Source organism: Bordetella sp. 02P26C-1 (assembly GCF_009763255.1).
GTDB lineage: Bacteria > Pseudomonadota > Gammaproteobacteria > Burkholderiales > Burkholderiaceae_B > Bordetella_A.
Window position 1 is genome coordinate 57,672 of record NZ_WSJB01000004.1, and the last position, 56,788, is coordinate 114,459.

The 56,788-nt window shown below is 60.0% G+C and carries 52 protein-coding genes (1 of these 52 running past the window's edge); 17 read left to right on the top strand and 35 right to left on the bottom strand.

The genetic code is table 11. The features are described 5' to 3' along the window. From sdhD to GOQ28_RS02640, 3 genes are all read right to left on the bottom strand, one after another. Positions 1–373, bottom strand: the 5' portion of a protein-coding gene (sdhD, locus tag GOQ28_RS02630; RefSeq protein WP_160350299.1) for a succinate dehydrogenase, hydrophobic membrane anchor protein. It extends 11 nt beyond the left edge of the window; 373 of the gene's 384 nt are visible here — the first part of the coding sequence; its start codon is at positions 371–373; the stop codon falls past the left edge of the window. Then, a complete protein-coding gene (gene sdhC / locus GOQ28_RS02635) occupies positions 373–786 on the bottom strand; it encodes a succinate dehydrogenase, cytochrome b556 subunit (protein ID WP_160350300.1) in 414 nt (137 codons plus the stop codon). Before sdhC ends, sdhD begins: the two co-directional genes overlap by 1 nt. Positions 787–906: 120 nt before the next feature. Continuing rightward, positions 907–1,686: a GntR family transcriptional regulator gene (locus GOQ28_RS02640; RefSeq protein WP_160350301.1), complete on the bottom strand. Its 780-nt coding sequence runs from the start codon at positions 1,684–1,686 to the stop codon at positions 907–909. Between the two features lie 270 nt (positions 1,687–1,956). Here GOQ28_RS02640 and GOQ28_RS02645 point away from each other — a divergent pair, with 270 nt between their 5' ends. From GOQ28_RS02645 to prpC, 3 genes are all read left to right on the top strand, one after another. Beyond that, entirely contained in the window at positions 1,957–2,946 is a 990-nt protein-coding gene (locus tag GOQ28_RS02645; protein ID WP_160350302.1) for a malate dehydrogenase, read from the top strand. A gap of 252 nt (positions 2,947–3,198) precedes the next feature. Continuing rightward, the gene (gene prpB / locus GOQ28_RS02650) at positions 3,199–4,092 is read left to right on the top strand and encodes a methylisocitrate lyase (protein WP_160350303.1); all 894 of its coding nucleotides are present in this window, start codon (positions 3,199–3,201) and stop codon (positions 4,090–4,092) included. Between the two features lie 96 nt (positions 4,093–4,188). Next, positions 4,189–5,394 carry a bifunctional 2-methylcitrate synthase/citrate synthase gene (gene prpC, locus GOQ28_RS02655; RefSeq protein ID WP_160350304.1) on the top strand — a complete coding sequence of 402 codons (1,206 nt, stop codon included), beginning with the start codon at positions 4,189–4,191 and terminating at the stop codon, positions 5,392–5,394. A 412-nt stretch (positions 5,395–5,806) separates the two neighbouring features. Here the strand turns inward: prpC and GOQ28_RS02660 are convergent, their stop codons facing one another. The 8 genes from GOQ28_RS02660 to GOQ28_RS02695 all read right to left on the bottom strand — a co-directional run bounded on the left by GOQ28_RS02660 (position 5,807) and on the right by GOQ28_RS02695 (position 13,400). Further along, positions 5,807–6,415 (bottom strand): cysteine dioxygenase, encoded by a 609-nt coding sequence (locus GOQ28_RS02660; RefSeq protein ID WP_160355333.1) that lies wholly within the window; start codon positions 6,413–6,415, stop codon positions 5,807–5,809. Continuing rightward, complete coding sequence (gene acuI, locus GOQ28_RS02665; RefSeq protein WP_160355334.1) at positions 6,415–7,404, bottom strand: acrylyl-CoA reductase (NADPH); 990 nt, start codon at positions 7,402–7,404, stop codon at positions 6,415–6,417. The genes GOQ28_RS02660 and acuI overlap by 1 nt, the downstream gene beginning before the upstream one ends. A gap of 87 nt (positions 7,405–7,491) precedes the next feature. Then, a complete protein-coding gene (locus tag GOQ28_RS02670; protein ID WP_160355335.1) occupies positions 7,492–8,238 on the bottom strand; it encodes an enoyl-CoA hydratase/isomerase family protein in 747 nt (248 codons plus the stop codon). Next, a complete protein-coding gene (locus GOQ28_RS02675; protein WP_160355336.1) occupies positions 8,235–9,746 on the bottom strand; it encodes a class I adenylate-forming enzyme family protein in 1,512 nt (503 codons plus the stop codon). The genes GOQ28_RS02670 and GOQ28_RS02675 overlap by 4 nt, the downstream gene beginning before the upstream one ends. After that, positions 9,743–10,711 (bottom strand): Bug family tripartite tricarboxylate transporter substrate binding protein, encoded by a 969-nt coding sequence (locus GOQ28_RS02680; protein WP_160355337.1) that lies wholly within the window; start codon positions 10,709–10,711, stop codon positions 9,743–9,745. The genes GOQ28_RS02675 and GOQ28_RS02680 overlap by 4 nt, the downstream gene beginning before the upstream one ends. Positions 10,712–10,777: 66 nt before the next feature. Continuing rightward, positions 10,778–11,119 carry a carboxymuconolactone decarboxylase family protein gene (locus GOQ28_RS02685; RefSeq protein ID WP_160355338.1) on the bottom strand — a complete coding sequence of 114 codons (342 nt, stop codon included), beginning with the start codon at positions 11,117–11,119 and terminating at the stop codon, positions 10,778–10,780. 53 nt (positions 11,120–11,172) lie between these two features. Next, positions 11,173–12,375 carry a mandelate racemase/muconate lactonizing enzyme family protein gene (locus tag GOQ28_RS02690; protein WP_160355339.1) on the bottom strand — a complete coding sequence of 401 codons (1,203 nt, stop codon included), beginning with the start codon at positions 12,373–12,375 and terminating at the stop codon, positions 11,173–11,175. 251 nt (positions 12,376–12,626) lie between these two features. After that, a complete protein-coding gene (locus GOQ28_RS02695) occupies positions 12,627–13,400 on the bottom strand; it encodes an IclR family transcriptional regulator (protein WP_160355340.1) in 774 nt (257 codons plus the stop codon). Between the two features lie 164 nt (positions 13,401–13,564). Here GOQ28_RS02695 and GOQ28_RS02700 point away from each other — a divergent pair, with 164 nt between their 5' ends. The 3 genes from GOQ28_RS02700 to GOQ28_RS02710 all read left to right on the top strand — a co-directional run bounded on the left by GOQ28_RS02700 (position 13,565) and on the right by GOQ28_RS02710 (position 16,509). Then, positions 13,565–14,725, top strand: coding sequence for a CaiB/BaiF CoA transferase family protein (locus GOQ28_RS02700; RefSeq protein ID WP_160355341.1), 1,161 nt, complete (start codon positions 13,565–13,567; stop codon positions 14,723–14,725). Between the two features lie 7 nt (positions 14,726–14,732). Then, positions 14,733–15,452 (top strand): enoyl-CoA hydratase/isomerase family protein, encoded by a 720-nt coding sequence (locus GOQ28_RS02705; protein WP_160355342.1) that lies wholly within the window; start codon positions 14,733–14,735, stop codon positions 15,450–15,452. A 145-nt stretch (positions 15,453–15,597) separates the two neighbouring features. Beyond that, positions 15,598–16,509: a LysR family transcriptional regulator gene (locus GOQ28_RS02710; RefSeq protein WP_160355343.1), complete on the top strand. Its 912-nt coding sequence runs from the start codon at positions 15,598–15,600 to the stop codon at positions 16,507–16,509. A gap of 56 nt (positions 16,510–16,565) precedes the next feature. Here the strand turns inward: GOQ28_RS02710 and GOQ28_RS02715 are convergent, their stop codons facing one another. The 6 genes from GOQ28_RS02715 to GOQ28_RS02740 all read right to left on the bottom strand — a co-directional run bounded on the left by GOQ28_RS02715 (position 16,566) and on the right by GOQ28_RS02740 (position 24,303). Continuing rightward, entirely contained in the window at positions 16,566–17,546 is a 981-nt protein-coding gene (locus GOQ28_RS02715; RefSeq protein ID WP_160355344.1) for a Bug family tripartite tricarboxylate transporter substrate binding protein, read from the bottom strand. Between the two features lie 177 nt (positions 17,547–17,723). After that, a complete protein-coding gene (locus tag GOQ28_RS02720; RefSeq protein ID WP_160355345.1) occupies positions 17,724–18,248 on the bottom strand; it encodes a flavin reductase family protein in 525 nt (174 codons plus the stop codon). 16 nt (positions 18,249–18,264) lie between these two features. Then, the gene (locus GOQ28_RS02725) at positions 18,265–19,359 is read right to left on the bottom strand and encodes an LLM class flavin-dependent oxidoreductase (RefSeq protein WP_160355346.1); all 1,095 of its coding nucleotides are present in this window, start codon (positions 19,357–19,359) and stop codon (positions 18,265–18,267) included. A 380-nt stretch (positions 19,360–19,739) separates the two neighbouring features. Beyond that, positions 19,740–20,939, bottom strand: coding sequence for a 2-methylaconitate cis-trans isomerase PrpF (gene prpF, locus GOQ28_RS02730; RefSeq protein ID WP_160355347.1), 1,200 nt, complete (start codon positions 20,937–20,939; stop codon positions 19,740–19,742). A gap of 35 nt (positions 20,940–20,974) precedes the next feature. Then, positions 20,975–23,590: a Fe/S-dependent 2-methylisocitrate dehydratase AcnD gene (gene acnD / locus GOQ28_RS02735; protein WP_160355348.1), complete on the bottom strand. Its 2,616-nt coding sequence runs from the start codon at positions 23,588–23,590 to the stop codon at positions 20,975–20,977. After that, a complete protein-coding gene (locus GOQ28_RS02740; RefSeq protein ID WP_160350311.1) occupies positions 23,587–24,303 on the bottom strand; it encodes a GntR family transcriptional regulator in 717 nt (238 codons plus the stop codon). The genes acnD and GOQ28_RS02740 overlap by 4 nt, the downstream gene beginning before the upstream one ends. 113 nt (positions 24,304–24,416) lie before the next feature. Between GOQ28_RS02740 and GOQ28_RS02745 the strand changes: the two genes are divergently transcribed. The 8 genes from GOQ28_RS02745 to GOQ28_RS02780 all read left to right on the top strand — a co-directional run bounded on the left by GOQ28_RS02745 (position 24,417) and on the right by GOQ28_RS02780 (position 32,974). After that, complete coding sequence (locus GOQ28_RS02745) at positions 24,417–25,868, top strand: bifunctional 2-methylcitrate dehydratase/aconitate hydratase (RefSeq protein ID WP_160355349.1); 1,452 nt, start codon at positions 24,417–24,419, stop codon at positions 25,866–25,868. A gap of 66 nt (positions 25,869–25,934) precedes the next feature. Further along, positions 25,935–26,363, top strand: coding sequence for a CopD family protein (locus GOQ28_RS02750; protein WP_160350313.1), 429 nt, complete (start codon positions 25,935–25,937; stop codon positions 26,361–26,363). Positions 26,364–26,393: 30 nt separating this feature from the next. After that, a complete protein-coding gene (locus tag GOQ28_RS02755) occupies positions 26,394–27,953 on the top strand; it encodes a THUMP domain-containing class I SAM-dependent RNA methyltransferase (protein WP_160355350.1) in 1,560 nt (519 codons plus the stop codon). 393 nt (positions 27,954–28,346) lie between these two features. Next, positions 28,347–28,874, top strand: coding sequence for an RDD family protein (locus GOQ28_RS02760; protein ID WP_160350315.1), 528 nt, complete (start codon positions 28,347–28,349; stop codon positions 28,872–28,874). Between the two features lie 142 nt (positions 28,875–29,016). Continuing rightward, entirely contained in the window at positions 29,017–30,690 is a 1,674-nt protein-coding gene (locus tag GOQ28_RS02765) for an acyl-CoA synthetase (protein ID WP_160355351.1), read from the top strand. A 12-nt stretch (positions 30,691–30,702) separates the two neighbouring features. Continuing rightward, positions 30,703–31,224, top strand: coding sequence for a gamma carbonic anhydrase family protein (locus GOQ28_RS02770; protein WP_160355352.1), 522 nt, complete (start codon positions 30,703–30,705; stop codon positions 31,222–31,224). Between the two features lie 49 nt (positions 31,225–31,273). After that, positions 31,274–32,191, top strand: coding sequence for an Hsp33 family molecular chaperone HslO (gene hslO / locus GOQ28_RS02775; protein ID WP_160355353.1), 918 nt, complete (start codon positions 31,274–31,276; stop codon positions 32,189–32,191). A gap of 168 nt (positions 32,192–32,359) precedes the next feature. After that, the gene (locus GOQ28_RS02780; RefSeq protein ID WP_160355354.1) at positions 32,360–32,974 is read left to right on the top strand and encodes a TadE/TadG family type IV pilus assembly protein; all 615 of its coding nucleotides are present in this window, start codon (positions 32,360–32,362) and stop codon (positions 32,972–32,974) included. A gap of 7 nt (positions 32,975–32,981) precedes the next feature. Here the strand turns inward: GOQ28_RS02780 and ftsB are convergent, their stop codons facing one another. The 13 genes from ftsB to GOQ28_RS02845 form a co-directional block, all read right to left on the bottom strand. Further along, on the bottom strand, positions 32,982–33,353 hold the full coding sequence (ftsB, locus tag GOQ28_RS02785; protein ID WP_160350320.1) for a cell division protein FtsB: 372 nt from the start codon (positions 33,351–33,353) through the stop codon (positions 32,982–32,984). 80 nt (positions 33,354–33,433) lie between these two features. Continuing rightward, on the bottom strand, positions 33,434–34,720 hold the full coding sequence (gene eno / locus GOQ28_RS02790; protein WP_160350321.1) for a phosphopyruvate hydratase: 1,287 nt from the start codon (positions 34,718–34,720) through the stop codon (positions 33,434–33,436). Between the two features lie 55 nt (positions 34,721–34,775). Continuing rightward, complete coding sequence (kdsA, locus tag GOQ28_RS02795) at positions 34,776–35,630, bottom strand: 3-deoxy-8-phosphooctulonate synthase (RefSeq protein WP_160350322.1); 855 nt, start codon at positions 35,628–35,630, stop codon at positions 34,776–34,778. Then, positions 35,630–37,279 (bottom strand): CTP synthase, encoded by a 1,650-nt coding sequence (locus tag GOQ28_RS02800; protein WP_160350323.1) that lies wholly within the window; start codon positions 37,277–37,279, stop codon positions 35,630–35,632. The genes kdsA and GOQ28_RS02800 overlap by 1 nt, the downstream gene beginning before the upstream one ends. A gap of 138 nt (positions 37,280–37,417) precedes the next feature. Continuing rightward, positions 37,418–39,229 (bottom strand): aminopeptidase P family protein, encoded by a 1,812-nt coding sequence (locus tag GOQ28_RS02805; protein ID WP_160355355.1) that lies wholly within the window; start codon positions 39,227–39,229, stop codon positions 37,418–37,420. Between the two features lie 8 nt (positions 39,230–39,237). Next, the gene (locus GOQ28_RS02810) at positions 39,238–40,068 is read right to left on the bottom strand and encodes a M55 family metallopeptidase (protein WP_160350325.1); all 831 of its coding nucleotides are present in this window, start codon (positions 40,066–40,068) and stop codon (positions 39,238–39,240) included. A 120-nt stretch (positions 40,069–40,188) separates the two neighbouring features. Continuing rightward, positions 40,189–41,244: a DmpA family aminopeptidase gene (locus tag GOQ28_RS02815; RefSeq protein WP_160350326.1), complete on the bottom strand. Its 1,056-nt coding sequence runs from the start codon at positions 41,242–41,244 to the stop codon at positions 40,189–40,191. Between the two features lie 130 nt (positions 41,245–41,374). After that, on the bottom strand, positions 41,375–42,274 hold the full coding sequence (gene gsiD / locus GOQ28_RS02820; RefSeq protein ID WP_160350327.1) for a glutathione ABC transporter permease GsiD: 900 nt from the start codon (positions 42,272–42,274) through the stop codon (positions 41,375–41,377). Positions 42,275–42,281: 7 nt separating this feature from the next. Beyond that, the gene (gene gsiC / locus GOQ28_RS02825) at positions 42,282–43,202 is read right to left on the bottom strand and encodes a glutathione ABC transporter permease GsiC (RefSeq protein ID WP_160350328.1); all 921 of its coding nucleotides are present in this window, start codon (positions 43,200–43,202) and stop codon (positions 42,282–42,284) included. A gap of 57 nt (positions 43,203–43,259) precedes the next feature. Continuing rightward, positions 43,260–44,810 (bottom strand): glutathione ABC transporter substrate-binding protein GsiB, encoded by a 1,551-nt coding sequence (gene gsiB / locus GOQ28_RS02830; RefSeq protein ID WP_160355356.1) that lies wholly within the window; start codon positions 44,808–44,810, stop codon positions 43,260–43,262. 76 nt (positions 44,811–44,886) lie between these two features. After that, positions 44,887–46,773 (bottom strand): dipeptide ABC transporter ATP-binding protein, encoded by a 1,887-nt coding sequence (locus GOQ28_RS02835; RefSeq protein WP_160355357.1) that lies wholly within the window; start codon positions 46,771–46,773, stop codon positions 44,887–44,889. 60 nt (positions 46,774–46,833) lie between these two features. Continuing rightward, positions 46,834–47,814 (bottom strand): isoaspartyl peptidase/L-asparaginase family protein, encoded by a 981-nt coding sequence (locus tag GOQ28_RS02840; protein WP_160350331.1) that lies wholly within the window; start codon positions 47,812–47,814, stop codon positions 46,834–46,836. Further along, positions 47,811–48,692: a MurR/RpiR family transcriptional regulator gene (locus tag GOQ28_RS02845; protein WP_160350332.1), complete on the bottom strand. Its 882-nt coding sequence runs from the start codon at positions 48,690–48,692 to the stop codon at positions 47,811–47,813. Before GOQ28_RS02845 ends, GOQ28_RS02840 begins: the two co-directional genes overlap by 4 nt. Positions 48,693–49,066: 374 nt before the next feature. Here GOQ28_RS02845 and GOQ28_RS02850 point away from each other — a divergent pair, with 374 nt between their 5' ends. Beyond that, positions 49,067–49,822: a Hint domain-containing protein gene (locus GOQ28_RS02850; protein ID WP_160355358.1), complete on the top strand. Its 756-nt coding sequence runs from the start codon at positions 49,067–49,069 to the stop codon at positions 49,820–49,822. A 244-nt stretch (positions 49,823–50,066) separates the two neighbouring features. Here the strand turns inward: GOQ28_RS02850 and GOQ28_RS02855 are convergent, their stop codons facing one another. The 3 genes from GOQ28_RS02855 to GOQ28_RS02865 all read right to left on the bottom strand — a co-directional run bounded on the left by GOQ28_RS02855 (position 50,067) and on the right by GOQ28_RS02865 (position 52,010). Next, entirely contained in the window at positions 50,067–50,720 is a 654-nt protein-coding gene (locus tag GOQ28_RS02855) for a CoA transferase subunit B (protein WP_160355359.1), read from the bottom strand. Positions 50,721–50,732: 12 nt separating this feature from the next. After that, on the bottom strand, positions 50,733–51,431 hold the full coding sequence (locus tag GOQ28_RS02860; RefSeq protein ID WP_160350335.1) for a CoA transferase subunit A: 699 nt from the start codon (positions 51,429–51,431) through the stop codon (positions 50,733–50,735). A 123-nt stretch (positions 51,432–51,554) separates the two neighbouring features. Next, on the bottom strand, positions 51,555–52,010 hold the full coding sequence (locus GOQ28_RS02865; protein WP_336603722.1) for an acyl-CoA thioesterase: 456 nt from the start codon (positions 52,008–52,010) through the stop codon (positions 51,555–51,557). A 251-nt stretch (positions 52,011–52,261) separates the two neighbouring features. Between GOQ28_RS02865 and GOQ28_RS02870 the strand changes: the two genes are divergently transcribed. Both GOQ28_RS02870 and GOQ28_RS02875 read left to right on the top strand, forming a co-directional pair. After that, complete coding sequence (locus GOQ28_RS02870; protein ID WP_160350337.1) at positions 52,262–53,908, top strand: electron transfer flavoprotein-ubiquinone oxidoreductase; 1,647 nt, start codon at positions 52,262–52,264, stop codon at positions 53,906–53,908. Positions 53,909–53,911: 3 nt separating this feature from the next. Then, on the top strand, positions 53,912–54,751 hold the full coding sequence (locus tag GOQ28_RS02875) for an SDR family oxidoreductase (RefSeq protein ID WP_160355361.1): 840 nt from the start codon (positions 53,912–53,914) through the stop codon (positions 54,749–54,751). Positions 54,752–54,757: 6 nt separating this feature from the next. Here GOQ28_RS02875 and ltaE read toward each other — a convergent pair whose 3' ends face one another. Continuing rightward, a complete protein-coding gene (gene ltaE, locus GOQ28_RS02880; protein ID WP_160355362.1) occupies positions 54,758–55,774 on the bottom strand; it encodes a low-specificity L-threonine aldolase in 1,017 nt (338 codons plus the stop codon). A gap of 49 nt (positions 55,775–55,823) precedes the next feature. After that, entirely contained in the window at positions 55,824–56,705 is an 882-nt protein-coding gene (locus tag GOQ28_RS02885) for a DMT family transporter (RefSeq protein ID WP_442862071.1), read from the bottom strand. Between the last annotated feature and the right edge of the window lie 83 nt (positions 56,706–56,788).

A 56,788-nucleotide genomic window follows, 5' to 3' on the forward strand; every position in this document is an offset into this window, starting at 1 on the left:
AGAGGATTTGCGCGAAATAGACAACCGAGGCGACCAGCCAGAGGATCGTCAGCACTTGCAACAACAGGCGAACGCCCGTGGGCTTGACGTAGTCCATCCAGATGTCGCGCACGCCAATCCAGGCGTGCCAGGCCAACGCAAAGAAGAACAGGGTGGCCAGCATCTGGCCAAGAGGAATCGGGCCCGCATGGAAGGTGAAGAGCGCCTTCCAGCTTTCATAGGAGAACGAGGGCATCATCATGATGCCGACGATCAGCACCAGCGTGTAGATGGCCATGATCACGGCCGTGATGCGCTGCGCGATAAAGTCGATGACGCCGTAGTGCGCCCCTACCACCAAACGCTTGGGGCCATAGTTTTTGGATTGAGCCATTACAGAACTCCAAACAATTTGAGGGCAAAGACGACGGTCAGTGCCAGGCTCACGCCAAAAGCGACGCCTGCGCTTTTCTGGGCCGAGACCTTATCCAGACCGATATGCAGGTCCAGGATCAGGTAACGAATGCCGGCACAGAAGTGATGGAGGTAACCCCACACCAGGACCAGGAACACCAGTTTCACGATGGGATTGCCGGCATATTCGGCGATCTGCGCGTAGCTTTCAGGCGAGGCCACGCTGGCCGCGAACAGCGGCAGAATGACCAAGGGCAAACAGAGAAACAGCAGCGCGCCGCTTATGCGGTGCAGGATGGAGAGCTTGCCCGCCAGGGGCAGGCGATAGGTCGCAATTTGTGCAATACCAATATTGCGAAACTGCGGACGTGGCTTGGCAGCGGTGTCGGACATGACGGCCTCGGTGTTACGGTGCTAGGGATTCGTGACAACGAAATAAGCGTTGCCGGTGCAGGCAAACACGCTATTTTCGCCCAGAGTACGGTTCGTATCAAATCGTTGTGAAAAAGCTCATCAATTCAAACTATTGCGGTAGTGGTAATGATCGGTAAGGTATAAACCGCGGCGAATTTCCATGGGTCTGTCTCCATAGGTATAGGACACGCGATCGACTTGCAAAAGCGGCGCGCCTGGCGCCACGCCCAGCAACCCCGCCACTTCAGCGGGCGCGCCCACCGCGCGGAGTTTTTCGTCGGCGCGCACCATACTGACCCCGAACTCGGTTTCGAACAGGCCATACAACGGCGCCTTGTTTGCCGTCAGCAGCTCCAGCGTCAGACCCTTGAACACAGACCCGGGCAGCCAGATGTCGTCGATGACGGTCGGACGTTGATTCATGGAAAGCTGGCGACGAATCATCACCACGGTTTCACCGGCGCGCAGCTCCAGTGCGCGAGCGACCTCGGCAGGCGCGCGCAGCCGGCGGCATTCCAGGATGAAACTCTCGGCGCGGCCATTCTCGCCTTCTTCGTCGGCGGCCAGCCGCAGGAAACGATATCGCACCCGCGCCTCGTGATGAGTCGCGACAAACGTGCCCTTGCCCTGGCGGCGGATCAGTAAATGTTCGGCGGCCAGTTCATCGACGGCCTTGCGCACGGTACCCTGACTGACTTGAAAGCGCGCGGCCAGATCAATCTCGCTGGGAATCAATTCGCCGGGCTTCCATTCGCCGCGATCAAGACTTTGCACCAGCAAATCCTTGATCTGACGATACAGCGGACTGAACGCGGCCCCCTCGCCGGCCGGTCGGGCGGCGCGATGTCGTAGCGGAGGTTCGGGCCTGGGGTCTGCCATGGTCGATTTATCAGCGGGTTTTCTCGGTCTCGTAGACCCTGGAAAAAAGCAGGATCATCCTGCCGGGCAAACGCGGCATTGTGGCACAAGCGGCCCGGCACTGTCCAACGTCTTATGTCTTATATAAGATATAAGACAATTGACGCATACGTAAATTCCATCTAGGATTTACAAGTTTCCTCGACACCCCGTGCGACGCATGAGCGGCGTCCAGCGATTAAACTGACAAAGAGAATTTCATCTCACACGAACTCATCACGGAGAACGTTCATGTCTAAGCCTGCCTTGCGTGTCGCCGTTACCGGCGCCGCCGGCCAAATCGGTTACGCCCTGCTGTTCCGCATCGCCTCGGGCGAAATGCTGGGTAAAGATCAGCCGGTCATTCTGCAACTGCTGGAAATCCCCGACGAGAAAGCGCAAAAAGCCCTCAAGGGCGTCATCATGGAACTGGATGACTGCGCCTTCCCGCTGCTGCAAGAAGTCACCGCCCACAGCGATCCGCGCACCGCGTTCAAGGATGCCGACGTGGCCCTGCTGGTCGGCGCCCGTCCCCGTGGCCCCGGCATGGAGCGCAAGGATCTGCTGAGCGTCAACGCCCAGATCTTCACGGCTCAAGGCCGCGCGCTGAACGAAGTCGCCAGCCGCGACGTCAAGGTGCTGGTCGTGGGCAACCCCGCCAACACCAACGCCTACATCGCGATGAAGTCGGCCCCGGACCTGCCGGCCAAGAACTTCACCGCCATGCTGCGCCTGGACCACAACCGCGCCCTGTCGCAACTGGCTGCCAAGTCGGGCAAGGCTGTTGCCGATATCGAAAACCTGATCGTCTGGGGCAACCACTCGCCCACGATGTATCCGGACATCCGCTTCGCCACCGTCGGCGGCGAAAGTCTGGCCAAGATCATCAACGATGATCAATGGAACCGCGAAGTCTTCATCCCCACCGTGGGCAAGCGCGGCGCCGCCATCATCGAGGCCCGTGGCCTGTCGTCGGCTGCTTCGGCCGCCAACGCCGCTATCGACCACGTGCGTGACTGGGTCCTGGGCAGCAACGGCAAGTGGGTCACCATGGGTGTGCCCTCGGATGGTTCCTACGGCATCCCCGAAGGCATCATCTACGGCGTGCCGGTGATCACCGAGAACGGTGAATACAAGCGTGTCGAAGGCCTGGAAATCGACGCCTTCTCGCGCGAGCGCCTGGACTTCACGCTGAAAGAGCTGCTCGAAGAGCGCGACGGCGTGAAAGACTTGCTGAAGTAATGTTCGCAAGCAGCCAGGCGTAAGCCTGGCGGGCGGCGCGGCCTGGCAATATGCCCCGGCCGCGCCGTAATAAATCTGTCGCTTTGCCATCTGCGGGCCAGGACACAGATTTATTGCGCAGCCCACCCGCACTTCCTCCGTGCAGCGGCTTATTTTCGACCTTGTCGAATGACCGCGGACTGCTTTTCCTGCACCATCACCATCAGGCCCGGGCGCCAGAGTGAGCGTCCGGCACACCACGGAGATCCGCTCATGACCCGCCCCACCTCCCCCGGCGCGCTGTTTCGCCAGGCGCTGACCGAAGAAAGCCCCCTGCAAATCGTTGGCGCCATCAATGCGAACCATGCTTTGCTGGCCAAGCGCGCGGGCTATCGCGCCATTTATCTCTCGGGCGGCGGCGTGGCCGCTGGCTCACTCGGCCTGCCCGATCTGGGCATCAATACGTTGGACGACGTGCTGACCGATGTGCGCCGCATCACCGATGTCTGCGATCTGCCGCTGCTGGTCGATATCGACACGGGGTTTGGGCCTTCGGCCTTCAACATCGCCCGTACCGTTAAAAGCCTGATCAAATTCGGCGCGGCCGCCTGCCACATCGAAGACCAAGTGGGCGCCAAGCGTTGCGGCCACCGTCCGGGCAAGGAAATCGTCAGCACCCAGGAAATGGCTGACCGCGTGAAAGCAGCCGCCGATGCGCGCACGGATTCCGATTTCTACCTGATCGCCCGTACCGACGCGATTGCCTCGCATGGCGTGGACGCCGCGATCGAACGCGCGCTGGCCTGCGTGGAAGCCGGCGCCGACGCGATTTTCGCCGAGGCCGCTTATGACTTGCCGACCTACGATCGCTTTGTGAAAGCCGTCAACGTGCCGGTGCTGGCCAACATCACCGAGTTCGGCAAGACGCCGCTATTCACCGTGGACGAGCTGCGCAGCGTGAACGTAGCGATGGTGCTCTATCCGCTGTCGGCATTCCGCGCGATGAACAAGGCCGCGGAAAACGTCTATCAAGCCATTCGCCGCGATGGCCATCAAAAAAATGTCCTCGACACGATGCAAACCCGCGATGAGTTGTACGATCGCATCGGCTACCATGCATTTGAGTCGCAACTGGACGCGCTGTTCCAGCAAGGCAAAGGCAAGTAATTTCCGTCGGCGGCCGGTGTAAGTGATGTCACTGGCCGCGACGGCGCAGTTTACGTTCGCCCCATTTGACGCCAACCAAGGAAAGGAGTCAGAGACATGAGCACTTCCAAGAAGCAAAGCGCAGCCGTGACAGAGGCCCAGACGAGCGCCCCCACGGAAGACAAACCCGGGTTCAAGCCCAAGAAATCCGTCGCGCTGTCCGGCGTGGTGGCCGGCAACACGGCGCTGTGTACTGTGGGCCGTACGGGCAATGACCTGCACTATCGTGGCTACGACATTCTCGACTTCGCGGGTGAAGCCGAATTCGAAGAAATCGCGCACCTGCTTGTGCATGGCAAGCTGCCGAACAAGGCGGAACTGAAGGCGTATAAGGACAAGCTGCGCTCGATGCGCGGTCTGCCGGCGCAACTGCAAACGGCTTTGGAAGCCCTGCCCGCCTCCAGCCACCCGATGGATGTGATGCGCACGGCGGTGTCGGTGCTGGGCTGCGTGCTGCCCGAGAAGGATGACCACAACATCCCGGGCGCGCGCGATATTGCTGACCGCTTGATGGCAAATCTGGGTTCGGCGCTGCTGTACTGGTATCACTACAGCCACAACGGCCACGTGATCGATGTGCAAACGGATGATGACAGCATTGGCGGTCATTTCCTGCATCTGCTGCACGGTGTGAAGCCTTCGGATGAGTGGGTGCGTGCGATGCACACCTCGCTGATCCTGTACGCGGAGCATGAGTTCAATGCGTCCACGTTCACCTGCCGCGTGATCGCGGGTACGGGGTCGGACATGTACTCGGCTATCGCCGGGGGGATCGGCGCGCTGCGTGGGCCGAAGCATGGTGGCGCCAACGAAGTGGCGTTCGAGGTGCAAAAGCGTTACGACAGCCCGGACGAAGCAGAGGCCGATATCCGTCGCCGCGTGGAAGCCAAGGAAGTCATCATCGGCTTTGGTCATCCGGTCTACACGGTTTCGGATCCGCGCAACAAGGTCATCAAGGAAGTGGCTCGCAAGCTTTCGAAAAAAGCCGGTACGACCAAGATGTACGACATCGCCGAGCGGTTGGAGACGGTGATGTGGGAAGTCAAAAAGATGTTCCCGAACTTGGACTGGTTCTCGGCGGTGAGCTATCACATGATGGGCGTGCCGACGGCAATGTTCACGCCGCTGTTTGTGCTGGCACGTACGGCGGGATGGTCGGCGCACATCATTGAGCAACGAGTGGATAACAAGATCATTCGTCCTACGGCTAATTATGTGGGGCCGGAGGATCAGGAATACGTGCCGCTTTCTAAGCGGAAGTAAGGCTACGTGCGTTCTTGAATGCTGCGTTTTGAAGGGAACTCACTGCCGGCGGCAGTGAGTTCTTTTTCGCGGGTACGCTCAGACAGGACCCGGCCAACACGCTGTGGGCAGGCATGGCTCGCAGAAACACTTAACTGGGCGAAGTCGGCCCACCCCTATCCAAACTCGACGAGCCCGGATTTTCGATCTCTAGGCGAGCGAACCTGCCGCCTATATCCGTCCGCCAAGCAGCATCAAGAGGCCATCCTCCGGTTTCCTTGGAGATATTAGCTCGGAGTGCGTTCTGCAGATGAGGTTGGCTGACTTGGCATAGTGCGGCCTCTGGGTCGGGGTTCGGGAGTTGAGATATTTGTTGCGCGGGCCGAGTCCAACGGGGCGCTTCCTACCGTGATGAAGGGAGTGTGTATTCCATTTATTTCAACGTCAGGCGCACTTCGGCAGAGCGGTCCCAAAGGTTCGGGACATGGGCGGAAGAATATCCGGAGACAAATGGTTTAGTCTGTCCGGTGTCGGGATCGAACACATGGCGTGCGATCGCGCCTATGTTGCCTCCATACAGGTGAATGCTGATCGACACCGCGTCTTCGCAGGCATTCCAGACGCGATGAATATCTCCCCCGAGGGGGGAGAGGACATCAATCTGGCCCGGCTGCAACGCGGTGGGCGCACCATCTGGAACGCAAGCGGAAGCAGTTTTGAGGTAACGCTGGCTGAACTCGCTGCCGCGCAACATAGCGACGTAGCCCCAGACTGCGTGGTCGTGTACAGGCGTGGACTGGCCCGGTCCCCATACGAAACTCACTAAGCTAAAGCGTTCTAGCGGATCGCAGTGTAGTAAATGTTGCTGGTAGTACTCAGGGTGTGGTGCTGCGCAGGATTCTGGCAGCCAATCGTCGTGTGCCACGAGGTCTGCCAAAGCCGCCTGCAATGTCGGCCCGGCCATGCCGCTAGAACCGTGACGATCAGCGAGAAGCGTCGCCTCGGCAACGAAGGCACGCAGGCGGCCTAGGTTGGCAAACATTATTGATCCTCTACCTTGATTAACACTCGGCCATGCAACAATTTACCGGCTAGCAGCGGCTCGGCATACCTTACCGCCTGGTCTAGCGGTACTTCCTCAGCCATGGTGTCGATAATTTCACCGGGAAGGCTGGCACCTAGGTCTGCCCAAGCCACATGACGCTGAGCCATGGGCGCGTAGACACTGTCGACGCCTGCCAGCGTCACGCCGCGCAAAATGAACGGTGCGACGCTGGCAGGCAGGTCCATGCCTTGCGCCAAGCCGCAAGCGGCGACCACACCACCATAACGCATGGCCGCGCATGCATTGGCCAACGTATGGCTTCCCACACTATCTACGACTCCTGCCCAGAGCTCCTTTTGCAGGGGCTTTCCAGGCTCGGATAATTGGGCGCGGTCGACAATGCGCGTCGCCCCTAGTGCCTGGAGCCGAGCATGAGAGTCGACGCGGCCCGTGCTGGCCACCACCTCATAGCCTCGGCGCGCGAGCAATGCGATAGCAGTACTTCCCACGCCACCGTTCGCGCCTGTGACCAGCACTGGACCAGTGTCGGGCTTGAGCCCCAGAGCCTCAAGTCGGTGCACGCACAACATAGCCGTATAACCAGCAGTTCCCAACATCATGCTGCGCCGGGTGGTCAGTCCCTCAGGGACGTGCTGCAACCATTTGGCAGGCACGCGTGCATATTGCGCCAGGCCACCCCATCGAGACTCGCCCAGCCCCCAGCCATTTAGCAGAACGGCATCACCAGGAGCGAACTCGGGGTCGTCAGAGTGTGCGACCACACCAGCAAAGTCGATACCGGGCACCATCGGAAACTGCCGCACGACCGGTGCTTTGCCGGTGATGGCTAACGCATCCTTGTAATTTAGTGTAGAGAACTGCACCCTAACCGTGACCGAGCCTTCCGGCAATTGATCATGATTGACCTGGGTCAGTTCGGCATGGGTCACTTCATCTCGTTGCAGAAGTAAAGCTGAAAAAGTCATAGTTCCCTCCTGGTTACTGCGAGGATCTCTACGCGGTACGAGCGCGATGCCGGTGACGGCGCGTCTCGGCCCTCGATCCATTGCGTTCTAGCGTCCTTCGAATCGAGGTTCGCGCTTACTGCGAAAACTGTCCAGCCCTTCCTGATAATCGGCGCTGGAGAAAACCCGTTCGGTTTCTCGCCATGCCAAGCCGGCTGTTTCGACGGGGCTTTGCGCGATAGTCGCCGCCGCGAAGCGTTTAAGCATAGCCATCACCAAGGGGGCGTTACCAGCCAAGCGGCGAGCAAGCTTCATCGCTTCTTCCAAATGCTCACCGGGCTCTGCCAGACGATTGACCAGCCCGACCTCGTAAGCGCGCTGGGCGTCGACTACGTCGCCTAGCAACATCAATTCCATGGCAACCTTATGCGGAATGCGGGCCGCCAGCGATGCAATCATTCCTCCGGCGAAACCCAGCTTGGGCTCGGGATAAGTGAAACGCGCGTCGCGCGTGGCCACGCACAGATCGCACATCGCGACCAGTACCAGGGCACCGCCGACGCACCAACCGCTCACCGCGGCGATCAAAGGCTTGTCCAGAACCACCCCGACGTTCGGTGTAAAGCTACGATAGTCAGGCGGGCTCTGAGCATCGCGGTCGCGGCCTGAAGAGAACGCCTTGGTGCCCGCCGCCGTCAGAATACCTACGCGATCCTCGGGGCTGTTATTCAACCGAACCCAGGCTTGTTGCAGCCCAGCTTCCACCTCTGGGCCGATTGCATTCAGGCGGTCGGGACGATTGATCGAAATGATAGCAACGCCGTCGCGCGATTCATAAGTCACTGCTTCGCTCATAATAAGTCTCCAAGTTGTTTTAACAATTGTGGTTTGAGGACCTTGCCATTCGGCGCGACCGGTAGTGCCGTGACAAACAGGATAAGGGTCGGCCGTTTGTAAGGCGACAAGCGTTCAGCTAAGTGTCCTCGTAATATGGCTTCCTGCAATTGGGCATCAGACACGGGTTCGACGACGGCGATGATTTCTTCGTTGCCCGCTCGCGTATGACCGAATACGGCGGATAACTGAACATCGGGATGGCTGTTGAGCGCTGTTTCCACCTCTAACGGCGACACATTAAAGCCGGAGCGAATAATCAAATCCTTGCTTCGACCCGTAATCTCGATGCGACCGTCGGGCAGACGGCGCGCCAAGTCCTGCGTATTGAACCAGCCATCCGGTCCAAGCACGGTCGCCGTGATGTCGGGCGCACGGAAGTAGCCCAACATTACGTTGGGCCCTCGTAACCATAACTCGCCCACGAGTCCATCTGCCAAATCGTGCCCTGCGGCGTCACGTATACGTAGCTCCACACCGGGTGTCGCGGGACCGACGGAGGTGCCAGGGTCGAGGTCTTCCAGGCGAGTCCAGCAAGTGGCGGAAGCTTCGGTCAAGCCGTAGCCATTGTGCAGCGGCAGCTTGAACACCGCCTGTGCTTGCGCTTGTAGCGTCGGATCCAGTGGCGCCCCCCCCGCGGCGATAAATCGTAATTGAGGCGCATGAATACCATTAGGTGCAGCCTGCATCAGGCGTGCGAACATCGCGGGAGCGCCTTGCAAAATGCTTATGTGCTCATGAGCCAAGGCCGCCAGGCAGTCTTGCGAATGAAACCGCGCTACCAGCCGAATGTGTGCCCCCGACGACAAGGTGCCAATCAGGCCTGACGAAAGCCCCATGACGTGCGTGATGGGCAGGACACCGTACACACGGTCGCTGGGCGTGACCTGGCGCAAGGTTCGCATCAGATTGCCGATGTGCAGCAGATTGGCGTGGGTGAGCATGACTCCTTTCGGGGTCCCCGTGCTGCCAGTGGTATATATCAGCGCGGCGACTTGCCGGTGAGACTCAGGGTACACGGGCTCCGCCATGCTGGAATGGTCCTCCTTGCCTACCGCTACGGTACCGAATGACCTGGTCTCTTGAACGGCGCCATGTCGCTGCGCATGAACGGCCGCATCGGCCGAAGCATCCAGCACGTACAGCACGCGCCGGGGCTGCGCCAGACTTATCACCGCGTCAACCTCGAGCACCGCACGACGGGCATTTTCCATCACGGCCCATAAATCGAGTTTGCCCGCCGCCAAAACCAGGGTGGCCAGTGCCGCGCTGTTTTCCCCAACGAGCATGACGCGCTGGCCGGGTTTCAGGCCCAGCTCGCACAGAAACGCCTTCGCGTCCTCAACGCGCTCGGCCAGCGCGGCATAGGTCCAGGCTACCTTTGCATCCGACAGGGCTAGCTGCGTGGGTCTAACCCGCGCCCAATGCACCAGGCAATCGGCTAGTCGGTTTAATGCGGGCGCGCTCATTGCGGCACCACCTTCATCTCGTCCATCAGCCTTTTCCACCGCTGCAGCTCGGACTGGACATATTGGCCAAACGCCTCAGGAGTAGAACCCGCCGCCTCGGCGCCAAGCGTCGTCAGAGTTTTGCGCACGCCCTCGGTCTTGAGCAACTCGTTGATTTCGGCACTGACGCGATCCACGATAGGTTTAGGGGTGCCGGCTGGCGCCCATACTCCGTACCAGGCCGTCACGTCATAGCCGGGAAGGGTTTCGCCAATGGTCGGCACGTCAGGCAGATAACTGGATCGTTTCGATGTCGTCACACCAAGCACGCGCACTTGATCGGCGGTGATGTATGGCAGCGCCTCGTTCGAAAAGAACATCGTCGTTTGGTCGCCCAGCACGGCTTGGATTGCTTCGGTGCCACCCTTAAATGGCACATTGACGATCTTTGCGCCGGACATCACTTTCAAAAGCTCGCACGAGAGATACGGCGATGACCCAATACCAGAAGTCGAACAGCTCAGCGCTTCGGGGTCACGCTTGGCCAGCACTATTAACTCGGCGACGTCTTTAACGGGTACTTTCTTACCAACAGCCAGATAATTGGGTATCGTAATGACCTGAGCGACGGGCGCTAGATCTGTACTCAGGTTGTATAGGGGCTCTTTATAAAAGAACGTGTTGAGCACGTTAGAGATACTGCCCAGCAAGAAGGTATAGCCATCGGGATCCGCACGCGACACGAATTGGGAGCCCAGCATGCTGCCCGCACCCGGTTTATTCTCAACGACGACGGTCTGTTTCAGGCTCGTGCCCAGACGCGCGGCAATCATGCGTCCTAATGTGTCCGAAGCGCCTCCCGCCGAGTAAGGCACGATCATCCGAATGGGCTTGTCATTTGGCCAAGCGGCCTGCGCCTGAAACGGGGCTAGGGCCATCAGCATGAGAGACGCAAACAGGCCGCTAGGGCGTATGTGAAAGCTCATGTTTTATCTCCTCCACCCCGGTCATGCGGGGTGAGTAATTTTCTTAGTGATGGATGGCCCGCGCGATCAGCGCTGGAATTCCCCGAATGCCTCGAGTGCGCGTGCCGAATACACATAGGCCGCGCCCGCGTTCAGGGCAATGGCGGTACCGAGCGCTTCGGCGACTTCTTCTTTCGTCGCACCGGCTTGGTGTGCCGCCGCTGCATGAGATGAAATGCACCCGTCACAGCGCGTCGTCACTGCCACGGCGAGGGCAATCAACTCGCGCGTTTTGGCGTCCAGCGCTTGGCCCTTAGCCAGCGCCTCGTTAAGCCCGCGGTACGCGGCGACGACGGGCGGGTTAGATTCGGCAAGAGCCCCGGCTGCTTTGCGCAGGTTGGTCAGGGTGTCGGTCCAGTTATTCATCATGATCTAGCTCCTTGGTGCTGGTTGGCAAAGTGGCGGCGAATACCGCCAGGGACTCAAGCGCGCGCGCGTGGCTGAATCAGCCCCCCGCCCGATTTGGACGGATGGGCGCGCAGTGCATCTTCGATAGGGTCGGTTCCCCAACCAGGTCGGTCAGGGAGGATCAAATATCCGTCCTGGTATTGGGGAGCATGTGTAAACAGTTCATCGTCCCAAGCCAGGCGGTCAATGTCGGTTTCCATAATGCGGAAATTCGGCACCGCGCAAGCAAAGTGCGCGTTCATGAACGTGCACAGGTGGCCATAAAAATTATGAGGAGCCACGTTCACTTCATGGGCCTCGGCCAAGTCGGCGATCTTCATCGACTGCCATACCCCATTCCAAACAGCATCGACAATGCCTACATCGATGGCGTTGGCCCGCAGATAGGGCATGAACTCTCGCGCGCCAAACAATGTTTCGCATGAACTTATTGGGTGAGGGCTATGCTGACGGATATACGCAAGAGCATCCGGACTGTAGCTGTCGATCTCCACCCAAAACAGATCGTGGTCAGCGATACTGCGCAACAGTTTCAGATAGCCCTCAGTTTTGGCGTTGAAGTTAAGGTCAAGCAAGATATCCATGTCGGGACCCGCACCGTCGCGCAGGGCTTCGAGGCTGTCGCGCAGATTGCGTATCAATCTGCGCTCAACGTTGAGCTCGGGGTAAAACGGGGCGGAAAAACCAGGGCGCCAAGCATGTGCTGGCCCATCGTCGAATAGAAATAAGTTCGTTTTCAGGGCAGTGAAGCCACGCTCTCGTGCGAGTCCGCCCATGGCTTTCACGCCGTCCAGGTCCGTGACGGGGGGGCCGAAATAAGTCGGATGATTAATGCGCCAGGCTGGGCAGTGTGACCAGTAGACTCGCAAACGGTCGCGTACCTTTCCCCCCAGCAGCTCGTAGCAGGGCACCCCTAACGCTTTGGCCCGTACGTCAAGCAAGGCGTTCTCCAGCGCTCCGATCCCCTCGCCGACCACGCCGCCGGCAGCCGGCCGAGTGCGGCTGTATGCCTCGGCGAAAAAACGTTGCGGCCCCGGCACGGGCTGACCGACCAATCCGCGTGCCAGTTGTTCGATAACAGCGGTCACGCCTGGTGACCCGAACCCCTCGTCGTACTCGCTCCATCCCACGATGCCTTCATCGGTCTGAACTTTCAAGAAATGGTAATTGCGCCAACCGGCGTCACACGCCAGAGTCTCGATAGCGGTAATTTTCATCAAAAAGTCCTTAAGTCCTGAAATATGGGATGAGACTTCTTTAATTCGGGATTTCTTGAATAGTACGCGCAAAATTTTTTCCGTACAACGGTTTGAACTCGTTGTGCCGAAATTGCGGATTCGAGCGCTGGCTCAGCCAGGACCGCAGGGTGCGAGCGTGGCTGTGCGAACATGGTGCGTGGGGGAGAATGCGGGCGTTACCCGCATCGAGGCATGGCGCCCACAGCCGTGGGCACTGCAAGGGTGGACCGCTATGCGGATTGAGCGGGGAAGTAAGGGCCGGTGTAGCCCAGCTGACGCGAGATGGCTTCGGCGGCTTCAAGGAGGAGCGGCACACACTCCGCCATCTTGACTGAAGTCAGCCGATCTAACGGCCCCGAGATGCCTAGTGCCGCTACCGGTCGTTCCAATCCGCTGAAAATAGGTACCGCTACGCCGCCGATGCCGTCGCGCCACTCTCCGCGATTGATGGCGTACCCCACGCGTGCGACCTCGGCCAGTTCCTGCTGCAAAACCGCTTCGGTAGCGCGCGTGGTAGGGGTATGCGAATGGAGTTGGCTCCGGTAGTGCGACAGGTAATCGGTTGGCTGAAAAGCGAGCAAGGCTTTTCCGGTCGCCACAGCATAGGCCGGTGCACGCCCACCAATCGCCGAGTAAGCCCGTATGGGCTGAGGGCTGTCGATCTTGTCGATGTACACCACGTCTACTCCGTCGAGCACAGACAAATGAACTGTCTCACCCGTCTTCTGCGCGAGCGAACGCATCTGCGCCGGCGCGTAGGCTCGAACATCCATGTTCGACAACTGCCGAGCACCAATTTCAAACATTTTCAATGTACAACGGTAGCGGCCGGTTTTTTTGTCGCGGACCATATAACCGGCGTGAGCGAGCGTCTGCAACGTGCGGTGGGTATTGCTTCGTGCCAGTCCGCAAGCCTCGGCGATGTCATCCAGGGTATTCGCGCGGCCCTCAAGCTGGCTAACGGTCTCCAGCACCATCAGGCCCTTCAGTAGTGTCTTATCCATAGCGGAACCAAGTTGCAACGCCGACATTATAGATGTGCTCGACGTCAGCCAACGATGAAATCCTATTAAATAGGATATCTTATATAACATTTGATATTTACATACGTTAGATATAAGATCCGGACGTTGTCCTAACCGTGTCGACAGCGATCTAAGGAACGTAAATGAAGCAAGAATCCACCCTGACAGGCGTGAGGGTCATCGAAATCTGCAATGTCGCGGCCGGCCCTTTTTGCGGGATGCTGCTGGCGGATATGGGTGCCGATGTCGTTAAGATCGAGTCCCCCGGTAGCGGCGACACCTTAAGAAGCTGGTCGCCCATCACCGACGGCTACAGCGAAAATTTCGCATCTCTCAATCGCAACAAACGTTCGGTTACGCTGAATCTGAAAGACCCTGCCGATAGGGAGATCGCCGTACAGTTGATCGCGGATGCTGATGTGTTGATCGAGAATAATCGGCCGGGCGTCATGGATCGCTTGGGGCTGGGATATGCGCAAATGGCAGAGCGCAATCCGCGTCTCGTGTACTGCTCGATTTCTGCATATGGCCAAAGCGGTCCACGTAGCCAGGAAGGCGGTTTCGACCTCACTCTACAAGCCATGAGCGGTCTGATGAGCGTGACTGGTGAACCTGAGGGTGCTCCAGTGAAATGCGGGGTCCCGGTCTGTGATTTCACGGCCGGGTTATACGGGGCCTTTTCCGTCGTCTCCGCGTTACGTGCGGTCCAGATGGACCAGCCAGGGACACATATCGATGTGTCGATGCTGGGCGCAACGCTGGGTATCGCTGCACTGCAAACGTCGCAATTTTTCGGAACGGGCGTGGACCCGGTCAAGCTTGGCTCCGCACATCCTCGCAATGCACCGTACCAAGTCTTTCGCTGCCGAGATGGCTATTTTGGCATGGCAGCAGGCAACGACTCGCTATGGAAATCGGTGTGCGAGGTGGTGGGGCGGCCCGACTTGTTCAACGACGTACGTTATGGCAGCACCACCTTACGTGCGGCAAACCAAGACAGTTTGCGCGAGACCCTCGAAAACATCTTTGCCGGTGAGGATGCGGAGACTTGGCTGACGCGTTTTCGCGCGGCGGGTGTCCCTTGCGCACCCATCAACCGTTATTCCGAGGTGCTGGTCGATCCCCAGGTCGATCACATGCAATGGGTACAAGATCTGACGCTGCCCAATGGCGCGCATACGCGAACGTTCGTCTCGCCAATCCGCTTTGATGCGCGACCGGCGAGCGTGATACGTCGTCCGCCGGGATTGGGCGAGCATAATGCCGAGATTTTCGAAGAACTCCGCGCCCGTTTAGCCTCGTGAGCTGTTGATGTCAGATACGTTACGCATCGAGAAGACCGCCGTCGCATGGACTTTTACGCTCAATCGCAGCGAGAAACGCAACGCGCTCTGCGCCGAGCTGGTCGAGGCGCTCATTGCGGGTGTAGAGGCGGCACACGTTCAACAAGTGCCGCTATTGGTGTTTCGCGGAGCCGGAAAAAACTTGAGCGCCGGCTTCGATTTCACGGACTACGAAACGCAGAGTGAGGGTGATCTACTGCTGCGCATGGTGCGTATTGAGACACTTCTGCAAATGGTAGCCAGCTCTCCTAGCCTCACCCTGGCTCTGGCGCATGGGCGCAACTTTGGGGCAGGCGTGGACCTGTTTGCCGCTTGCAAGCTGCGTCACTGTAGTGCCGACGCCACCTTTCGCATGCCCGGATTGAAGTTCGGCCTAGTGCTGGGCTCGAGGCGGTTTCGCACTCTAGTCGGAACGGCTAAGGCAATATCAATATTGGGCGAAGCCCGTACTTTCGGCGCGGACGAAGCTCGTGAGATCGGCTTTGTTCTTCAGGTGTCGCCCGAAAACGATTGGCCGGCACTCACGCAGCAGGCCGCCCAAACCGCGACGACTCTCGAGCCTGACGTGCGCGTCAGCCTGTACTCGACGCTGGAATTCAATAACCATGACGCTGACATGGCCGCGCTGGTGAGGTCTGCCGCGCGACCCGGGATCAAGGACCGAATAGCGCAATACCTATCCGCATAACGGGGTGCGGTGGCACCAATGACTGGCTTGTCTAAAGGTGTGCATGTACGCACGGTTCGGACGCAGGTAAGGTATTTCCGTACAAGGCGCCGAGATCCTTGCGGCTCCGGTCTTCATTCGAGGACCGGCACGGAAGCTTTTAACCATGCAAATTAAAGACCTCCAGTGGTTTATCAGAACCGTCGAACTGGGCAGCATACACAGTGCCGCGCGCGAGTTGGAAATTTCGCAGCCTGCCTTATCCAAATCGTTACAGCGCTTAGAGGCGATGCTCGGGGTACGAATTCTGGAACGGACACCCAAAGGCGTGGAGGTCACTGAAGTCGGTCTGGCCTTGGTGGAACGCGCGCGTATGCTAGAGGACTGGCTTCGCGGCACCCGCATGCTGGTGGAAGACTACAAAGCGGGCGCAGCCGGCGAACTACGCATTGGCGCAGCGCCGACGATCGTTGATCCGATGCTGTCCGGTGTACTGGCGACTTTTGTGCTCGAGGGCCCTCCGGCAAGGTTCTACACTAACGTTCAACTGACACAGCACCTATTGCAGCAGCTAGAAACCGGCGACCTGGATTTTGCGATTGGGTCTATCATGCCCGGTCAAATGCCTGCGGCGTTGAACCATATCAAGCTCGGGCTGCAACGGCATTATATTGTTGGACGGGAAGGACACCCACTGATGCGACAATCGTTCACGATTGCTGACCTCCAAGAGCAGCCTTGGGTGGTGTCTTCCAACTCCACGCTGCGGGGGTGGGTAGAAAACATGTTCCACCAGCAAGGCTTGGCGATGCCGCGCGTATTTATTCAGTCAGATGTTTCGCCAGGCTTGTTCTCGTCCTTATTCGAGCGCTCGGACGTCTTGACCTTGATGACGACGGATTCGTTGAACGGCTCGCTGGGTAAGGGCCTGCGGCCCCTACCAAAACCCGCCCCCACTTGGTCCCTGCAGTTGGGGTTGTTTTGGCGCAGAAGCGCATACTTTTCCAATTTAAAAGAACTGTTTCGGCGGCGGGTGATAGAAGCGTTTGACGCCCGCCCCCGCGAGCCTGAGGTTTGACGCCTGCAGGATGACTCCCGCTGCATCAAACCTGTCGGAACCGCCGACTGTACCTCTTAGTCTGCCTCTATATTGGATCGTTTAGCTATCGACTTCCAGGTTGCAATATCGCTATCGATAAAGTTTTCAAACTCGGCCGATGTCGAAGAAGCCGGGATTAATCCCATCGAGCTAAACTTCTGCTGTACGTCCTGCAGATTCAAAGCCTGTTGAAATTTCTCGTTCAGCGTGCCGACCACCCGGGGCGGTAGATTTTTTGGCCCCACAACGCCGTACCATCCCGGAAGATCCGTTGGAAACCCTACCTCGGATAGCGTCGGCACATCGGGGAAATTCGGCGAGCGTTCGGGCGACGTAACGACCAAGGCACGGATCTGCCCGCTTTGGATAAACGGCGCTGCGGTCGATAGTTCCATCAAGCCGATCTTGACCTCCCCTGCAATCAAGGCATTGGCGAGAGGCCCACTGCCCTTATAAGGCACCTGAGTCATGGGCACATCCGAATGCGACTTCATGTATTCGCCCGCAAAGTGCGCTCCGGACCCAAAGCCATAAGTGCCATAAAAATGGCCGTCTTTGGGACTGCGCTTCAATAGCTCAACAAATTCTGCATAGGAATCTACCTTCAGGCTGGGATGCACGGCAAGCACGATAGGCGTAAATGCGACCAACGTTATGGGCGTAAAGTCCTGGGGTATTTTGTACGGTAGTTTTACCCCCAACGCTGCGGGACCCGAGATCGTACTGTTGGTGACTAAGGCCAAGGTATAGCCATCGGGCGCAGACTGCGTCAGTTGGCTGGCAGCCACGCTTCCATATGCGCCCGGCTTATTCTCTACGACAACGGTCTGACCGAATATTTCTCCCAATGGCTTGGCCAACAACCGGGCAATCGTGTCGGAGCCTCCGCCTGGGGCGAACGAGACGATGAATCGGATTGGTTGGCTGGGAAACTCCTTTGCCTGAACTACCGGCACGATACTCGTGATCATTGTCAACAATAGACTGCCATAGATATAAGCCCCCTTACGTATCATTCCTTGTCTCCTTTTCCTATGGGTAGACATTAGACCTTTAAGGTCGAATTATTTTGAGCAATTGCCGTAACCGGCGTCTGTCTCTCGTGGCACTTAAAACAAAGCAGTATCCAATCCCAATGCCTCAGGCATGGACGCCAGATTCATTTTTTCTTAGAAGAAGAAACAGGCCAGCAGTCACGCCAGCACGCGTATGAACTTCCCTGCTCTCATGACGAGAGGTTCGTCTTCCAGGAAATCCGCCGACTGAGCCGCCCCGACGATGATCGTGTGGTCGCCACCGGGATAGTGCGCCCACAATTGACACGTGATGCTAGCAACTGAGCCGTCTATGAGAGGTGCCTCGTCGCCCTCAAGCCGATAGCTCACGCCCCGAAACTTTTCGGCCGACTTAGAGGCAAAGACTTCGGCAATGGTGCGCTGTTGGGCAGAAAGTATATTGATTGCGAATGCGTCCGACTGCAGAATCGTGGCTAAAGTGTTGGACGTATTGGCCAAACACACCAGATAAAGCGGCGGCTCCAATGAAAGGCAGGTGACGGCGTTGACCGTGGCACCGACCAGATTTCCGCCCTCTTTCGAGGCGGTGACGACGGCAACGCCGGTCACGAAGCGGCCCGCGGCCTGCCGTAGCTGGGTGGACTCGACCCACTGCTGAATGCGCGAGGTGCCTACAGGAGGATGTGTAGTGATCGACATCATGGCTTGACCTTGAAACTCAGATGACGGGTTCGAGCTGGCTCTTTGCGCGATCCCGCTCCAGGGCGCCCTGACGTAGACGGGGAATCAACTCCCGGCCGAACTCTGTGACGTCCCTCTCCACTTCGAAGCCGCGAATCAAAATGGAATGCACACCGAGGTCGTAATACTTGAGGATGGCTTCGGCCACTTGCTCCGGCGTGCCTACCAGGCAGGTTGTGTTGCCATAGCCCCCAGTGGCTGCTGCGATCGGCATCCAGAGCCGCTCGTCGTGCACCTCGCCTTTGGCGGCGATTTCCGCCAGCCTGTGATGAGATTGGCTGCCCGATACATATTCCTTGTTGGGGAGATAGACCGAGTTCTTCGTTTGTTCTAGAAAGAATTTTGCTTTATCCCAAGCCTCTCCCTCGGTGTCTGCAATGATGGGACGAAAAGAGACGTTGAACCCCGGGGTGCGCCCGTAAACCTGACACCGAGCCCTGAAGTCTGCAATGCGCTCAGCCGTTTCTTTCAGCGGTTCGCCAAACATGGCGAAGACATCACAATGCTGCGCGCCCATAGCTAGCGCCCCTTCAGAGGATCCGCCAAAAAGCAATGTGGGATGTGGTTTTTGATAGGGTTTGACGCTGGAACGGGCGCCCGCCACCTGGTAGAAGCGCCCTTCATAGTCGACAGGCTCAGGGGCGGTCCAGATGCGTCGCATGATATCCAGGTACTCCGCCCCGCGGAGATAGCGTTCCTCTTTCGAAGTGAAATCGCCTTCTTCATGCTGCTCGGCATCGCTGCCGCCGATGATGATGTGCATGGACACACGGCCCTGCAGGAGGCGATCGACTGTGGCAATTTTGCGTGCCGCCAGCGCGGGCAGAATGCGTCCCGGCCGATGCGCGATCAGAAAAGATAGGCGCTCGGTATGGCATCCCGCGTACATCGCTACACTGAAGCCCTCTGCAGAGGCGGAGTGATAGCCAATCAGTACTTCGTCAAAGCCGGCCATCTCGTGTTCTCTCGCGTTCTTCACGATCCAGTCACGGGCTAGGTCGCCCGATATGATGTGTACCGTTTGCTTAGCTGGAGGAGAAACTCCGATCATTCCAAGGACTCGAATGGGCATGTTTGTTCCTATCTGACGTTGGTTAAAACCACGAAATGTGGTTTTCAATAGCCATGCGAGTCCATTCTAGGAAGGTCTACACGGATAGAGTAGACAGCGCTAACGAATATGGTGATAACAGATAGGAATAGGCAAATGGCGGCGAGGGGAGTGGCCGTTCAGAAGTTCGGCAAGCGCTGTGGTTGAGCCGGAACGACAGTGCGGCTGGACCCGGTTTGGCCGTGTATCGGCGAAACCCATGGGGGGCGGAGAACACAGAAAAGATGGCATGAGCGGGACAGACCTTGCCTTGCAATGTGTACCGACCCAAAACACCCGTCAATCCAACCATCCCATGCGGGCGTCAAGATGACTCCGTGGCGCCCGCTGGACTCTCCCCCTCAGCCAGCTGGTTTCGGCGCCCACGGCACTTTCACCCATCCTTCCATCAAGACACGCGCACTGCGCGACATGATCGCTTTCGTGACCGTCCACTCGCCGTCGACGAGTTTGGCTTCGGCGCCAACTTGCAATGTTCCGGAGGGATGACCGAAGCGCACACCCGTCCGTTCACCGCCGCCTGCGGCGAGATTCACCAAGGTTCCCGGAACGGCCGCAGCCGTTGCTATGGCAACCGATGCAGTACCCATCATGGCATGGTGCAGCTTGCCCATGGAAAGCGCGCGCACCAGCAGATCCACGTCCTTCTCGCCGATGGCTTTACCGCTGGACGCGGTATAGGCGCGTGGTTTGGACACGAATGCGATCTTGGGCGTATGTTGACGGGCAGCCGCCTGCTCGGGCGAGGCGATCAGACCCATACGCACGGCGCCATACGCACGGATTTTCTCGAAGCGCGCGAGCGCGGTGGGATCACTGTTGATGGCGTCTTGTAATTCGGTGCCGGTATAGCCCAGGGCTTCCGCATCCAGAAAGATGGTCGGAATTCCCGAGTTAATGAAGGTCGCGCGAAATGTGCCTTCGCCCGGTACCTCGAAGTCGTCCACGACGTTACCCGTAGGAAACATCGAGCCGCCCTCGCCTTCGCCTTCGTCAGCCGGATCGAGAAACTCAACCTTGATCTCGGCAGCCGGAAAGGTCACGCCATCCAGTTCAAAATCCCCGGTCTCTTGCACCTGACCGTTGGTGATGGGGACATGATTCACGATGGTCTTGCCGATATTGGCTTGCCAAATGCGCACAGTCGCAATGCCGTTCTCGGGGATACGATCAGCATCGACCAGACCATTCGCAATGGCGAACGGACCCACCGCGGCCGACAGGTTGCCGCAGTTGCCACTCCAATCCACGAAAGCCTGATCGATAGACACCTGACCGAACAGATAATCGACATCGTGATCGGGACGGCTGCTCTTGGACAAGATCACCGTCTTGCTGGTGCTGGAAGTCGCACCGCCCATACCGTCGATTTGTTTGCCATAGGGATCGGGACTGCCGATGACTCGCATGAGGAGCGAATCGCGATCCGGCCCGGCTACCTGCGCGGCCGGAGGTAAGTCGGTGAGCTTGAAGAAAACGCCTTTACTCGTACCACCGCGCATATACGTCGCGGGGATTTTGATTTGTGGTGCGTGCGTCATGAAGGATCCTGATCTGTCTATTGTCGATTGATTGCTCAGCCCGCCTGACTGGTTGCGGTGGCGGACGAGGCTTCGAGAAAGTCTTGCGCGAAGCGCTGCAACACGCCGCCCGCTTCGTAGATGGAGACTTCTTCGGCGGTATCGAGGCGACACGTGACCGGCACTTCGATCGCGCTTCCATCGCGGCGATGCACGATCAGTGTCAGATCGGCGCGCGGCTTACGCTCGCCCACCACGTCATAGGTTTCCGTACCATCGAGCGCCAGCGTTTTACGGTTGGTCCCCGGCTTGAACTCCAGCGGCAGTACGCCCATGCCGATCAGGTTGGTGCGGTGAATGCGCTCGAAGCCTTCGGCCACAATGGCTTCGACACCGGCCAGACGCACGCCCTTAGCCGCCCAGTCACGCGAGGAGCCCTGTCCATAGTCCGCCCCCGCCACGATGATAAGGGGCTGCTTGCGTTGCATATAGGTTTCGATGGCCTCCCACATCCGCATGGTCTTGCCTTCTGGCTCGACACGCGCGAGTGAGCCTTGTTTGACGCTGCCGTCTTCGTTGCGGACCATCTCGTTATAGAGTTTGGGATTCGCGAACGTCGCGCGCTGCGCGGTCAGATGGTCGCCGCGATGGGTGGCGTAGGAGTTGAAGTCTTCCTCGGGCAAGCCCATTTTGGCGAGGTATTCGCCTGCGGCGCTATCGAGCAAGATCGCATTCGAGGGCGAGAGATGGTCCGTGGTGATGTTGTCGCCCAGGACGGCAAGCGGACGCATGCCTTTCAACGTGCGCTCGCCAGCCAGTGCGCCTTCCCAGTAAGGAGGACGACGGATATAAGTGCTTTGAGGGCGCCATTCGTACAAGGGACTCACGGACTCGCGTCGTGCATCGCGGATGCCGAACATCGGTGCGTAGACCTTGCGGAATTGCTCGGGCTTGACGGCCGCGGCCACGACGGCGTCGATCTCTTCCTCGCTGGGCCAGATATCCTTCAGACGAATATCGTTGCCTCTCGCATCCTTGCCCAGCACATCACGTTCGATATCGAAACGAATGGTGCCTGCGATGGCGTACGCCACTACCAATGGCGGCGAAGCAAGGAACGCTTGTTTGGCATAGGGGTGAATCCGCCCATCGAAGTTGCGGTTACCCGATAGCACTGCCGTCGCATACAAATCACGGTCGATGATTTCTTGTTGGATCTTGGGGTCCAACGCACCAGACATGCCGTTGCATGTGGTACAGGCGAACGCAACGATACCGAAGCCAAGCTTCTCGAGCTCGCTGGTTAGTTGCGCTTCGTCGAGATAAAGCTCGACGGCCTTGGATCCAGGCGCGAGCGAAGTCTTCACCCACGGTTTGCGAGTCAGTCCCACGCGGTTCGCGTTGCGCGCCAGCAAGCCCGCGGTGATGACGTTGCGCGGATTGCTGGTGTTGGTGCAGCTCGTGATCGCGGCAATGATGACAGCGCCATCGGGCATCAAGCCGGGCTCATTTTCCACCACGCCCGCGATACCGCGCTCGGCCAGATCCGACACCGGCAAGCGGCGATGGGGGTTCGACGGTCCCGCGAGCGTGCGCACCACGCTGGAAAGATCGAAGCGCAGCACGCGTTCGTATTCCGCATTCTTCAAGCTGTCCGCCCACAAACCGGCCTGCTGCGCATACGTCTGCACGAGCTGTACTTGCGCGTCCTCGCGGCCGGTGAGCTTCAGATAATCGATCGTCTGTTGATCGATGAAGAACATCGCTGCCGTCGCGCCGTATTCGGGCGCCATATTCGAAATCGTCGCGCGGTCGCCCAAGGTGAGGCTGGATGCGCCCTCGCCATAGAACTCCAGGTACGCACCCACCACGCGCTCTTTGCGCAGGAACTCGGTGAGCGTCAACACGATATCGGTCGCGGTGATACCCGGCTGCGGTTTACCCGTCAGCTCAACGCCCACGATATCGGGCAAGCGCATCCACGACGCGCGGCCCAACATCACGTTCTCGGCTTCCAGACCGCCCACGCCGACCGCGATCACGCCCAAAGCGTCGACGTGCGGTGTGTGACTGTCGGTGCCGACCAATGTGTCGGGAAACGCCACGCCATTCTGCGCATGGATAACCGGCGACATGCGTTCCAGATTGATCTGGTGCATGATGCCGTTACCCGGCGGCACGACTTCGACGTTATGAAACGCCTCGCGCGTCCAATCGATAAAGTGAAACCGGTCGTCGTTGCGGCGATCTTCGATGGCGCGGTTCTTCGCAAAGGCATCCGGTTCATAGCCGGCGTGTTCCACGGCCAGCGAGTGATCCACAATCAGCTGCACCGGGACAACGGGACTGACCTTGGCGGGGTCGCCGCCCATATCAGCGATGGCATCACGCAGACCCGCCAGATCCACCAGCGCAGTTTGGCCCAGAATGTCATGGCACACCACGCGCGCGGGAAACCACGGGAAATCCAGATCGCGGCGGCGCTCGATCAACTGACGCAGCGCATCGTTCAACAAGGCCGGATCGCAGCGGCGCACCAGATTTTCCGCGAGCACACGCGAGGTATAAGGCAAGCGGTCATACGCACCTGGCGCGATCGCATCGACCGCGGCGCGCGCATCGAAATAGTCCAGCTCGGTGCCGGGTAAGGGCTTGCGAAATTGAGAATTCATGATGCCTCCGTGCGCTGCAAGGTGTTGTGCGCGATCTGATGTTCAATGTTGAGACGGGATGCGCGGATATGTCTGCGCATTAAAAGTTCTGCGAGCTCGCCGTCGCCGTCGGCGATCGCATCGAGAATACGGTGATGCTCGGCAAACGCCTGCCGGGGTCGATGCGGCGTATCCGAGTATTGAATGCGGTACATGCGGGCCAGCTGATAGAGCTCATCGCACAGCATGCGAATCAGCATCTGATTGCCGCTGGCCTGGACAATCTTGTAGTGAAAGTCGTAATCGCCCTCTTGCTGGTAGTAACCGCGCCCGGCCTGAAAGGCCTCGTCCCGCTCGTGGGCCTGCAATACGCGCCGCAGTTCGTCCACCTCCGCCGCCGTCATGCGCGCGGCCGCCAAGCGGCACGCCATGCCTTCGAGCGACTCACGGATTTGATAGAGCTCGCACAGCTCTTGCTGACTCAGCGAGACGACGCGTGCGCCCACATGCGGCACGCGCACCACCAGGCGTTGACCCTCGAGACGGTGAATCGCCTCGCGCAGCGGCCCACGGCTGATGCCATAGGTACGGGCAAGCTCAGGCTCGGAAATCTTGCTGCCCGGCGCGATGTCGCCCTTGATAATGGCGGACTGGATGTCGCGGAAAACCTGCTCGGAAAGCGTTTCCGTTTCACCGGTCGAGGGTTCGACCAGGGCAAGGACTTTTTCTGTCATGTCGACAATCGCGAGGAAAATGTGCGCTAAATTATATCCATACCGCGTTTGGATCGCCATATTGTCAACAATCTGGCGTGTGTAGCTGGCACGCCCATTTGGGAGACTGCCGTATGTCTACTCACCTACCCTCCTCGCGTCCCGAGCCGGACCAGGTGCTGACCGATATCGTCGACTATGTGCTGGACTATCAGATCGACAGTCAGCTGGCCTACGACACGGCACGTTATTGCCTGATCGATACGTTGGGCTGCGGTCTGGAGGCGCTGCAATACCCGGCCTGCCGCAAGCTGCTCGGACCCATCGTCCCCGGCACCATGGTGCCCAACGGCGCGAAGGTACCCGGCACGCCCTATCAGCTTGATCCCGTTCAAGCCGCATTCAACATTGGCGCGATGATCCGCTGGCTGGATTTCAACGACACCTGGCTTGCGGCGGAATGGGGACATCCTTCGGATAATCTCGGCGGCATTCTGGCTACCGCCGACTGGCTGTCGCGCACCGCCGTTGCCGCCGGCAAATCGCCGTTGACCATGCGCGATGTGCTGACGGCGATGATCAAGGCGCACGAAATCCAGGGCTGTATCGCGCTGGAGAATTCCTTTAACCAGGTCGGCTTGGATCATGTGGTGCTGGTGAAAGTCGCCTCGACCGCGGTCATCGCGCAGATGCTGGGCCTGACGCGCGAGGAAATCATCAATGCCGTATCGCTGGCATGGGTCGATGGTCAGAGTCTGCGCACATATCGCCACGCCCCCAACACCGGCAGCCGAAAAAGCTGGGCAGCGGGCGACGCGACCAGCCGCGCCGTGCGGCTCGCGCTTATCGCCAAAACGGGCGAGATGGGTTACCCATCGGTGCTGACGGCCAAGACCTGGGGCTTTTACGATGTGTCCTTCAAGGGGCAACCCTTCAAGTTTCAACGGCCCTATGGCAGCTATGTGATGGAAAACGTGCTGTTCAAGATCTCGTATCCGGCCGAATTTCATGCCCAGACCGCGGTCGAGTGCGCAATGACGCTGTACCAGCGCCTGACTACCTTGGGCAAAACCGCCGAAGACATCGAACAGATCACTATCCGCACCCATGCGGCCTGCCTGCGCATCATCGACAAGAAAGGCCCGCTGAATAATCCCGCCGACCGCGATCATTGCATTCAGTACATGGTGGCCGTGCCCCTGCTATTCGGACGCCTGACCGCCGCCGACTATGAAGACGACATCGCGCAAGACCCGCGCATCGACACCTTGCGCGCCAAAATCGTCTGCGTCGAGGACCCCGCCTACACGCTCGACTATCATGATCCCGACAAACGATCGATCGCGAATGCCCTGACCGTGACCTTGCAAGATGGAACGCAGCTGGACGAAGTCGTCTGCGAATATCCCATTGGCCACAAACGTCGCCGCAGCGAAGGCATGCCATTATTGGAGTCGAAATTCCGCACGAATCTGGCACGTGTGTTCGCCGCCAAGCAACAGCGGCGAATTCTTGAAGCCTCGCTGGACCAACCTACGTTGGAGGCCATGCCCGTGCACGAGTATGTCGATCTCTACGTAACCTAGCGTGCCCGGCAGCTTTACCCCGGGCCGACTACAATCCAGCTATTCACCACCTGCCATTCCCCTGCTATGTCTTACCTCTGGGTCAAAGCCTTTCACATCGTGTTCGTCACGGCCTGGTTCGCCGGCCTGTTTTATCTGCCGCGAATCTACGTGAATCTGGCGCAGGCGACCGATGCCGCCGTGAAGACCTGTCTGATCGGCATGGCGCGCCGGCTGTTCCGGTTCACCACGATACTGGCGGTCATCGCCGTGTTGCTGGGGCTGTGGCTGTATATCGGTTTTGGCGTCGGCATGGGCCCGGGCAATGGCTGGATGCACGCCAAGCTGTTCTTTGTCGTGCTTATCATCGGCTACCATCACGCCTGCGGGGTGATGTTGCGCAAATTCGAACAGGGCCGCAACACCCGTACGCATAAGTTCTACCGCTGGTTTAACGAAATTCCCGTCTTATTGCTGGTGGCGGTGGTGCTGCTGGTGGTGCTTAAACCTTTCTGACCACATTGCCCGGCTTAAGCCAGGATCCGTATGTCTTCTGATGATCAAGGCCGTCGTAAAACACTGACGGTCAAAAAAACGGCGCGTGACGCCCACGCGGCTGCGAGCGAAACGCCGCGCAAGCGTAGCGGCGCCCGCGCGCGCACGGCCGCGCTGATTGAACGCTCGAAAGAGCAGGTGCAACGTTTGCGCCAGGACGAGGCCCCGGCTGCGCCCGCACGTAAATCACCGTCTAAATACCGTAGTGATTCGCCTCGGGAAGATGGATCATTCTCCCGCCGGGGCGCGCCGCGCGACGGCGATCGTTTTGCAGATAAGCGTGGGCGCGCGGCCGAGCCCGATCTGGGCCAAGGTCTCGGCGATCAAGATGACTTCCCCGCCGAGGTGGAATGGGCCGCCGAACCCGAAATCCGCAAGCGCGCGCCGCGCTGGCTGCGCGATGCGGAGGTTTTCCCCGTGTTTGCGCCCTGCCCCCAGGGACTGGAAGAGGCCTTGACCGCAGAGATGCAGGCGCTGGGCTTCGAGGACGCGCGTGTGGGCCGTGCGGGCTGTCATTTCAGCGCGGACTGGTCCGGCATTCAACGCGCGAACCTTTACTCGCGGCTGGCCACGCGCATTCTGGTGCAGGTCGCCCACGAAACGATCTCGCACGAAGACGACATCCAGGATGTCGCATACAACGTGCCTTGGGAACGCTGGTTCGGCGCCGAGCACACCTTGCGAGTCGATACCTCCGCCGTGAAAAGCCCGGTGCAAAGCCTGCAATATTGCAATCTGCGCGCCAAGGACGGGATTTGCGACCGTCTGCGCGACCGCGAAGGCGCGCGCCCCAGTATCGATACCGTCCGACCCGACGCCCGCGTGCACCTGTTTCTGACGGGCAACACCGCCACGCTCTATCTGGATACGTCGGGCGAGTCGCTCTTCAAACGCGGCTGGCGTCTGGACAAGGGCGAAGCGCCATTGCGAGAAAACCTCGCGGCCGGCATGCTGGCACTGGCGGGCTGGGACCCGGCGGCACCCTTGCTCGACCCGTTCTGCGGCAGCGGCACCATCCTGATCGAAGCGGCCTGGATCGCGCTGGGCGTGCCCGCCGGCATTTCGCGTCCGCTCGGTTTTGAACGCTTGCGCGACCACGACGCGCGGCGCTGGCGCGATCTGAAGGACGACGCCCGTGCCCGCATCCTGCCCAAGCTCGACGCACCGCTGGTTGGCTACGACCTGGACCCGCAAGCCGTGGAATTCGCGCGTAATAACGCCGAGCGCGCCTGGCTGACCGCCGACACGATCCGATTCGAGGTTGGTGACGCCCGCGAGGTGCCCCCGCCCGCTGAGCAAGGCTGGATCGTGACGAACCCGCCTTACGGCGAACGGCTGCCAACCGACGACACGGAGCTCTGGCGCGCCTGGTCCGCGAACCTGAAGCGCTCCTACGCGGGCTGGCAATTGCATGTCATCACGAGCGATCGGGACCTGCCGCAGCGCCTGCGCCTCAAACCGTTGCGCCGTATTCCGCTGCATAACGGATCGCTGGACTGCCGTTTGTTCGGATTCGAACTGGTGGCAGCGAGCTACCGCGACCCGGCTTGAGGGTTGTTGTAAATACACCGCAGTTTCCTCCCGAGCTGTGACGGTTCAAAATATGAATTGATTGCAACGTTCGGGCGGAAACAGGCATGATGATCAGAGAACTTGCACTCTTTCAGGGTTAACCCTAGAATAGGGCCTAGCATGATTGCGAAGTAGCCGGCATAGAACTTGCGCTGGCTATGCAAGCCCGGATTCAAGATGCTGAGTATCGGCATTCAACAGGGCCACGGTTTAACCCCGCCAGACCAGGACGCGACAGTTGCGCGGTCGGCGGTGAATGTGGCCCTACGACGATTTCCCCTTGGGGGCTGCTATAGCCCCTTTTAAGGCCCACCGACCAATCGGTGGGCTTTTTTTTGCCTGCCGTGGCGATGGTCGGGATAATAGCGCTCCATGACTGCTGCCCAATACCCGACCGCCAGCCGGCTACGCCGGTTCGCCTGCATGATGTACGAAGCCGTGCTGTTGTTTGGCGTGGTGTTTCTCGCGGGCTATCTATTCGACACGTTGACGCAGAGCAAGCACGCCCTGACCCTGCGGCATGCGCGCCAGGCTTGGCTATTCGTCGTGATCGGCATCTATTTCATCCTGTGCTGGCGGCGCAACGGTCAGACGCTGCCAATGAAGACCTGGAATATCCGGCTGATAGACCGTCATGGCCAGCCGCCTTCGGTGGGCAAGCTGATCATGCGTTACCTGCTGATCTGGCCGCTCGTCCTGTGTGCCGCAGCCATTGTCTCTGCCGCCTCGGTGGCCACCGGGTGGCGGTCGGTCGATATGTTCATTGTGGTCGCGCCGTTCGCGATTTTCATTTGGTCCTGGTTTGATCGGGATGGGCAGTTCCTGCATGACCGTTTGCTAGGGACCCGGCTGTGCGACGTACCCGCCGCGCCCAAAAGACGCCAAAACGCGCATGCGTAATAACCCTTATATGTCCCCGCTATCGACACGCGCATATTGCAGATCGCGGCCCTCTAGGTCATGCTTGCACTTGTAGGGGGCATTCCGGCCCCCGGGCGGGCATCCCTCGGGATGATCGCCAGCGCGCTTAAAACATAGGGCCATGGACGACCAATATCAGTCGCTCTACCAATCATTCCGCTGGCTAGTTCCGACCCAATTCAACATTGCGGAGGTCTGCTGCCACCGTTGGGCCGAAAGCACCGCGGATGCCCGACGCATTGCCATTTACCACGAAGACGAGGCCGGTAACCGCGAGGTCTGGACCTACGCCCGCCTGGGCGAAGCCGTCAATCAGCTCGCCAATGGGTTGATCAAGATGGGCGTGGAACGCGGCGATCGCGTGGGTGTGGTTTTAGGACAACGACCGGAAACCGTGGTCGCGCACATGGCGATCTACAGCGTGGGCGCGGTCGTCGTGCCGTTATCGCCGCTTTTCGGGCCCGAGGCGCTGGAGTCGCGCCTGCGAGACTCGGACGCGCGCATTGCTATCGTCGATCCGGCCTCCCGTATCAATGTGTTGGCTGTCAGCGACGACTGCCCGAATCTGAACCAGATTATCGGCATAGGCTTTGTGGACGAACGGGTGCTGCCCTGGCGCAGCCTGCTAGCCCGTCAGCCGTCGCAATTCAAACAGGTCGCCACACTCTGCTCGGACCCGGCGATACTGATGTACACGTCGGGCACGACGGGCGCGCCCAAAGGAGCGCTACTGCCTCATAGCGTACTTATTGGCAATCTGCCGGGCTTTGTCGCCTCGCAAAACTGGTTTCCCAAGCCGAACGATGTCTTCTGGTCGCCGGCGGACTGGGCATGGACGGGCGGCTTGATGGACGCGCTGCTGCCCACTTTGTATTTCGGACATGCCATCGTGGGCACGCGCGGGCGTTTCTCGCCCGAGCGCGCGTTTGAACTGATGGAGCGTTACCAAGTCACCAATGTGTTCGTCTTCCCCACAGCGCTGAAGATGATGATGAAGTCGGTGCCCGAGCCGATGACGCGCTATCGCCTGTCGCTGCGCGCCATCATGAGCGCCGGGGAAAGCGTGGGAGAAACGGTATTTCGCTGGTGTCAGACCGCGCTGGGCATTACGCCCAACGAAATGTTTGGCCAGACCGAGATGAACTATATCGTCGGCAACAGTTGTCACCGCTGGCCGGCGAAGCCGGGCAGCATGGGGCGCCCCTACCCTGGACATCGGGTCGCGGTGATCGATGAGGCGGGGCAGCCCGTGCCAGTCGGCGAAGTCGGTGAGATCGCGCTAAATCGGCTCGATATTGCCGGATTTCCCGATCCAATCCTGTTTCTGGGTTATTGGCGCAACGAAGCGGCCACGCAGGCAAAATTCACGGGCGACTGGTGCCGCACGGGCGATCTGGCGCGCGTCGACGAAGACGGCTACCTCTGGTATGCGGGACGCGCCGACGATGTATTTAAATCCGCCGGCTATCGTATCGGCCCGGCGGAAATCGAAAGCTGCCTGATCGGTCACGAGGCCGTGGCGAATGCCGCGATCGTGCCCAAACCCGATCCCGAGCGAGGCGCGGTGGTCAAGGCCTATGTCGTGCTAACCCCCGAGTACGCCAGCCACGATCCTGCCGAGGTGACGCTCCAGTTACAGAACTATGTACGCGAACGGCTCGCGCCGTACGAGTATCCCAAAGAGATTGAGTTCATCGACGAACTCCCTATGACAACAACCGGCAAAATCCAGCGCCGTGTCCTGCGCCTGCGCGAGCAGACCCGGGCGGCGATACCCGCCGGACACCCTGAGTGAGACTGTTGCAGTATGCCTATTTATCAGCTTGATGATCAGACCCCTCAAATCGACCCCAGCGTCTATGTGGCAGACAGTGCGGACATCATTGGCAATGTGACCCTGCACGAGGGGGTGAGCATATGGTCCCATGTCGCAATCCGTGGCGATAATGCGCCGATCATCATCGAACGCGGCACGAACATCCAGGAAGGTTCCGTCTTGCATGTGGATGAAGGCTGCCCCATGACCATCGGGCCAAACGTCACGGTGGGCCATCAAGCCATGTTGCATGGCTGCACGATCCAGGAAGGCGCCCTGATAGGCATGCAAGCCATCATTTTGAACCGTGCGGTTATCGGGCGAAACTGCCTGATCGGCGCGGGCGCCATCATCGCCGAAGGCAAAGTGATTCCCGATAATTCGCTGGTGATCGGTGTGGGCAAAGTGGTACGCGAATTGTCCCCGGAAGAAATCGCCAATATGCACGGGAATACCCACCATTATCAGGAGCGCGCGCAACACTACAAGCGCGCGCTTAAACGCATCGGTTAATTCGGCGGGTGGCGATGGCACCTTGCGCGTCATCGGCTAACATTCACGTATGACTGATCAACTCAAGAAATTCCTTTTCGAAGATCGCTCGGTGCGCGTGCAGGCCGTCCGGCTGCACGAGACCTGGCTGCACGCACAAGAGCATCATGATTACCCGCCCGCCATTCAGCGCCTGCTAGGCGAACTCATGGCGGCCGCCGCGCTACTGGCGGCGAACATTAAGTTCGAAGGCTCGCTGGTTCTGCAAATCCAAGGCACGGGCCCTGTCGCGCTATTGGTCGTCGAATGCCAGTCCGACCTGGGCATGCGCGCCACGGTCAAGATCCGCGAGGGTCAGGAAGTGCCGCCGGATGGCACGATGCAAAGCCTTTTGAACACCAATAACGAGGGCCGTTTCATCGTCGTGCTGGATCCGCGCCGCAAGGTTCCCGGCCAGCAAGCCTATCAAGGCATTGTGCCGTTGGAAGGCGATACGGTGGCCGAGGCTTTGCAGCACTATATGAAGGCATCCGAACAGCTCGACACCCGTCTCTGGCTGCAAGCTGACGGGCAGCATGCCGCCGGGCTCTTGATCCAGCGCCTGCCGGACCACGGCGGCACGGCCGCGAGCGAAAGCGGGGCCAACACCCTCGAACACGCTATCGTCATGGCCGAAACGATCAAGCCCGACGAGCTGCTAAATAGCGATATCGATACGATCATCCATCGTCTGTATTGGGAAGACACGATGATCGGTTTCGAGCCGTCCCAGGTCCGCTGGCATTGCCCCTGCACGCGCGAGCGCGTCGGGAATATGCTGCGCACGCTGGGCGAGCAGGAAGTCAATGAGATTCTGGCCGAGCAAGGCTCCGTACAGATCACCTGCGATTTCTGCGGCAAGCCTTATGCGTTCGACCCAGTGGATTGTTCGGGTTTGTTTACGGACAGCCGACCCATGCCGGAACAGGATCCGCCGACGGTGCATTAAGTCTCTGCGCGTGCGGGCTTAGCTATTTGTCCGCTTGCGCGGGATGCCTCCTACCGTGAACCGACTGCGTCCAAAGTATCATCCTCGGCCCCATAGGATTCGTCGCAATTTTGGGGCAGACTATCGTTAGCTTCTGAAGATCGGCATATCTCAAGCACAGTCTTGGATATGCCGATTTTTTCTTTTTACGCTGGGGAAGCGATGGTGAGCACCGGCGATCGCTTACGTCAACGGGGCGCAACGCTGGTCGAATTCGCGCTCGTCGCGATTTCGCTGCTGTTGTTCGGTACGCTGATCGTCGAAGCCGCGCACTGGCAGATGTTGCGGCAAATGGCCTATGTCGCGCTATTGGACAGCGCACGGGTCGGCGCCACGCATCCTGATCGCGCCGAGGCCATGCAGCGTGGATTCGTTGCCGCATTCCTGCCGCCGTTGGTCGCCGGCAAACATGCCGCGCAGAACAGACAGGCGGAAATCTGGGCCGCCATCCAAAATAAAACAGGCATGCCTGCGTGGCGGATAGAAATTCTGCAGCCGCAAGACGTGCAGATCCTGCATACGCGGCTGACTTATCTTCATGAACCACTATCCCCGATGACACGCGCCCTGCTCCGGGCGTTTGGGCAAGAGCAGGGAGATTGCATGCGCAAAGCATGGGCCCACGGCATGCTGCCCATACGGTTAACGCTGGATATCGAAACGCATGCCCGGGCTTCACCGAAAGCAACGCCGACGGCGAACGTAGTCTATGGCGATTGGGACTGCACCAAGGCGGCGACTTAGCGCCGGCTTAACGACGTTGCGTGGCGGGTGGCGCGGTGCGTGCGGGTGCTTGATTAGACGGACGGGAATGAACGGCGCCCGGCACCGAGTTCGTTGGCAAGGGACTGTCGGCCGGCAGGATATGCACGAAGACTTCGCCTTCGCGCATCATGCCGAGCTCGCTGCGGGCGCGTTCTTCGATCGCGCCCGAACCGGTTTCCAGGTCTCGCACCTCGGCTTCCAGCGCGGCATTGCGCGCGCGCAGGCCTTCATTGACCTCGTGCTGCGCCGCGATCTGTTTCTGCAGGTCCCAAACGGTGAACCAGCCGCCCTTACCTAACCAAAGCGGATACTGGATCAGCGCCACCAACGCCAGCAGCACCAAGAACAGCAGGCGCATATACGAGAGCCCTTCAGGGATAGCCTATAAATGGCGACCGACCTCATGCCGGGCGCGTGAGCGCCCGGCATGCAGTCCGATCAACGCAGGTTGTAGAACGCGTCGCGGCCCGGGTAGGACGCCACTTCGGCGAGTTCTTCTTCGATGCGCAGCAGCTGGTTGTACTTGGCCATACGATCCGAACGCGAGAGCGAACCGGTCTTGATCTGCATGGCATTGGTTGCCACGGCGATATCGGCGATGGTCGAGTCTTCGGTTTCGCCCGAACGGTGCGACACGACGGCGGTGTAGCCGGCGCGCTTGGCCATTTCGATAGCGGCAAAGGTCTCGGTCAGGGTACCGATCTGGTTGATCTTGATCAGGATCGAGTTGGCGATGTTCTTCTGGATGCCTTCGCGCAGGATGCGGGTGTTGGTGACGAACAGATCGTCGCCGACCAGCTGGACTTTCTTGCCCAGTTGCTCAGTCAACAAGGCCCAGCCGTCCCAGTCGTTTTCGGCCATGCCGTCTTCGATGCTGATGATCGGGTACTTGTCGCACCAGGTGGCCAGCAGGTTGGCGAACTCTTGCGAGGACAGCGACAAGCCGCCTTCGCCTTCCAGCGTGTACTTGCCGTCACGGTAGAACTCGGAGCTGGCGCAATCCAGACCCAGGGCGATCTGCGTGCCCGGCTCGTAGCCGGCTTCGGTGATGGCCTTGAGGATCAGCTGAATGGCAGCCTCGTGGTTCTGGACGTTGGGGGCAAAGCCGCCTTCGTCGCCCACGGCGGTGGACATGCCTTGGGCATTGATGATCTTTTTCAGGCTGTGGAAGACCTCGGCACCCCAGCGCAGGGCTTCGCGGAAGCTCGTTGCGCCCACGGGCAGAATCATCAGCTCTTGCAGATCGAGCGTGTTGTTGGCGTGCGCGCCGCCGTTGATGACGTTCATCATCGGCACGGGCATGCTCATCGGGCCGCTGCCGCCGAAATAGCGGTACAGCGACAAGCCCGACTCGTCGGCCGCAGCGCGGGCGACAGCCATACTAGCCGCCAGGATGGCGTTAGCGCCCAGGCGCTCTTTGCTGTCGGTGCCGTCCAATTCGATCAGGGTGCGATCGACAAAGGTCTGCTCCTGAGCATCCAGACCCATCAGGGCCTCGGAGATCTCGGTGTTGAGGTTCTCGACGGCGCGCAGCACGCCCTTGCCCAGGTAGCGGGACTTGTCGCCGTCGCGCAGCTCGATGGCTTCACGCTGGCCGGTGGACGCGCCCGAAGGAACCGCGGCGCGGCCCATGGCGCCCGATTCCAACAACACATCACATTCGACGGTGGGGTTGCCACGCGAATCGAGGATCTCGCGGCCGATAATGTCGACGATTGCACTCATGATTGATTGATTCCCTGAACGATAAACAAATTCATGACGGCGTCACCGGGCCAGTTCAGACGAACTGATTTTCGATGAAACCGTTGCGTTTGGTGACGCGATCGAGCTCGACCAGCGACTCGAGCAGCGCGGGCATCAGGTCCAGCGGCACGGCGTTCGGGCCATCGGACAAGGCGCAAGCCGGATTGGGGTGGGTCTCCATGAAGAGACCGGATACGCCCACGGCCACCGCTGCACGCGCCAGCACTGGCACGAACTCGCGCTGCCCGCCCGAAGACGTGCCCTGCCCGCCCGGCAACTGCACCGAGTGAGTAGCATCGTAAACGACAGGACAGCCCGTTTCCCGCATGATAGCGAGCGAACGCATGTCGGACACCAAGTTGTTGTATCCGAAAGAAGCACCGCGTTCGCAGACCAGGATGTTGCTGCCGTCGCCACCGGCCTCGATGGCGGCGTCGCGCGCTTTCTGCGCGACCTGCACCATATCGTGCGGGGCGAGGAACTGGCCTTTCTTGATATTGACGGGCTTGAGCGAGGCCGCGCAGGCGCGGATGAAATCGGTTTGCCGGCACAGGAAGGCCGGCGTCTGCAGCATATCCACCACCGCCGCCACGGGCTCGACCTGCTCGGTTTCGTGCACGTCGGTGAGCACGGGCACGCCGAGCTGATCGCGCACGTCAGCGAGGATCTTCAGCCCCTCGTCCATTCCCAGGCCACGAAACGACTTGCCAGAACTGCGATTGGCTTTGTCGAACGAGCTCTTGTAAATGAACGGGATGCCCAGCGCGGCGGTGATTTCCTTTAGCCGGCCGGCGGTATCGAAGGCCAGTTCGCGCGACTCGATGACGCACGGGCCCGCAATGAGGAAAAACGGGTGTTCCAGACCAATATCGAAACCGCAAGCTTTCATTAGCTATCCTTACGCGTGTCGTGATGAGCGATGGCTGCCTTGATAAAGCTCGAGAACAGCGGATGCCCGTCACGCGGCGTGGAGGTGAATTCCGGGTGGAACTGCACGCCGACGAACCAGGGATGGTTCGGCAGCTCCATGATTTCCGGCAGATTTTCGGTAGGCGTGCGCGCGCTGATGACCATGCCTGCCTCTTCGAGGCGCGGGACGTAGACGTTGTTCACCTCGTAGCGGTGACGGTGACGTTCGTTCACGGTGTCGCCATAGATCGACTGTGCGCGCGTACCCGGCTTGATCGGGCAGACCTGCGCGCCCTTGCGCATGGTGCCGCCGAGGTCGGAGGTCTGGTCGCGACGTTCGAGCTTGCCTTCGCGGTCCATCCATTCGGTGATCAGTGCCACGACGGGATGCGGCGCGGACGGATCGAATTCCGTACTGTTGGCGCCACCCAGACCGGCGACATGACGCGCGAACTCGATCACGGCCAGCTGCATGCCCAAGCAGATGCCCAGGTAGGGCACGCCGTTTTCACGCGCGTAGCGGATCGCGGCGATCTTGCCTTCCGTGCCGCGCTTGCCGAATCCACCGGGCACCAGAATGGCGTCCAGATGCTTGAGCTGCTCGGTGCCGCGCGTTTCGATGTCTTCGGAATCGATGTACTCGATATTGATCTTCGAACGCGTGTGGATACCGGCGTGAACCAGCGCCTCGGACAAGGACTTGTACGACTCGGTCAGATCGACATATTTGCCGACCATACCGACGGTGATTTCGTGCTGGGGGTGCTCCAGCGCATCGACCAGCCTGTCCCACATGGACAAGTCGGCCGGCGGCGGATTCAGGCCCAGCGCTTCGCAGACGATGTTGTCCACGCCTTGCTTGTGCAGCATGGCGGGGATTTTGTAGATCGAGTCAGCGTCCCACACCGAGATCACGGCGTCCAGCGGGACGTTGGAGAACATCGAGATCTTGGCGCGCTCGTCGTCGGGGATCGGGCGGTCGGCGCGGCACAGCAAGGCGTTCGGATAGATACCGATTTCGCGCAATTTCTGCACGGAATGCTGGGTCGGCTTGGTCTTGAGTTCGCCAGCCGAGGCGATGAACGGCACCAGCGTCAGATGCACGAAAGCGGCGTTGTTGCGGCCCAGGCGCAGACTCATCTGGCGCGCGGCTTCCAGGAACGGCAGCGACTCGATATCGCCCACGGTTCCGCCAATCTCGACGATGGCCACGTCGGTGGCGCCATTCCAGGCGGCGTCGGCGCCACGGGCGACGAAGTCCTGGATCTCGTTGGTAATGTGCGGGATCACCTGCACGGTCTTGCCCAGATAGTCGCCGCGACGCTCTTTGCGCAGCACCGATTCATAGATCTGACCGGTGGTGAAGTTGTTCACCTTGCGCATCTTGGCCGAGATAAAACGCTCGTAGTGGCCCAGGTCCAGATCGGTTTCGGCGCCGTCTTCGGTGACGAACACCTCGCCGTGCTGGAACGGGCTCATCGTGCCGGGGTCGACGTTGATGTAGGGATCAAGCTTGAGCAGAGTGACTTGCAGGCCGCGCGATTCGAGGATCGCGGCGAGGGACGCGGCGGCGATCCCTTTGCCCAGGGATGACACCACACCGCCGGTGACAAATACGTATTTGGTCATCGTAATAGGCGCCCGTGTAGGGAGCGCATGCGGGAAATTTGGATTATAGCCGGCCGCGAGCCAAGTCAGGGGTTTTCCCTGACTGTTGTGAGGTAACAACCCGAAAATGGGGGCCGGCGACTGGCCCCCGCCACGGCATCACGATACCAGCAATGGCTCGGTATGGGCATGCAGCCAGGCCAGTGCCTCGCCTTCGACGCGCGGCGAAAGCCGTTCGCGCACCATGCGATGGTAGTCATTCAGCCAGGCGATTTCGTCTTCGCGCAACAACGTCACGTCGATGCACCGGACGTCGATCGGACACAGGGTGAGGGTTTCAAAACACACGAATTCGCCGAACTCGCCATCGAGCCAGGGACGGTTGGCCACCAGGTTTTCGATGCGCACGCCCCAGCGGCCGGCGCGGTAAATGCCGGGTTCGTTGGAGGTGATCATGCCGGGCTCCATGGCTGTGTGCGGGCCGGGCGCAGCACGATAGGAGATGACTTGGGGGCCTTCGTGCACATTGAGGAAGTAGCCCACGCCGTGGCCCGTGCCATGGCCGTATTCCACCCCACCCTGCCAGATCGGCGCACGCGCGATCGCGTCCAGCATCGGCGATGGCGTGCCGCGCGGAAAGGACGCGCGCGACAGCGCAATCATGCCCTTGAGCACCAGCGTGAAGTCGACTTTTTGATCGGCGCTCGGGGTGCCGACGGCCACTACGCGGGTGATGTCGGTCGTGCCGCTCAGATATTGCGCGCCGGAATCGATCAATAGCAAGCCGTCGCCCTCGATGACCGCGTGCGACTCGGGCGTGGCGCGGTAGTGAGGCATGGCGCCATTGGCGTTAAAGCCCGCGATGGTGGCGAAGCTGGGCGACACATAGTCGGCTTGTCGGGCCCGGGCGGCCGTGATTTGTTCGTCGATCGTCAGTTCGGTGACGGGCTCGTCTCGTTCGCCACCGTTGACAGCACGCTCATACCAGGCGAAGAACTCGCACAGCGCCGCGCCGTCCTGCTCCATCGCGATGCGTACCTGCGCCAGCTCGGCGTCGGTCTTGCGCGACTTCAATAGCGTGGACGGATTGATATCCTCGATGCGGGGTACCTCGGGGTTCATCGCATGGAACACGCCGCAGGTCACGCGCGACGGATCGATCAGCAAGGTCTGGTCCAGTTCCAGCGAACCCAGGGCTTCGGAAACCTGATCGTAGGAGGCGACATCGACGCCGTCGGTGGCTAGGACGGTTTGCAATGCCTCGTCGATCTTGCCTTCACCGACAAACAGCGTGGCGTTGTCCTCGGTGATCAACGCGAACGCAAGAAAGACGGGGTTATAGGAAACATCGGCGCCACGCAGATTAAAGAGCCATGCGATGTCGTCCAAAGTGCATAGAAAATGCACATCCGCGCGCTTGGCGCGCATGGCTTGCCGGACCTGCGCCAGCTTGTCCGCGCGCGAGACGCAGGCATACGGGGCGGTGTGTTCGGTAATTGGAGCCTCAGGCAATGCCGGACGGTCGGTCCAGATGTCGGACAGCGGATCCGCCTGGATATCCAGAGCGATGCCACGCGGCGCGAGCGCGGCCGACAAAGCCCGAAATGCCGCCAGACCCAGGACCTGCCCGTCTACGCCCACGCGTTGCCCGGACGATAGTTGCTGCGCCAACCAATCTACATGGCTGGGCGTCGCGGCCGCGCCCATTTTCATCAGTTGCACGCAGGAGCCGGACAATTGCGCCTCTGCCTGCACCCAATAGCGGCTATCCACCCACAGCCCGGCGAAGTCCGCCGTCACGACCAACGTACCGACAGACCCGGTGAAACCGCTCAGCCACTGGCGTCCCTGCCAACGCTCGGGCAGGTATTCAGACAGATGGGGGTCAGCGGACGGCACAATGCAGGCATCCAACGCCAGTCGGCGCATGGCCTCGCGCAGTTGGGCAATGCGGGTGTCAGTACTAGACATGAATTTCCTTAACGCAACATGGATGACATGGCCGACAGGCTATTGAGCGTACGGATAGCGGCCTGCATGCTGTCTACCGTAAAGCGCAGCATGACGCCGTCCACGCGCTCGAGCGTGGGCCACATGCAGAACAGATCCGCCAAGGCAGAGGATTGTGTCTGCAGCCGGCATTCTATCGGTCCAGCGATGCGAAAGGGTGTCACGCCATCGATATTGTCGCGTCGCGCCTGCACGGCCAGGCGAGCTGCCTGGGCGATAGCCTGGCGGGCAGCCTCTGGAGAGAGGGTGATACCACTGCCCTGCCCGTGTGCGATCTTGGTCTGTACCCATTGCGCATTCGGGTACAGCGGCTGGGTTTCCTCGATGAACACGTCGTCGCCACTGGCGAGGATGACGGGCACGCCCAGTTCGCCAGCTAGCGCGCCGTACAGGCCGGCCTCGCCGAGTTCTTGCCCGTTGATCAGCACCCGCGCAAAGGCGAAGCTGTTGATGGTGTGAGCAAGGATGCCGCGACCTTGTGCGCGCGAGTGATAGCCGACCAGCATCACCGCGTCGCAGGCTTCCTCCAGCCCGCCCATCATGCCGAGATAGCGGGGCTTGCCCAGCACGAGTCGGGCGCGCGGATCGATCTGGTCGGGCAGCAGATTACGGAAGCCGCCATGCGAATCGTTGACCAGCACTTCGGTCGCGCCGCCTTCGAAGGCGCCCTGGACGGCGGCGTTGGCCTCGCCCGTCATCCAGACGCGCGCGCGCTCGTATTCGCCGTTGCCGGGGCGGACTTGCTCAGCATGAAAGACGCCGGCCACGCCTTCGATGTCGGTGGAGATGAGGATCTTCATGTTTAAACGAAAGAAGTGATTGGAATGAATGCGCTTGCGCGGGCGTGGTCGGGTTATAGGGATCTAACTCAGTTGGATATGCCTGCTCCAGCATCAACGCTACGTCAGGTCAGATCTATCTCAACGAGTCAACCATTCCCGCCAATCTGGTATGGCTTCCGTAATGGCCTGCCGGACATGGCCATCGCGGCCGTGAACGGTCTCGGCGCGCCAAAGGGCGGCGATGATGGCTTGCTCGCAGGCCTCGGCCGCCGCCTCGAAAAGCTTGTCAATACGGGCTTCATGCAGCATCGCGATTGCAGGCATCGCGCGTTCGGCTTCGTGAGGAACGGTGTAAGCGGTCGAAAACGCCATGGCGATGTCGCCGCTGCCGTGGCCAAACACAGAGCCGGTACGAGCCAGGCCCGCCGCCGCGCGCAGAGATAAACGTTCCAGCTGACGTGAGTCGAGCGGTGCGTCGGTTGCCAGCAATAGAATGATGGACCCTTTCTCGGGGCCACTTTCGTCAGTTTGAGCGGCGAGGTATCGCTGGCCTAGTGCATGGCCCGCGATCGTCATCAAAGGCAGTCGTCCGAAATTCGACAACACCAATGCGCCAACGGTATAGCGTTGATCTGCGTGGACCTGGGCGATACGCGAGGCCGAGCCGATCCCGCCTTTAAACGAAAAGCAGGACATGCCCCGGCCCGCACCCACCGCGCCCTGCGCGAATTCCACATCGGCGGCGTCATAAGCAGTGAAGTAATCGGCCTCGGCTATCGGCATCGCCTGGATATCGTTCAAATACCCGTCATTGCATTCGAAGACCAAGGGATTGACCGTGGGCCACTCGCGGCCGATCCGCGGGTTCGCGGCGATGGCCTGACGGATTTGCGCGTTCGCGACTGTGCCCACCCCAAAGGTATTGGTTAACGCGATAGGCGTTTCAATCACGCCCAGCTCGCGCACTTGCACCAGGCCTACGCTCTTGCCAAAACCATTGATGACGCTGGCAGCCGCGGGCACCTTGTCGGTGTAGATATTGCCCGCATGCGGGCGCACCACGGTGACGCCCGTTTGGCAATCCCCCCTGGACAAGGTGGTGTGACCCACGGTCACGCCAGCGACGTCTGTGATGGCATCACGCGGCCCACTGAGAAGCTGGCCCACGCGCGGCATGAAAGATTCAGAATTCATGTCTGGTCCTTACTATTGCCGTATGAGAACGGCAGACTTGCATACGTCGAACAACGCGCGATTCGCGCGGATGGCAAAAAGGGCACGGTGTCTGCCGCGCCCTCTTCTCTTTCATAGACTCACGGCCTGCTTAGCGCCGGTCGATCTTCGGGTCCAGAGCGTCGCGCAATCCATCGCCCAACAGGTTGAACGCCAACACCGTCAGGAAAATCGCCAAGGCAGGGAAGATCGCCACGTGCGGCGCCAACACCATGTCGGCGCGCGCCTCGTTTAGCATCGCGCCCCATTCCGGCGTCGGCGGCTGCGCACCCATACCAAGAAACGACAAACTGGCCGCGGTGATGATGGAAGTGCCGATACGCATCGTCCCGTAAACCACGATAGGCGAAATCGTACCCGGCAAAATATGACGCATGATGATGGTCCAGTCAGAGGCGCCGATACTGCGCACCGCCTCGACATAGGTCATCTGCTTGATCGCCAGCGTATTGCCACGAACCAACCGGGCAAACGCGGGCACGCTAAAGACGGCCACGGCAACGATCACGTTGACCATGCTGGATCCCAGAATCGCCACCACGCCAATCGCGAGCAGCATGCCCGGGAAAGCCAACAACACGTCCGAGATACGCATCGTAATGCGTTCCCACCAGCCCTGGTAGTAGCCCGCCATCAGACCCATCAACGTACCCACAACGGCACCCATGGCCACTGACAGAAAGCCGGCAGCCAACGAGATCTGCGCGCCCATGAGGATGCGGCTGAAGATATCTCGGCCCAACGAATCCACGCCCATCCAGTGCGCCCACGATGGCCCGGCGTTGATCGCGTCGTAATCGAAATAGTTTTCCGGATCGTAGGGAACGATCCATTGCGCAAACACCGCGACGATGACCAGCAGCAGCACAAAGAGCCCTGCACCCACGGCGAGATGTTGCTTTTTAAACTTGCGCCAGAATTCCGTGGCGGGCGTGCGCACGTCGTTCTGTTTGGCGGCCGAGACGGTCGCGGCGGTAGTCGTATTGCTCATGCCCGCCTCACTTATAACGGATACTGGGATTGATGACGCCATACAGCACGTCCACAATCAGGTTGATCAAAATGAATTCCAGCGAGAACAGCAATACCAGGCCCTGAATGACCGGATAGTCGCGCTGTGTCACGGCATCGACCAGCAACCGGCCAAGGCCGGGCCAGTTGAACACCGTCTCGACCACGATAGAGCCGCCGAGCAAAAAGCCGAACTGCAAGCCCATCATCGTGACCACGGGAATCAAGGCATTACGCAGCGTGTGTTTGATCACCACACGATTCTCAGTCAGCCCTTTGGCGCGCGCTGTGCGCACGAAATCTTCCTGGATCACTTCAACGAACGATGCCCGCGTGAACCGCGCCATCACGGCAGCGACCGCGGCACCCAAGGTGATCGAGGGCAGGATGTAATGCTTCCAGGTCGATGCACCCACCGTCGGCAGCCAACCGAGATCCACCGAGAACACTTGCATCAGCATCATGCCCAGTGCGAAGGCGGGAAACGAAATCCCCGACACCGCCAAGGTCATCAGCACGCGATCCGGCCACCGATTACGCCACACCGCCGAGACGATACCGAAGATCATCCCGAATGCGACGGACCACACCATACTGACCACCGTCAACCACAGCGTGGGCATGAAGCGTTCGGCGATTTCGGTGGACACCGGGCGCTTGGTGCGCAACGAGTTGCCCAGGTCGCCTTGCAGCAGGTCGCCGAAATACCGCACGAACTGCTGTGGCAGAGGCAGATCCAGCCCCAGTTCCTGGCGCACCAGCTCGACGGTAGCCTGGTCGGCATCCTGTCCCGCAGCGAGGCGCGCGGGATCGCCCGGCAGCATGTGCACGAACAAGAACACGACCACCGAGACCAGCAACAGGGTCGGGATCATGCCCAATAAACGTTTGACGATGTAGGTCAGCATTGAAATTCCTGAGACATCGGCGAGCGCCCCATGCGCCCGCCGAGCCTATGCTTGCGATTACTGCTTCAGATCGATGTCACCGAACCAGAACGAGGTGTCGGGTTCGACATACACGCCGGTCAGGTTCTTCGACTTCACATACACGTTGTTCTGGGTCACGAGGAAGGCCCACGGGGCGTCATTCCAGATGGTTTCCTGAACCTTGTTGTAGATCTCGGTCTTCTTGTCGCGATCGACCGTGGCCAAGGCTTCGGCAATGCCGTCATCGACCGACTTGTTCGAGTAGTACGACACGTTGTTCAGCACGGGCGGGAAAGCGCCGGTGGTCAACAAGGGACGCAGACCCCAGTCAGCCTCACCGGTCGAGGACGACCAGCCCGCATAGTACAGACGGACCTTGGCGTCTTCAGGCTTTTGGACCTGCTGCACACGTTGCACCCGTTGACCCGATTCCAGCACTTCGACCGAAGTCTTGATGCCGACCTGGGCGAGCTGCTGTTGCAGGAACTGCACCACCTTGACCGAGGTGCCATCGTTATAGGCCGACCACAGCTGAGTCTCGAAACCCTTTTCGTAGCCCGCTTCCTTCAGCAGCTGGCGCGCCTTGGCGGGATCGTAAGGCCACGGGCCGGTCTTGTGTGCGTAGTCCACGCCTGCCGGCACCACGCCGTCGACGACCGTGGCGTAGCCGTTGAACGCGACCTTGGCCAACGCTTCTTTGTTGATCGCGTAGTTAATGGCCTGACGAACCTTGGGGTCGTCGAACGGCTTGACCATCGTGTTCATCGACAGATAGCGGGCCATGATCGAGTTCTTGTGATCGACCACGTCGAGCTTGTCGTTTTTCTCCAGACGAGCAGCTTGCTCAAACGGCACGGGGAAGGCGAAGTGCGCTTCGCCCGTCTGCACCACGGCGGCACGGGTATTGTTGTCGGTCACGGTACGGAACGTGATCGAGTCAACCTTCGGCTTGCCCTGGTTCCAGTAACCGTCGAACTTCTTGACCTTCAGGTATTCGGCCGGCTTCCATTCGACGAATTCGAACGGGCCCGTGCCCACGGGGTGAAAGCCAATGTCCTTGCCGTACTTCTTGAGCGCGGCGGGCGAGATCATCATCGCGGCGGGGTGAGCCAGCGCGTTCAGGAATGCCGAGAACGGCTTTTTCAGCGTGATCTTGACGGTCAGCGGATCAACGACATCAACGTGATCGATCACGTTGAACTGAATGTAGCGCGACAGGCGGTTGTCCGGATTCGCGGGCCGGTCGAAGTTGATCTTCACTGCCTCGGCGTTGAAGTCCGTGCCGTCATGGAACTTGACGTTCGGGCGCAGCTTGAAGGTGTAGACCAGACCGTCGTCGCTGACTTCGTAGTCGGTGGCCAGGACTTTCTGAATCTTCAGGTCTTTGTCGAATTCGAGCAGACCTTCGTAGTAGGCCTTTCCGACAGCCTGGTTCAGCGTGCTGTTGGTGTTATACGGGTCGAGCGTTTCGAGCGCGATCGACACGGCAAAGGTCACGTCTTTGCTGGCCTGAGCCAACGGCGACGCGAGCACGCCAAAGGCCACCGCGGCGGCGGCCATCAGCTTGGTAGGATGCAGTACTTTCATCTTTGCAACTCCTGAAATCGGAAAGGAGAAACGTTTGGTGGACAAAGCAGATCGATGACGCGAGCCATCAATCGGGTTAATACGCGCCACCCACTGCATGGCGCGCGACAAAATGCCCCGGGCCGACCTCCACCAAAGGTTGAACGACAGGTTCGTCGCCCACCTTACGGATCGGACTCGGGATTTCATCTGACAACAAGGCTCGCTTCAGATGGCGGCGCGTCGGATCAGCGATCGGCACCGCGGACATCAGCTTCTTGGTGTACGGATGTTGGGGGTTCTCGAAAATCGCGCGACGCGGACCGATCTCCACGATCTGGCCCAGATACATCACGGCGACACGATGGCTGATGCGTTCGACCACCGCCATATCGTGCGAGATAAACAGGAACGACACGCCGAGATCGCGTTGCAGATCGATCAGCAGATTGACAATCTGCGCCTGGATCGACACATCCAATGCGGACACGGACTCATCGGCGATAACGACTTTGGGATTCAGGGCCAATGCGCGCGCGATACAGACACGCTGACGTTGGCCACCGGAGAATTCATGCGGATAGCGTTGCGCCATTTCGGGCGCGAGGCCGACACGATCGAGCAATTCGGCGACGCGTTTTTCAGCTTCCTCGCGTGAGCACACCCCATGCACGAGCAGCGGTTCCATGATGGAAAAGCCCACGGTCACACGCGGATCGAGCGAGGCAAACGGATCCTGGAACACAAACTGAATATCCCGGCGCAGCGCTTGCAGCTCGGTGTTCTTCAGCTTGACGATATCGCGCCCCCCAAACAGGATCTGCCCGCTTTGACTATCGACCAGGCGCAGCAACGAACGTCCCGTCGTGGATTTGCCGCAACCGGATTCGCCCACCAGCGACAAGGTTTCGCCAGGGTAAAGATCGAAGCTAACTTTTTCGACCGCATGCACGCGGCGTTGGACGCGGCTCAAAATGCCACCGCGCAAATCGAAGCGTGTGACCAGTTCGCGCACGCTCAACACCGGCTCGCGCGGTTCGCGCGGCACTTCCTGTGTACTCGCGGCGCCCTCCTCGGCCACCGGCTGCGCGCGTCCATCGACTTGCAGCAGCGGGAAGCGCGCCGGGACATCGGTGCCTTGCATCGCGCCTAAACGCGGGACGGCGGATAGCAGTGCCTGCGTATAGCGATGCTTAGGCTCGGCAAAGAGCTGTTCGGACGGACCTTCTTCGACCTTGTCGCCGCGATACATAACAAGGACGCGATCGGCGACTTCGGCCACCACACCCATATCGTGCGTGATGAAGACCACGCCCATCTGCATTTCTTGCTGCAGTTCGCGGATGAGCTGCAGAATCTGCGCCTGAATCGTTACGTCCAGCGCCGTGGTCGGCTCATCGGCGATCAATAGCGCTGGTTTACAGGCCAGCGCCATGGCGATCATCACACGCTGACGCATGCCGCCCGACAACTGATGGGGATAGCGATCCAGTACGGATTTGGCTTCGGGAATACGCACCTGCTCCAGCATGCGCAGCGCTTCCGCACGCGCGGCCGATGCGCTCTTGCCTTGGTGCAGGCGAATGGTTTCCGCGATCTGATCGCCAGCCGTGAAGACCGGATTCAGCGAGGTCATCGGCTCCTGGAAGATCATTGCCATATCGGCGCCACGCACGCTGCGCATGGTGCGATGCGAGGCACGCGCGAGGTCAACGACGGAATTATCGCGACGACGCAGCGCCATCTGTCCTTGTGCGATGCGACCGCCGCCATGTTCGATCAGTCGCATCAGCGACAATGACGTCACCGACTTACCCGAACCCGATTCGCCCACGATGGCCAATGTCTCGCCGCGATCGACGTGGAAAGACAGATTGCGTACTGCCTCCACCGTCCGCTCGGAGGTCACAAAGCGCACTGTCAGATCATCGACCTGGACTACGCGGTTTTCCGGCAGCGCGAGCGTCTGAGTGCGATCAACCATATTGAATTCCGTTCCTGACTAATACTGAAGCTCGACGATCCCAGCCCGAGGCCTTGCGGGTCATCGATAGATGGCGACGACAGGGTCCTCGCCGACTCGGCCGTAGCCGCGATACATGCCTTCGGTGTTAAAGGGCAGCGTCACATTGCCTTGCGCATCCACCGCGATCAACCCGCCCTTGCCGTCGATGGTGGGTAGCTTTTCCATCACCACGCGCTCGGCCGCCTCGACCAGCGAAGCGCCCTGATACTCCATCAATGCAGATACATCGTAGGCGGCGACCATGCGGATGAACATCTCGCCCGTGCCGGTGGTGGATACCGCGCAGGTGCGGTTGTTGGCATAACAACCGGCGCCGATCAGCGGCGCGTCGCCAACACGGCCCACCTGTTTGTTCGTGATGCCGCCCGTGGAGGTTGCAGCGGCGACGTTGCCTTGCGCGTCCACGGCCACGGCCCCCACGGTGCCGAACTTGCGATCGGAATCCAGGGGATCGGCCGGCGCGGGCTGCCCCTTGGCCACCATGGCCTGACCATCGTGGTCGAGCACGGCGGCTTCGGGATTTTCACGCTGTACGCGCAGCAGCTGTTCGCGGCGGGCGTCGGTGGAAAAATACGAGGGGTCGACGATTTCCACGCCTTGAGCACGCGCGAAGTCCACCGCGCCCTGTCCGACGAAGAACACGTGTTTGCTGTTTTCCATCACCTTGCGCGCGGCCAGCACGGGGTTACGCACGCAATCGACATTGGCGATCGCGCCGGAACGCAATGTGGCGCCATCCATGATGGAAGCATCCAGCTCATGCGTGGCCGCACTGGTGAACACCGCGCCATGGCCCGCGTTGAACAACGGACAGTCTTCCAAAAGTCGAACCGCTTCGGTGACTGCATCCAGGGCGCTGCCACCCTTAGCCAGCACGGCTTGCCCGGCCTGCACGATGCCGCGCAAGGCCTGCAGGTATTCCTGCTCCTTTTCCGGCGACATCGCGGCACGCGACATGGCTCCTGCTCCGCCATGGATGGCGATCACTGGCTGAATCATCTTTTTCCTGCTCCTGCACCATGAAACAGCCACGGCATGACGGATTGGGTCACGCCCGCCGCGGCTTGGATTGAATTCTTGGACCGATGCGCCACCGCCGCAGCGAGCCCCTCGATCAGTCCTAACGCAGCCGTCTCCGAGTTCGACGACAACTGCCGCGCAGAATGCGCATACAACGCCACCGTCGCACACGGCGCGAGTGGCGAGGTGGCTTTATCCGTCAGCACCAACACCGGCACACCGGCCTGGTTCGCCGCCTGGCTCAGCGTCACCGTATCGGCCAAATAGCGCGGAAAGCCGATCGCGATCACCAGATCGCGCGGCGTCATGCGTGCCATCTGCCGCGCCGCGTGCGATACCCCGCCGGGGCCCGCGAGCGATTCGCAAGCTTGAAGGTGCATGCACAGGCTGCGCTGCAGCAGGCCGGCAAGAAAACCGCTCGCGCCAAAGCCGATGATGAACACACGCTCGGCGCCCAGGATGCTGTCGACCGCACGTTCGCAGGCTTGGGCGTCCAGTTCTTGCAACGTACGCTGTGCATTGCGAATGTCTTCTTCCAGTGCAGCGGCCATGACCTGCGCGGCCGTGGCCGAATGGGCCAGTTCTATACGCAGCTTTTCGACAGGCTCGAGCGCGGCCTCAAAGCCCCGCGCCAGCTCCGCCCGAAATTGCGGATATCCCGGCAGACCCAGTGCGCGTGCGAAGCGATTCGCCGAGGCAACCGAGACCCCCGCTGCGGCGGCGAACTCATCGATCGTCATCGTCGCGACGCGAAACTGATGGGCGAGCACGTACTCGGCCATGCGGTGCTGCATGCGACTGAATGTGGGTTGAGCCTGCGCGATACGGGCGGCGACATGGGAACGAGCCTGCGACATGAGGGGATTTGAGTGGCGTGGACGACGAATGAGTGATAGGCAATGTAAATAAGTTTACATCGTCACGACGGGCACGAAAATTAATTTTCAGACCGGGTTTACCCTGTGATGAGTCACAGGGCCGGAAAATGTTGACATTCTTTTTAAATCTGCAACGTTGTGTTTTCGCACAGCCTGACTACCCACGCGCCCGCGCCAAGTAAAGTGACCCACAAAATAGTTAACAACGAAAGGGACAGATCATGGCGCAGTACACAGGGAATTTCGCATATAGGCTGACACCGCAAGGCGGCCAGTACTTAGTAGGAGCGCGTCAGGGAACGCCCACCACGTTCACAGGTCCTGATGGTGAGTGGGAGCCGGGGTCCACCGTCGTGACATTTGTCTCTGACGGCTGGCCCATAGACGAGATTTTCGCTGGCTTCACCGATGACGGCATTGTGACCCTGTCGCAGAATAACAATACGCTGTATCTCACCACCGATAACGCCGATTATGCGGGGAAGGTGATCTCCTACACTGTCGCCCCCTACCCCGTCTGTTTCGTCAAAGGCACCCTGATCGAAACCGCCCGCGGCGCCGTCCCAGTTGAATCGCTAACGGTGGGCGACACAGTCCTCGGGTCCACCGGTCTACGCACGGTCAAATGGATAGGGTGGCGCCACTACGATGCCGTCGCTTTGCGCCCGCGTGAAGAGCGCCGCGCGTGTCAGCCAATACGCATACTCGCCGGCGCGCTCGCCCCAGACCTGCCCAGCAGCGATCTACGGGTTTCGCCATGGCATCATATTTTTGTCGATGGCGTTTTGGTCAGAGCGAAAGATTTGGTCAATGAACGATCCATCTTTCAGGAATCCAGCGCCAGTAAGTTCAGCTACTACCACGTCGAACTTGATACGTTCGACGTTATCCAGGCCCACGGCGTGTTCTCGGAATCCTGGGCCGATGGGGGCAACCGCGATTTCTTCCAGAACGTCGATGTAACCTCACTGCGCCCCGAAGACAAAGTGCGTCGGCGCGCGGATCGCCCGGGTTTCAAGGTATTGAGAAAGCCCGCGGACATCGCGCCGATCCACGCCCGCATTGCGCAGCGGGCCGAGGAACATTTCGCGACGCAAGCCGCGGCGTAAACCATCCAGACGAGCGAATCACTGCCCCGTGCGTTTGCTTTCGTTCTCTGCGAGCTTGCCCTCGACTTTCGTCGCGGTACACAGCGTCTGGACACGAGCGAACATCACATCCGCGTACGCGTGAGATGAAACGAAAAGGGCTGACTTCCGCGCAAACCGGAACCCAGCCCTTACTACTCGCCATTGATACAACATCACGGCCTCGCGCAACGGCAAGCCCGCTACGAAACGCGCCCTGTCGCGCTCAATTCACGCCGGAAACATCCAGTTTAGCCAGCGTCTTTTCCTGGATTTCCTGAACCGTCACGCCGGGTGCCAGCTCGATGAGCTTCAAGCCATTGTCAGTGACTTCCATCACGCCCAGATCCGTGATGATGGTGTTGACCACACCCTTGCCGGTCAGCGGCAGCGTGCATTCAGGCAGCAGCTTGATATCGGTCGTGCCGTCTTTCTTTTTGGCGACATGTTCCATCAAGACGATCACCCGGCCCACGCCCGCGACCAGGTCCATCGCGCCGCCCATGCCCTTGACCATCTTGCCCGGGATCATCCAGTTCGCCAGGTCGCCTTTTTCCGACACCTGCATGGCGCCCAGGATCGCCAGATTGATCTTGCCGGCGCGGATCATCGCGAACGAGTCCGCCGACGAGAAAATCGACGAACCCGGCAACGTGGTGACCGTCTGCTTGCCCGCGTTAATCATATCGGCATCGACCTGATCCTCGGTCGGGAACGGACCGATGCCAAGCAAACCGTTTTCCGATTGCAGCCAAACCTCGATGCCGGCTGGCACATGATTGGCCACCAGCGTAGGCAGACCAATCCCGAGGTTCACATAAAAGCCGTCTTGCAGCTCGCGCGCGGCGCGTGCCGCCATTTCATCGCGTGACCATGCCATGTCATGTCCTCCTTAGGCCGGGCGAGTGGTGCGTTGTTCGATACGTTTTTCCGGGCTCGCATTCAACACGATGCGATGCACATAGATGCCCGGCAAATGAATCTGATCGGGATCCAGCGCGCCCGTCTCAACGATCTGCTCGACTTCCACGATCGTGATCTTGCCCGCCATCGCGACGTTCGGATTGAAGTTGCGCGCGGTCTTGCGGAATACCAGATTGCCGCTGCGATCGGCGATATGGGCTTTAACCAGCGAGACATCCGGCACCAGCGAGCGTTCCATCACATATTGCTGGCCGTCGAATTCGCGGATCTCTTTGCCTTCGGCCACGATGGTGCCCACACCCGTGCGCGTGAAAAACGCTGGAATACCCGCGCCACCCGCGCGCAGTTTTTCCGCCAGCGTGCCTTGCGGCGTGAATTCAAGCTCCAGTTCGCCAGCCAGATATTGACGTTCGAATTCTTTGTTTTCGCCTACGTAAGACGCGATCATCTTGCGCACCTGGCGCGTGTTGAGCAACTGACCCAAACCGAATCCGTCAACACCCGCGTTATTGCTCACGCAGGTCAGATTCTTCACCCCGGAATCGCGCAACGCAGCGATCAAGGCTTCCGGAATGCCACATAAACCAAAGCCCCCTACGGCAATCATCTGATCGTCTTTGACGACTCCCGCGAGCGCTTCGGCGGCGCTTGCATACACTTTGTCCATCTCTCCGACTCCTAACAGACACTGAGAACATGAGGGTGCGGCAAATTCAGCGTGGCCCCCGGCATTTGGTGATTGCTCCGTAATCCTGGCGAATTGTAGCGGCTCGTCAATCTCGACCCGTACTTACACCGCCCTCGGTGGTGCGAACTGCGAGGCAAGCGCGGCGAGAGCGCCATCCGGTATAGGCATTGAAGCATTGGAGGGGTAATCGATCCATACCATTACGGTACGCCCTTTCGCATACAGACCCGACGCATCGCCCGCCTTTTCCAAAAGGAGTTCCGTGTCCAGGCTCGAGCGGCCAACACGCGTGATTTTATGCGTGACCACGACTTCGCAGGGATAGGTGAAAGAGCGCAAAAAATCACATGACGCATGCGCCAGCACAAAGCCTTGCTCCGCCGGCACTTGCAGGCCGCTGCCCTGCAGAAAGCGCATGCGCGCCTCCTCAAACAAGCGGAAGTACACAGTGTTGTTCATGTGGTTCAACGCATCTGCATCGCCCCAGCGCATCGGCAACACCACTTGATGGCAATCACCGATTTGCAACGTTCGGCCCGCCAGTTTTTCTGAATCCACGATACCCAGCTCCATTAAAGTTTGGCCTCACGCCGACCAGGGCCGGCTATCCCCGACCGCCCGACTCCTGCCTCGGTTGGCCGACCCCAGCTGTCCTAGCGTCGCCCGGAGATCAGGCATCCCCCAAAGTCCTGCCGGTGCCCGGCGGTCCCCAGGCGTATTCCGCCCCAAATCGCTCCCCGCTGCATTGCAATACAATCGCTGATGATACTTCCTTGCAACATCAGAAAGCACCTTAGGGGACTGGATTAATGTCTGAACGCGAGTCAATGGAATATGACGTGGTCGTGGTGGGCGGAGGGCCTGCCGGCCTGGCCGCCGCGCTGCGTCTGAAGCAACTGGCCACGGAGAAAAATCATGACCTGAGCGTCTGTGTGCTGGAGAAAGGCGCCGAGATCGGCGCACACATCCTGTCCGGCGCGGTCATGGACCCTCAGGCGCTCACCGAGCTGATTCCGGACTGGAAGGAAAAAGGCGCGCCGTTGAACGTGGCCGTCACCGAAGACCGGTTTCTGTTTCTGACCCAGACGGGCGCGCGCAGCACGCCGAACTGGCTGCTGCCGGCCTGTTTCCAAAACCACGGCAACTACATCGTCCGCCTGGGTGATGTCGTGAAATGGATGGGCGAGCAGGCCGAAGCGGCCGGCGTGGATATCTTCCCCGGTTTTGCGGCAGCCGAAATTCTTTACGACGAGAACGGCGCTGTCCGTGGCGTGGCCACCGGTGACATGGGCGTTGCCCGCGACGGCTCGCACACCGCGCATTACCAGCCCGGCATGGAATTGCTGGCGCGCTACACCATCTTCGCCGAAGGCGCGCGCGGACAATTGGGCCGTCAGCTGATCGAGCGCTTCAAGCTCGACCAAGGCCGCGATCCGCAGTCCTACGGTATTGGCCTGAAGGAAATGTGGGAAGTCGATCCTTCCCAGTCGCGTCCTGGCCTGGTCGTGCACACGGCTGGCTGGCCGCTGGATGCCGATACCTATGGCGGCTCGTTCCTCTATCACCTGGACAACAACCTGGTGGCGGTTGGCATGGTGGTGGGCCTGGATTATGCCAATCCCTGGCTGTCACCGTTTGACGAATTCCAGCGCTATAAGACGCACCCCTCGATTCGCGGCACCTTCGAAGGCGGCAAGCGTATCGCTTACGGCGCGCGCGCGATCACCGCTGGCGGCCTGCTGTCGCTGCCCAAGCTCACCTTCCCCGGTGGCGCATTGGTGGGATGTGAGGCCGGCTTCCTGAACGCCTCGCGCATCAAGGGCAGCCATGCCGCCATCAAGACCGGCATGCTCGCCGCCGAAGCCACGTTCGACGCGGTGGTGGCCGATCGCAAACAGGACGAGCTTACCGCCTACCCGGCCGCGTTCGAATCGTCTTGGCTGCATACCGAGCTCAATAAAGCGCGCAACTTCAAGCAATGGTTCAAGAAGGGCCGCACCGTCGCCACCATCATGACGGGGATCGAGCAGTTGGTGCTCAAGGGCAACATTCCCTGGACGATCCATCGCACCAAGCCGGACCATGCCTGTCTGCAGCCCGCCTCGCAGTGCGCGCGCATCGATTATCCGAAGCCCGACGGCAAACTGACCTTCGACAAGCTGAGCTCGGTGTTCATCTCGAACACCAACCACGATGAGAACGAGCCTATCCACTTGACGCTCAAGGATCCGACGGTGCCCGTCGCGGTCAACCTGGCCAAATACGGTGGCCCGGAAGCCCGTTACTGCCCGGCCGGCGTTTACGAGTTCATCAAGGACGATCACGGCGAGGACCGTTTGCAGATCAATGCGCAAAACTGCGTGCATTGCAAAACCTGCGACATCAAGGACCCGACGCAAAACATCGTCTGGGTGGCGCCGCAAGGTGGCGAAGGCCCCGTCTACAGCGGGATGTAAGCGATGGGCGAGCGTGTGCTGCTGGCAGGTTGTGGAGATCTCGGCCTGCGAGTGGCGCAACGCTTGCTGGCGCGCGGCGCCGAAGTCTGGGCGCTGCGCCGCCACCCGCCGCTGGCCTCCGAGAATTCACTGGGTATACAGTGGATTCAAGGCGATTTGACGCGGCCTCATACGCTGGACGACGCGCTGCCTCAAAACATCACCCACGTTGTCTACCTTCCCGCACCCGATTCGCGTCAGCCTGACGTTTATCGCGCCGTGTTCGAGGAAGGCTTGCGCGGGCTGACGGCAGCTTTAGACACGACGTCACTGACTCGCGTACTGTTCGTCTCATCCAGTGCGGTATATGGCGATCATCACGGTGAATGGATCGACGAATCGACGCCGCCCGCTCCCATGGGTTTTAACGGCCGCATATTGCTGCAAGCCGAACAAGCGCTGTCTGATCTGCCCTGCACGACGATCAGCCTTCGCTTAGCCGGCTTATACGGACCAGGCCGTCTACAACTGATCGAACGTTTACGCGCCGGTACCGCGCGAGCGCCCCGCCATCCGGCGCACTGGGCAAACCGGATTCACATCGATGATGCGGCCGCCGCCGTGGATCATTTGCTGACGTTGCCGGACCCTGACAACATTTATTTGGGTTGCGACGATACACCCCTGCCCTTGCATACCCTGTATGCGCACCTGGCTCAACTCGTTGCCGCGCCCGAGCCCGCCGATGGCCCGGCGCCTGCGAACATCGGCAGCAAACGGCTAAGCAATGCCCGCCTGCGCGCAAGCGGCTGGACACCGCGTTGGCCCGATGCTCGCGAAGGTTACGCCGCGCTATTGGGCTAGGCACATTCAGCAGCTGGCGAAATAGCCTTTGACGGCCGCCACCACGCGGCGGATATCGTCAGGCGTGACATCCAGATGCGTGACCATCCGCGTCGCCCCGCCATAAACCGCGCGGATCATGATGCCCTGCTTGCGCAGATCGGCAGAGAGCTTGTCGCTATGCGCAGCCGGAAACTCGGCAAACACCATATTCGTATCCTGCGCCAGCACGTTGACCGCATCGATCTCGCGCAAGCCATCCGCCAACATGGCCGCGCTCTCATGATCCTGCGCCAGACGGTCCACATGATGCTCCAGCGCATACAGACACGCCGCCGCGAGCACCCCAGACTGGCGCATGCCGCCGCCCAGCACCTTCCGCCAACGGCGCGCTTCGTCAATGATTGCCTTGGAGCCCACGAGCACCGATCCGACTGGCGCGCCCAGGCCTTTGGAGAAACACACCGACACGCTGTCGAATGGCTCACACACTTCATGCACTGCCCGGCCCGAGGCGACCGATGCGTTAAATACACGCGCACCATCCAGATGCAAACCTAATCCATGCTCACGCGCGAAAGCCGCAGCGTCCTCGATATAGTCGGCGGGAATCACTTTGCCTTGAAACGTATTTTCCAGCGCCAGCAATCGCGTGCGCGCGAAGTGCGGATCGCCTTTCGGCTTGACAGCCGCGCGCAACTTTTCCAGAGGTAGCGTCCCATCCAAGGCGTGCTCGATTGGCTGCGGTTGAATACTGCCCAACACCGCGGCGCCGCCGCCTTCGTACTTATAGGTATGTGCGAGTTGGCCAACCAGGTATTCATCGCCGCGCCCGCAATGCGCCATCAGCGCTGCCAGATTGCTCTGCGTCCCCGAGGGGAAAAACAGGCCCGCTTCCTTGCCCACGCGCTCGGCCAATGTCTGCTGCAAGCGTTGCACGGTGGGATCATCGCCCATCACATCATCGCCGACAGCGGCGTTCGCCATCGCCTGCATCATCGCCGGCGTCGGGCGCGTGACGGTATCACTGCGCAAATCGATCATCAGTTGCTCCAGAAGGAACCAGCCACGTGCATGATTGCTCGGGCCAAAGTTATCGGCCGTCAGCGCGACCTTTACGGCTGACCACCACCAAGCCAATCATAATCAAGGCAAGGCCAGAAATCTCGGACCATGTGGGATATTCGTTTAACAATAGCCACGCCAGGAAAGTCGCAACCAGCGGAACACCCAGACTGGACAGCCCGGCAATCGAGGCCGGCAGTCGCCGCAGTACCAACAACCACAACAACCAGGCCGCCGCCGTGGCGATCAACGCCGAATAGAGCAAGGCCAACGTCAGCGGCCATCCCCACAGGACCGGCGGCTGCGGCACCCAGATCGCGGCAGGCACCGCGGCCATGCCGCCCAACAGCAATTGCCAGGCCGTGAACGTCATGACATCGGGCGCATGCCGATCAAACATCCGTTTGGACAGCACGGTGCCCAGCCCCCAGCTCAATCCGGCCCCAACTGCCAAGGTCGCTGACAACCAGTTGCCCAGGCCATGCCACGGCTCCAAAAAGCAAATCAGGCCAGCGGCGGCGAACGCGAACGCGACGCCTTGACGCGCCCCCGGCCGTTCCCCCAGTATCATCCACGCAAAAATAATGACCCAGAACGGCATCGTATAGGCCAGACCCGCGACCTTGCCCACGCCACCCTGCGTTAACGCCAGCTGGACCAGCACCTGGAAACCCGCCGTCTGCGTCACGCCAATCAATAGCGTCATCTTCCATGGCGGTATGCCCAGCGGACGGCCCGTGACGAGCAGCACGGCAAACAGCGCGGCCGCCCCTAATAAAAATCGCGAGGCGGTGATCTGAAACGCGCCCATATACGGCACCATCACCTTCATCGCGATCCAACTACCCGCCCACGCGACGATCGTGGCGACCAACAACACCAAGCCTTTTCGATCGAAGCTGCTACCCACGACTATCTATTCCTAAAATAAAAATGCCCGTTCCCTGATGGAAACGGGCATTCATCTACCTAGCCAGGCCGGTCACCATAGAC

What these genes read in the sequence shown, in the direction of transcription:
- sdhC (WP_160350300.1), bottom strand. Translation starts at nt 786, where the DNA reads ATGTCCGACACCGCTGCCAAGCCACGTCCGCAGTTTCGCAATATTGGT.
- GOQ28_RS02640 (WP_160350301.1), bottom strand. Translation starts at nt 1,686, where the DNA reads ATGGCAGACCCCAGGCCCGAACCTCCGCTACGACATCGCGCCGCCCGA.
- GOQ28_RS02645 (WP_160350302.1), top strand. Translation starts at nt 1,957, where the DNA reads ATGTCTAAGCCTGCCTTGCGTGTCGCCGTTACCGGCGCCGCCGGCCAA.
- prpB (WP_160350303.1), top strand. Translation starts at nt 3,199, where the DNA reads ATGACCCGCCCCACCTCCCCCGGCGCGCTGTTTCGCCAGGCGCTGACC.
- prpC (WP_160350304.1), top strand. Translation starts at nt 4,189, where the DNA reads ATGAGCACTTCCAAGAAGCAAAGCGCAGCCGTGACAGAGGCCCAGACG.
- GOQ28_RS02660 (WP_160355333.1), bottom strand. Translation starts at nt 6,415, where the DNA reads ATGTTTGCCAACCTAGGCCGCCTGCGTGCCTTCGTTGCCGAGGCGACG.
- acuI (WP_160355334.1), bottom strand. Translation starts at nt 7,404, where the DNA reads ATGACTTTTTCAGCTTTACTTCTGCAACGAGATGAAGTGACCCATGCC.
- GOQ28_RS02670 (WP_160355335.1), bottom strand. Translation starts at nt 8,238, where the DNA reads ATGAGCGAAGCAGTGACTTATGAATCGCGCGACGGCGTTGCTATCATT.
- GOQ28_RS02675 (WP_160355336.1), bottom strand. Translation starts at nt 9,746, where the DNA reads ATGAGCGCGCCCGCATTAAACCGACTAGCCGATTGCCTGGTGCATTGG.
- GOQ28_RS02680 (WP_160355337.1), bottom strand. Translation starts at nt 10,711, where the DNA reads ATGAGCTTTCACATACGCCCTAGCGGCCTGTTTGCGTCTCTCATGCTG.
- GOQ28_RS02685 (WP_160355338.1), bottom strand. Translation starts at nt 11,119, where the DNA reads ATGATGAATAACTGGACCGACACCCTGACCAACCTGCGCAAAGCAGCC.
- GOQ28_RS02690 (WP_160355339.1), bottom strand. Translation starts at nt 12,375, where the DNA reads ATGAAAATTACCGCTATCGAGACTCTGGCGTGTGACGCCGGTTGGCGC.
- GOQ28_RS02695 (WP_160355340.1), bottom strand. Translation starts at nt 13,400, where the DNA reads ATGGATAAGACACTACTGAAGGGCCTGATGGTGCTGGAGACCGTTAGC.
- GOQ28_RS02700 (WP_160355341.1), top strand. Translation starts at nt 13,565, where the DNA reads ATGAAGCAAGAATCCACCCTGACAGGCGTGAGGGTCATCGAAATCTGC.
- GOQ28_RS02705 (WP_160355342.1), top strand. Translation starts at nt 14,733, where the DNA reads ATGTCAGATACGTTACGCATCGAGAAGACCGCCGTCGCATGGACTTTT.
- GOQ28_RS02710 (WP_160355343.1), top strand. Translation starts at nt 15,598, where the DNA reads ATGCAAATTAAAGACCTCCAGTGGTTTATCAGAACCGTCGAACTGGGC.
- GOQ28_RS02715 (WP_160355344.1), bottom strand. Translation starts at nt 17,546, where the DNA reads ATGATACGTAAGGGGGCTTATATCTATGGCAGTCTATTGTTGACAATG.
- GOQ28_RS02720 (WP_160355345.1), bottom strand. Translation starts at nt 18,248, where the DNA reads ATGATGTCGATCACTACACATCCTCCTGTAGGCACCTCGCGCATTCAG.
- GOQ28_RS02725 (WP_160355346.1), bottom strand. Translation starts at nt 19,359, where the DNA reads ATGCCCATTCGAGTCCTTGGAATGATCGGAGTTTCTCCTCCAGCTAAG.
- prpF (WP_160355347.1), bottom strand. Translation starts at nt 20,939, where the DNA reads ATGACGCACGCACCACAAATCAAAATCCCCGCGACGTATATGCGCGGT.
- acnD (WP_160355348.1), bottom strand. Translation starts at nt 23,590, where the DNA reads ATGAATTCTCAATTTCGCAAGCCCTTACCCGGCACCGAGCTGGACTAT.
- GOQ28_RS02740 (WP_160350311.1), bottom strand. Translation starts at nt 24,303, where the DNA reads ATGACAGAAAAAGTCCTTGCCCTGGTCGAACCCTCGACCGGTGAAACG.
- GOQ28_RS02745 (WP_160355349.1), top strand. Translation starts at nt 24,417, where the DNA reads ATGTCTACTCACCTACCCTCCTCGCGTCCCGAGCCGGACCAGGTGCTG.
- GOQ28_RS02750 (WP_160350313.1), top strand. Translation starts at nt 25,935, where the DNA reads ATGTCTTACCTCTGGGTCAAAGCCTTTCACATCGTGTTCGTCACGGCC.
- GOQ28_RS02755 (WP_160355350.1), top strand. Translation starts at nt 26,394, where the DNA reads ATGTCTTCTGATGATCAAGGCCGTCGTAAAACACTGACGGTCAAAAAA.
- GOQ28_RS02760 (WP_160350315.1), top strand. Translation starts at nt 28,347, where the DNA reads ATGACTGCTGCCCAATACCCGACCGCCAGCCGGCTACGCCGGTTCGCC.
- GOQ28_RS02765 (WP_160355351.1), top strand. Translation starts at nt 29,017, where the DNA reads ATGGACGACCAATATCAGTCGCTCTACCAATCATTCCGCTGGCTAGTT.
- GOQ28_RS02770 (WP_160355352.1), top strand. Translation starts at nt 30,703, where the DNA reads ATGCCTATTTATCAGCTTGATGATCAGACCCCTCAAATCGACCCCAGC.
- hslO (WP_160355353.1), top strand. Translation starts at nt 31,274, where the DNA reads ATGACTGATCAACTCAAGAAATTCCTTTTCGAAGATCGCTCGGTGCGC.
- GOQ28_RS02780 (WP_160355354.1), top strand. Translation starts at nt 32,360, where the DNA reads ATGCCGATTTTTTCTTTTTACGCTGGGGAAGCGATGGTGAGCACCGGC.
- ftsB (WP_160350320.1), bottom strand. Translation starts at nt 33,353, where the DNA reads ATGCGCCTGCTGTTCTTGGTGCTGCTGGCGTTGGTGGCGCTGATCCAG.
- eno (WP_160350321.1), bottom strand. Translation starts at nt 34,720, where the DNA reads ATGAGTGCAATCGTCGACATTATCGGCCGCGAGATCCTCGATTCGCGT.
- kdsA (WP_160350322.1), bottom strand. Translation starts at nt 35,630, where the DNA reads ATGAAAGCTTGCGGTTTCGATATTGGTCTGGAACACCCGTTTTTCCTC.
- GOQ28_RS02800 (WP_160350323.1), bottom strand. Translation starts at nt 37,279, where the DNA reads ATGACCAAATACGTATTTGTCACCGGCGGTGTGGTGTCATCCCTGGGC.
- GOQ28_RS02805 (WP_160355355.1), bottom strand. Translation starts at nt 39,229, where the DNA reads ATGTCTAGTACTGACACCCGCATTGCCCAACTGCGCGAGGCCATGCGC.
- GOQ28_RS02810 (WP_160350325.1), bottom strand. Translation starts at nt 40,068, where the DNA reads ATGAAGATCCTCATCTCCACCGACATCGAAGGCGTGGCCGGCGTCTTT.
- GOQ28_RS02815 (WP_160350326.1), bottom strand. Translation starts at nt 41,244, where the DNA reads ATGAATTCTGAATCTTTCATGCCGCGCGTGGGCCAGCTTCTCAGTGGG.
- gsiD (WP_160350327.1), bottom strand. Translation starts at nt 42,274, where the DNA reads ATGAGCAATACGACTACCGCCGCGACCGTCTCGGCCGCCAAACAGAAC.
- gsiC (WP_160350328.1), bottom strand. Translation starts at nt 43,202, where the DNA reads ATGCTGACCTACATCGTCAAACGTTTATTGGGCATGATCCCGACCCTG.
- gsiB (WP_160355356.1), bottom strand. Translation starts at nt 44,810, where the DNA reads ATGAAAGTACTGCATCCTACCAAGCTGATGGCCGCCGCCGCGGTGGCC.
- GOQ28_RS02835 (WP_160355357.1), bottom strand. Translation starts at nt 46,773, where the DNA reads ATGGTTGATCGCACTCAGACGCTCGCGCTGCCGGAAAACCGCGTAGTC.
- GOQ28_RS02840 (WP_160350331.1), bottom strand. Translation starts at nt 47,814, where the DNA reads ATGATTCAGCCAGTGATCGCCATCCATGGCGGAGCAGGAGCCATGTCG.
- GOQ28_RS02845 (WP_160350332.1), bottom strand. Translation starts at nt 48,692, where the DNA reads ATGTCGCAGGCTCGTTCCCATGTCGCCGCCCGTATCGCGCAGGCTCAA.
- GOQ28_RS02855 (WP_160355359.1), bottom strand. Translation starts at nt 50,720, where the DNA reads ATGGCATGGTCACGCGATGAAATGGCGGCACGCGCCGCGCGCGAGCTG.
- GOQ28_RS02860 (WP_160350335.1), bottom strand. Translation starts at nt 51,431, where the DNA reads ATGGACAAAGTGTATGCAAGCGCCGCCGAAGCGCTCGCGGGAGTCGTC.
- GOQ28_RS02870 (WP_160350337.1), top strand. Translation starts at nt 52,262, where the DNA reads ATGTCTGAACGCGAGTCAATGGAATATGACGTGGTCGTGGTGGGCGGA.
- GOQ28_RS02875 (WP_160355361.1), top strand. Translation starts at nt 53,912, where the DNA reads ATGGGCGAGCGTGTGCTGCTGGCAGGTTGTGGAGATCTCGGCCTGCGA.
- ltaE (WP_160355362.1), bottom strand. Translation starts at nt 55,774, where the DNA reads ATGATCGATTTGCGCAGTGATACCGTCACGCGCCCGACGCCGGCGATG.